This is a genomic window from Mucilaginibacter aquatilis, from assembly GCF_009755275.1.
Classification (GTDB): domain Bacteria; phylum Bacteroidota; class Bacteroidia; order Sphingobacteriales; family Sphingobacteriaceae; genus Mucilaginibacter; species Mucilaginibacter aquatilis.
The window spans coordinates 1-57,671 of the sequence record NZ_WQLA01000002.1 but is presented as its reverse complement, the minus strand read 5'-3'; the positions used below and the strand labels follow the sequence as shown (position 1 = coordinate 57,671).

Annotated in this window: 49 protein-coding genes and 1 tRNA gene (1 of these 50 running past the window's edge); 22 read left to right on the top strand and 28 right to left on the bottom strand. The window is 42.5% G+C overall.

The annotated features are described in order from the left end of the window. The 4 genes from GO816_RS04710 to GO816_RS04695 form a co-directional block, all read left to right on the top strand. A protein-coding gene (locus GO816_RS04710; protein ID WP_157540212.1) for a S41 family peptidase crosses the window boundary here: on the top strand, positions 1 to 7 show its 3' portion. 1,718 nt of this gene lie to the left of the window's left edge; the window shows 7 of its 1,725 coding nt (coding positions 1,719–1,725); its start codon lies off the left edge, out of view; the stop codon is at positions 5 to 7. Positions 8 to 164: 157 nt separating this feature from the next. After that, positions 165 to 701: a hypothetical protein gene (locus GO816_RS04705; RefSeq protein ID WP_157540211.1), complete on the top strand. Its 537-nt coding sequence runs from the start codon at positions 165 to 167 to the stop codon at positions 699 to 701. Positions 702 to 842: 141 nt separating this feature from the next. After that, complete coding sequence (locus GO816_RS04700) at positions 843 to 1,199, top strand: hypothetical protein (protein ID WP_157540210.1); 357 nt, start codon at positions 843 to 845, stop codon at positions 1,197 to 1,199. Then, entirely contained in the window at positions 1,192 to 1,890 is a 699-nt protein-coding gene (locus GO816_RS04695) for a peptidylprolyl isomerase (RefSeq protein WP_157540209.1), read from the top strand. The genes GO816_RS04700 and GO816_RS04695 overlap by 8 nt, the downstream gene beginning before the upstream one ends. 3 nt (positions 1,891 to 1,893) lie before the next feature. On the opposite strand, the gene GO816_RS04690 is transcribed toward GO816_RS04695, so the two are convergent. Next, positions 1,894 to 3,504: a S41 family peptidase gene (locus tag GO816_RS04690; protein ID WP_157540208.1), complete on the bottom strand. Its 1,611-nt coding sequence runs from the start codon at positions 3,502 to 3,504 to the stop codon at positions 1,894 to 1,896. Positions 3,505 to 3,599: 95 nt separating this feature from the next. On the opposite strand from GO816_RS04690, the gene murQ reads away from it, so the two are divergent. Together murQ and GO816_RS04680 are read left to right on the top strand one after the other, a co-directional pair. Further along, positions 3,600 to 4,418, top strand: coding sequence for an N-acetylmuramic acid 6-phosphate etherase (gene murQ, locus GO816_RS04685; protein WP_157540207.1), 819 nt, complete (start codon positions 3,600 to 3,602; stop codon positions 4,416 to 4,418). A 109-nt stretch (positions 4,419 to 4,527) separates the two neighbouring features. Continuing rightward, positions 4,528 to 5,094 (top strand): hypothetical protein, encoded by a 567-nt coding sequence (locus tag GO816_RS04680; RefSeq protein WP_157540206.1) that lies wholly within the window; start codon positions 4,528 to 4,530, stop codon positions 5,092 to 5,094. Between the two features lie 5 nt (positions 5,095 to 5,099). Here the strand turns inward: GO816_RS04680 and lnt are convergent, their stop codons facing one another. The 6 genes from lnt to GO816_RS04650 form a co-directional block, all read right to left on the bottom strand. Continuing rightward, entirely contained in the window at positions 5,100 to 6,710 is a 1,611-nt protein-coding gene (lnt, locus tag GO816_RS04675; RefSeq protein ID WP_157540205.1) for an apolipoprotein N-acyltransferase, read from the bottom strand. A 61-nt stretch (positions 6,711 to 6,771) separates the two neighbouring features. Continuing rightward, a complete protein-coding gene (locus tag GO816_RS04670; RefSeq protein WP_157540204.1) occupies positions 6,772 to 7,524 on the bottom strand; it encodes a DUF4197 domain-containing protein in 753 nt (250 codons plus the stop codon). Positions 7,525 to 7,575: 51 nt separating this feature from the next. Then, positions 7,576 to 8,583, bottom strand: a complete 1,008-nt coding sequence (locus GO816_RS04665) for an inorganic phosphate transporter (protein WP_157540203.1) — start codon at positions 8,581 to 8,583, stop codon at positions 7,576 to 7,578. Positions 8,584 to 8,604: 21 nt separating this feature from the next. Beyond that, complete coding sequence (locus GO816_RS04660; protein ID WP_157540202.1) at positions 8,605 to 9,255, bottom strand: DUF47 domain-containing protein; 651 nt, start codon at positions 9,253 to 9,255, stop codon at positions 8,605 to 8,607. A gap of 50 nt (positions 9,256 to 9,305) precedes the next feature. Continuing rightward, positions 9,306 to 10,370: a sensor histidine kinase gene (locus tag GO816_RS04655; RefSeq protein ID WP_157540201.1), complete on the bottom strand. Its 1,065-nt coding sequence runs from the start codon at positions 10,368 to 10,370 to the stop codon at positions 9,306 to 9,308. Positions 10,371 to 10,523: 153 nt separating this feature from the next. Beyond that, positions 10,524 to 11,438: a hypothetical protein gene (locus tag GO816_RS04650; protein WP_157540200.1), complete on the bottom strand. Its 915-nt coding sequence runs from the start codon at positions 11,436 to 11,438 to the stop codon at positions 10,524 to 10,526. Positions 11,439 to 11,797: 359 nt separating this feature from the next. Here GO816_RS04650 and GO816_RS04645 point away from each other — a divergent pair, with 359 nt between their 5' ends. Continuing rightward, positions 11,798 to 13,342 (top strand): glycoside hydrolase family 10 protein, encoded by a 1,545-nt coding sequence (locus GO816_RS04645; RefSeq protein ID WP_232336494.1) that lies wholly within the window; start codon positions 11,798 to 11,800, stop codon positions 13,340 to 13,342. Here GO816_RS04645 and GO816_RS04640 read toward each other — a convergent pair. Together GO816_RS04640 and gcvP are read right to left on the bottom strand one after the other, a co-directional pair. Then, complete coding sequence (locus tag GO816_RS04640; protein ID WP_157540199.1) at positions 13,339 to 14,088, bottom strand: SDR family NAD(P)-dependent oxidoreductase; 750 nt, start codon at positions 14,086 to 14,088, stop codon at positions 13,339 to 13,341. The two genes, GO816_RS04645 and GO816_RS04640, sit on opposite strands and share 4 nt — an antisense overlap. Before the next feature lie 388 nt (positions 14,089 to 14,476). Then, positions 14,477 to 17,386: an aminomethyl-transferring glycine dehydrogenase gene (gcvP, locus tag GO816_RS04635; protein WP_157540198.1), complete on the bottom strand. Its 2,910-nt coding sequence runs from the start codon at positions 17,384 to 17,386 to the stop codon at positions 14,477 to 14,479. 163 nt (positions 17,387 to 17,549) lie between these two features. On the opposite strand from gcvP, the gene GO816_RS04630 reads away from it, so the two are divergent. The 3 genes from GO816_RS04630 to GO816_RS04620 all read left to right on the top strand — a co-directional run bounded on the left by GO816_RS04630 (position 17,550) and on the right by GO816_RS04620 (position 22,059). Further along, positions 17,550 to 19,163: a DUF5672 family protein gene (locus GO816_RS04630; protein WP_157540197.1), complete on the top strand. Its 1,614-nt coding sequence runs from the start codon at positions 17,550 to 17,552 to the stop codon at positions 19,161 to 19,163. Positions 19,164 to 19,264: 101 nt separating this feature from the next. Further along, positions 19,265 to 21,109 (top strand): ABC transporter ATP-binding protein, encoded by a 1,845-nt coding sequence (locus GO816_RS04625; RefSeq protein ID WP_157540196.1) that lies wholly within the window; start codon positions 19,265 to 19,267, stop codon positions 21,107 to 21,109. Next, entirely contained in the window at positions 21,109 to 22,059 is a 951-nt protein-coding gene (locus tag GO816_RS04620) for a nucleotide-diphospho-sugar transferase (RefSeq protein WP_157540195.1), read from the top strand. Before GO816_RS04625 ends, GO816_RS04620 begins: the two co-directional genes overlap by 1 nt. 54 nt (positions 22,060 to 22,113) lie before the next feature. On the opposite strand, the gene GO816_RS04615 is transcribed toward GO816_RS04620, so the two are convergent. Continuing rightward, positions 22,114 to 22,758: a porin family protein gene (locus GO816_RS04615; protein WP_232336493.1), complete on the bottom strand. Its 645-nt coding sequence runs from the start codon at positions 22,756 to 22,758 to the stop codon at positions 22,114 to 22,116. Positions 22,759 to 22,916: 158 nt separating this feature from the next. Here GO816_RS04615 and GO816_RS04610 point away from each other — a divergent pair, with 158 nt between their 5' ends. The 4 genes from GO816_RS04610 to GO816_RS04595 all read left to right on the top strand — a co-directional run bounded on the left by GO816_RS04610 (position 22,917) and on the right by GO816_RS04595 (position 29,232). Beyond that, on the top strand, positions 22,917 to 24,650 hold the full coding sequence (locus tag GO816_RS04610) for a glycoside hydrolase family 3 protein (RefSeq protein ID WP_157540194.1): 1,734 nt from the start codon (positions 22,917 to 22,919) through the stop codon (positions 24,648 to 24,650). 308 nt (positions 24,651 to 24,958) lie between these two features. Continuing rightward, the gene (locus GO816_RS04605) at positions 24,959 to 27,454 is read left to right on the top strand and encodes a TonB-dependent receptor (protein ID WP_157540193.1); all 2,496 of its coding nucleotides are present in this window, start codon (positions 24,959 to 24,961) and stop codon (positions 27,452 to 27,454) included. Between the two features lie 48 nt (positions 27,455 to 27,502). Continuing rightward, the gene (pnuC, locus tag GO816_RS04600; protein WP_157540192.1) at positions 27,503 to 28,126 is read left to right on the top strand and encodes a nicotinamide riboside transporter PnuC; all 624 of its coding nucleotides are present in this window, start codon (positions 27,503 to 27,505) and stop codon (positions 28,124 to 28,126) included. Beyond that, a complete protein-coding gene (locus GO816_RS04595) occupies positions 28,123 to 29,232 on the top strand; it encodes an acyl-CoA dehydrogenase family protein (protein WP_157540191.1) in 1,110 nt (369 codons plus the stop codon). The genes pnuC and GO816_RS04595 overlap by 4 nt, the downstream gene beginning before the upstream one ends. 24 nt (positions 29,233 to 29,256) lie before the next feature. On the opposite strand, the gene GO816_RS04590 is transcribed toward GO816_RS04595, so the two are convergent. Beyond that, positions 29,257 to 29,709 (bottom strand): FKBP-type peptidyl-prolyl cis-trans isomerase, encoded by a 453-nt coding sequence (locus GO816_RS04590; protein WP_157540190.1) that lies wholly within the window; start codon positions 29,707 to 29,709, stop codon positions 29,257 to 29,259. Between the two features lie 198 nt (positions 29,710 to 29,907). Beyond that, positions 29,908 to 31,653 carry an aspartate--tRNA ligase gene (gene aspS / locus GO816_RS04585; protein WP_157540189.1) on the bottom strand — a complete coding sequence of 582 codons (1,746 nt, stop codon included), beginning with the start codon at positions 31,651 to 31,653 and terminating at the stop codon, positions 29,908 to 29,910. A 340-nt stretch (positions 31,654 to 31,993) separates the two neighbouring features. Between aspS and GO816_RS04580 the strand changes: the two genes are divergently transcribed. Further along, on the top strand, positions 31,994 to 32,359 hold the full coding sequence (locus GO816_RS04580; protein WP_157540188.1) for a ribosomal maturation YjgA family protein: 366 nt from the start codon (positions 31,994 to 31,996) through the stop codon (positions 32,357 to 32,359). Here the strand turns inward: GO816_RS04580 and GO816_RS04575 are convergent, their stop codons facing one another. The 7 genes from GO816_RS04575 to GO816_RS04545 form a co-directional block, all read right to left on the bottom strand. Further along, positions 32,360 to 32,749 (bottom strand): hypothetical protein, encoded by a 390-nt coding sequence (locus GO816_RS04575; RefSeq protein WP_157540187.1) that lies wholly within the window; start codon positions 32,747 to 32,749, stop codon positions 32,360 to 32,362. An 87-nt stretch (positions 32,750 to 32,836) separates the two neighbouring features. Continuing rightward, positions 32,837 to 34,318, bottom strand: a complete 1,482-nt coding sequence (gene rlmD / locus GO816_RS04570; protein WP_157540186.1) for a 23S rRNA (uracil(1939)-C(5))-methyltransferase RlmD — start codon at positions 34,316 to 34,318, stop codon at positions 32,837 to 32,839. Positions 34,319 to 34,426: 108 nt separating this feature from the next. Next, positions 34,427 to 34,729, bottom strand: coding sequence for a winged helix-turn-helix domain-containing protein (locus tag GO816_RS04565; RefSeq protein ID WP_317163588.1), 303 nt, complete (start codon positions 34,727 to 34,729; stop codon positions 34,427 to 34,429). Further along, entirely contained in the window at positions 34,726 to 35,385 is a 660-nt protein-coding gene (locus tag GO816_RS04560) for a hypothetical protein (protein WP_157540185.1), read from the bottom strand. The genes GO816_RS04565 and GO816_RS04560 overlap by 4 nt, the downstream gene beginning before the upstream one ends. 203 nt (positions 35,386 to 35,588) lie before the next feature. Then, positions 35,589 to 36,416: a helix-turn-helix domain-containing protein gene (locus GO816_RS04555; protein ID WP_157540184.1), complete on the bottom strand. Its 828-nt coding sequence runs from the start codon at positions 36,414 to 36,416 to the stop codon at positions 35,589 to 35,591. A gap of 3 nt (positions 36,417 to 36,419) precedes the next feature. Next, positions 36,420 to 37,391, bottom strand: a complete 972-nt coding sequence (locus GO816_RS04550) for an aldo/keto reductase (RefSeq protein ID WP_157540183.1) — start codon at positions 37,389 to 37,391, stop codon at positions 36,420 to 36,422. A gap of 116 nt (positions 37,392 to 37,507) precedes the next feature. Then, positions 37,508 to 39,055 (bottom strand): NAD(P)/FAD-dependent oxidoreductase, encoded by a 1,548-nt coding sequence (locus GO816_RS04545; RefSeq protein ID WP_157540784.1) that lies wholly within the window; start codon positions 39,053 to 39,055, stop codon positions 37,508 to 37,510. 200 nt (positions 39,056 to 39,255) lie between these two features. Between GO816_RS04545 and GO816_RS04540 the strand changes: the two genes are divergently transcribed. From GO816_RS04540 to GO816_RS04525, 4 genes are all read left to right on the top strand, one after another. Beyond that, a complete protein-coding gene (locus GO816_RS04540; protein ID WP_157540182.1) occupies positions 39,256 to 39,810 on the top strand; it encodes an RNA polymerase sigma factor in 555 nt (184 codons plus the stop codon). Positions 39,811 to 40,060: 250 nt separating this feature from the next. Then, positions 40,061 to 40,210, top strand: a complete 150-nt coding sequence (locus GO816_RS04535; protein ID WP_157540181.1) for a hypothetical protein — start codon at positions 40,061 to 40,063, stop codon at positions 40,208 to 40,210. A 119-nt stretch (positions 40,211 to 40,329) separates the two neighbouring features. Next, positions 40,330 to 41,127: a carboxylesterase family protein gene (locus tag GO816_RS04530; RefSeq protein WP_157540180.1), complete on the top strand. Its 798-nt coding sequence runs from the start codon at positions 40,330 to 40,332 to the stop codon at positions 41,125 to 41,127. Positions 41,128 to 41,202: 75 nt separating this feature from the next. Beyond that, a complete protein-coding gene (locus GO816_RS04525) occupies positions 41,203 to 42,057 on the top strand; it encodes a DUF4156 domain-containing protein (RefSeq protein ID WP_157540179.1) in 855 nt (284 codons plus the stop codon). Between the two features lie 101 nt (positions 42,058 to 42,158). On the opposite strand, the gene GO816_RS04520 is transcribed toward GO816_RS04525, so the two are convergent. Together GO816_RS04520 and GO816_RS04515 are read right to left on the bottom strand one after the other, a co-directional pair. Next, the gene (locus GO816_RS04520) at positions 42,159 to 43,508 is read right to left on the bottom strand and encodes an alpha/beta hydrolase family protein (RefSeq protein WP_157540178.1); all 1,350 of its coding nucleotides are present in this window, start codon (positions 43,506 to 43,508) and stop codon (positions 42,159 to 42,161) included. A gap of 170 nt (positions 43,509 to 43,678) precedes the next feature. Then, a complete protein-coding gene (locus GO816_RS04515) occupies positions 43,679 to 44,593 on the bottom strand; it encodes a DUF4886 domain-containing protein (protein WP_157540177.1) in 915 nt (304 codons plus the stop codon). A 250-nt stretch (positions 44,594 to 44,843) separates the two neighbouring features. Between GO816_RS04515 and GO816_RS04510 the strand changes: the two genes are divergently transcribed. Next, entirely contained in the window at positions 44,844 to 46,604 is a 1,761-nt protein-coding gene (locus GO816_RS04510) for an alpha-L-fucosidase (protein WP_157540176.1), read from the top strand. Between the two features lie 179 nt (positions 46,605 to 46,783). Here GO816_RS04510 and GO816_RS04505 read toward each other — a convergent pair whose 3' ends face one another. Continuing rightward, positions 46,784 to 47,440 (bottom strand): hypothetical protein, encoded by a 657-nt coding sequence (locus tag GO816_RS04505; protein ID WP_157540175.1) that lies wholly within the window; start codon positions 47,438 to 47,440, stop codon positions 46,784 to 46,786. Positions 47,441 to 47,503: 63 nt separating this feature from the next. Then, positions 47,504 to 47,580, bottom strand: a tRNA-Met gene (locus GO816_RS04500). An 80-nt stretch (positions 47,581 to 47,660) separates the two neighbouring features. Here GO816_RS04500 and era point away from each other — a divergent pair. Both era and der read left to right on the top strand, forming a co-directional pair. Next, positions 47,661 to 48,536, top strand: a complete 876-nt coding sequence (gene era / locus GO816_RS04495) for a GTPase Era (protein WP_157540174.1) — start codon at positions 47,661 to 47,663, stop codon at positions 48,534 to 48,536. Positions 48,537 to 48,641: 105 nt separating this feature from the next. Then, complete coding sequence (der, locus tag GO816_RS04490; RefSeq protein WP_157540173.1) at positions 48,642 to 49,943, top strand: ribosome biogenesis GTPase Der; 1,302 nt, start codon at positions 48,642 to 48,644, stop codon at positions 49,941 to 49,943. 429 nt (positions 49,944 to 50,372) lie between these two features. On the opposite strand, the gene thrC is transcribed toward der, so the two are convergent. The 5 genes from thrC to GO816_RS04465 all read right to left on the bottom strand — a co-directional run bounded on the left by thrC (position 50,373) and on the right by GO816_RS04465 (position 57,425). Then, positions 50,373 to 51,677, bottom strand: coding sequence for a threonine synthase (gene thrC, locus GO816_RS04485; protein WP_157540172.1), 1,305 nt, complete (start codon positions 51,675 to 51,677; stop codon positions 50,373 to 50,375). Positions 51,678 to 51,737: 60 nt separating this feature from the next. Next, positions 51,738 to 52,100 (bottom strand): DUF4180 domain-containing protein, encoded by a 363-nt coding sequence (locus tag GO816_RS04480; protein ID WP_157540171.1) that lies wholly within the window; start codon positions 52,098 to 52,100, stop codon positions 51,738 to 51,740. A gap of 116 nt (positions 52,101 to 52,216) precedes the next feature. Next, positions 52,217 to 53,149, bottom strand: a complete 933-nt coding sequence (locus tag GO816_RS04475; protein ID WP_317163603.1) for a homoserine kinase — start codon at positions 53,147 to 53,149, stop codon at positions 52,217 to 52,219. Between the two features lie 145 nt (positions 53,150 to 53,294). Continuing rightward, positions 53,295 to 55,745, bottom strand: coding sequence for a bifunctional aspartate kinase/homoserine dehydrogenase I (gene thrA, locus GO816_RS04470; protein ID WP_157540170.1), 2,451 nt, complete (start codon positions 55,743 to 55,745; stop codon positions 53,295 to 53,297). Positions 55,746 to 56,009: 264 nt separating this feature from the next. Next, entirely contained in the window at positions 56,010 to 57,425 is a 1,416-nt protein-coding gene (locus GO816_RS04465) for a methyltransferase RsmF C-terminal domain-like protein (RefSeq protein WP_157540169.1), read from the bottom strand. Positions 57,426 to 57,671: the final 246 nt, after the last annotated feature.

Genomic DNA, 57,671 nt, shown 5'->3' with positions numbered 1-57,671 from the left:
CAGGTAATCAAATAACATTTTTAAATCAATGGCCCAGGTAATTTACCCGGGCCATTGTGTTTTATAACCCTTGGTTAACTATGTATTGTAACCAAGCCGATACATAACTTTGTTTAAACTTTTAGCAGTTATCAATTGTCATAATACCAAATTTTTGAAGTACTATGAAAAAGATGATACTCGCAGTGGCCATTTTAGTAAGTGGTATTGCAATTAATAACAAAGCCGAAGCTCAGATAAGTGTTAACCTTAACATTGGCAGTCAGCCTGATTGGGGGCCGGTTGGTTATGACTATGTTGATTATTACTACATGCCCGATATAGATGCTTACTACTCGGTACCAACGCATGAATATATTTATTACTCAAATAACAGGTGGGCGCGCAGCCGTAGCCTTCCGTCAAGATTCAGCAACTTCAATCCGTACAACAGCTATAAAGTTGTAATAAATGAACCTAATCCTTGGGAGCGCGCCGGCGTTTATCGTTCGCGCTACGCAGGCTATAGGGGAAGGCACGATCAGGTAATTATCCGAAACAGCAAGGATGTAAAATATAAAAATCACTACGTTCCGGGAAGGCGTACAGTAGTTTACAAAACTAAAGGAAATGGTAAAGCAAAAGGTCATTGGAAAGGTAATGGGCCGGGGCATGGTAAAGGCCCGGGTAAGGGTCATGGTAAAGGCCATGGCAAGCATTAAGATTTAAACATTAGCGCAAAGGGCTGTTAGTTTTACTAACGGCCCTTTTTAATTTAACATGGGTAAAGTTACATGTGAGATGTTGACGCGTGTAAATTGTACTTAACGGCTTACTTTTAAATTTAAGCTATATTTACCGCTATGAAACCTGCCGAGATAAACGAAAAGTGGAAAGTGTTGCAGCAGCGAATTGCCGAAGACTTTGATACCGACCTGCCTGATATAAAAGTGATGTTGTTTTTAATTGGCGTACAGGAGCTTGGACAGGGTCCGCGTAAATTCAGCAAGCGCCAAAAAGAAGAGTTGATGCATATTGCTAATTGTAAGCTTTTTAGTCAGCTTGGATTTTATGAACTTGAAGGTGCCGATCAGGATGGCTGGCCCCACTGGAAGCTAATAAAGCCTATTCCGCCTTATACCTTGCTTGAGCAGGAAATGATGATGAAATCATTAATAGTTAACTATTTTGAAGAACTGGATACGCAAAACGATGAATAGAGTACTTGCCCTTGTTTTAATCTTACTCTCATTTACTGCCTGGAGTAAACCGCCGCGAAATCAATATGTACGTATTAAAACTGCCTATGGGCAGGTGATTATCCGTTTATATAACGAAACGCCTAAGCACCGAGATAATTTTATCAAACTCACCAAAGAAGGTTTTTATAACGGCACGCTATTTCACCGGGTAATTCAAAACTTTATGATACAAGGTGGCGACCCAGATTCAAAAAAAGCAGTTGCCGGCCAGGCGTTGGGCGATGGTGATGTTAAATATACTATACCTGCAGAGTTTAAGGACAGCCTGTTTCATAAACGGGGTGTACTTGCAGCCGCCCGCGATGATAACCCTCAAAAGGCATCAAGCGGTTGCCAGTTTTATATTGTAGAAGGTAAGCGCGTTACAAATGCACGCATTGATTCTTTGCAGCAAACCAGGTTAAAAGGCTATACCGTGCCCGAGTGGCAACGTGCCATATACCGCACCGTTGGCGGCACCCCGCAGCTTGATCATGGTTACACTGTGTATGGTGAGGTGGTAAGCGGAATTGATATGGTAGACATAATAGCCGCAGTACCCAAAGATGCTAAAGACCGCCCGCTGAAAGATGTGCCTATGACCGTTGAGCTTTTAAAAAAGAATGAATGTAAGCAACTGGATAAGCTGCTTGGGATTCTGAGCCGTTAATTACTAATTGAGCGCGGCAATAGCTTTGCTTATGCCAGCATCATTCTGGTTAAGGGTACGGTAAAACCATTCACTACCCCATTTAAAGCGGGCAGCTTGTGCTTTAAGCAAAGTTTTTATGTACGGCTTGTTAACGGTTAACTCGTGCATGTCGGCATCTTTTATTAAACCTAAAGCCGAACTGTAGTTAACAAAGCGGTTAAACTCTACATCATTTACACTAAAGAAGTTCAGGTAGTCGTCTGCCGTGCTATAGTTTTTTAAAACGTTTTGCATGCGCTCTACAACATAGCCCGAAAATGCCTGATTGCGCAGCAAGTCCAACACAAGCCGGCTGTTTTCTGCAGCTTCTTCGGGTACAAATATGTCGGGCATAATCCCACCCCCGCCATATACTTTTTTGCCGGCAGTGGTATGGTAAGTTACAGCCATATTAAAAGTGCTGTCGTCTAAATTATTTTGTGCAGTGTAAAGCTCGCCTTTTTGCAAACGCTCGGTCAAATCGTTTTTATAACTCTCTGTGCCTGCTTTGTATGATTTTTGTATGCTGCGGCCCGATGGCGTAAAATATCTGGCAACGGTTAAGTTCAAAGCTGTACCATCATCAAACCTGAATTGCTCCTGCACCAAACCCTTTCCAAAAGACCTGCGGCCTATAATAACAGCACGGTCTAAATCCTGTAAAGCACCAGCTAATATCTCACTGGCTGATGCTGAATGCTCATCAATAATAACAGCTAACTTACCTTGCTCAAACAAACCCGAATCGGTTGCAAAATAATCTGTACGTGGCTCATGCTGGCCTTGGGTGTAAACAATTAACCTGCCTTTGGGCAAAAATTCATCAGCTAAGGCAGTTGCCGTATTCAGGTAACCACCACCGTTGCCACGTAAATCAAGCACAAGTTTTTGCATGCCCTGGCCTTTCAGGCGTTTTAACGATGCTTTGAAATCCGTATCGGTAGTTGTGCCAAATTTACTTATTTTAATATAACCCACCCCGGGCGCTGTAATATAGGCCGCATCAAGGCTGCTTAGGTTTACATGCCCGCGCTTAATGCGGAATGTTTTAACATCTTTACTATCGTTAGTAAGTACACCAACATAAAGCCCGGTATCATTACCGCCCGAAAAGGCATTATTCACCCGGTCGTTAGTTAAATGCGTTCCTGAAAAAGGCTTGCCGTTAAGGGTAATTATGCGAGCACCATTAGGCAGGCCTGCTTTATAGGCCGGAGAACCTGGCAGCACCTGGGTAACAAACAACGTATCGCGCAACAATTGCGATTCGATACCAATGCCATCAAAGCCACCCTCAAGTTTTTCGCTTAATGATTGTGCCTGTTTTTTGTGCAAATAAACCGAGTGAGGATCGAGCTTTTGCAGCAGGTTGTTAATGGTAACGCCTTCAACGCTGTCAACGTCTATAGAGTCAACATACTTTTTGCGTACAATTTGCATTACCTTTTCCAGCTTGTTGCCGTTAGGGTCATAAACGGTAAGGCTGTCATCAGCAGGGGCATTTGATGAACGGCGGTTAATAAGCAGGCCAACGGCCACGCCCAGCAACACCAATATCATCGATCTGAAAATTAATCCGGCAGTTTGCTTCATCCCCTTGGTAACAAAAGTACTATTTATAAACGTTTCGGGTTTGCTATAGTTGACGGAATTTTACCGATTTTTGTTACAAATTTGTAAGAATATTTATGATAAACACCACCGAACAAGATTCGCATTACAACCACCTTGAGCAGTTGTCGGTTAGTGAAATACTTGCCGGTATAAACAACGAAGATCAGTCGGTTGCACTATCAGTGCAAAAGGCACTCCCGCAAATTGAAAAGCTTGCCGAAGCCATTACACAAAAAATGCAAAGCGGTGGCCGGTTGTTTTACATAGGCGCGGGTACAAGTGGTCGTTTAGGTGTGGTTGATGCATCTGAATGTCCACCTACTTTTGGTGTTCCGTTTGATTGGGTAGTAGGTATAATTGCGGGTGGCGATGGAGCCATACGTAAAGCCGTTGAGTTTGCCGAAGATGACGCCGAACAAGCCTGGAAAGACTTACAAGTATATAATATTAGTGAAAAAGACGTTGTAGTTGGCATAGCTGCTTCAGGGCGCACCCCTTACGTTATAGGCGGCCTTAAAACAGCTAATGAAATCGGTATAACCACCGGTTGCATAGTATGCAATGCAGGCAGCGCTGTTGCTGCTGAGGCTAAGTTTCCGGTTGAGGTGGTGACCGGCCCTGAGTTTGTAACTGGTTCAACACGTATGAAAGCCGGCACCGCACAAAAGTTGGTTTTAAACATGCTGAGCACCACCGTTATGATTCAATTAGGACGGGTGAAAGGTAATAAAATGGTTGATATGCAGTTAACCAATCATAAGCTGGTTGACCGCGGTAACCGCATGATTATGCAGGAGACAGGCGTTGACGAAACCACTGCCGCAGCCTTGCTTAACGAACATGGTAGCGTTAGAAAAGCGGTAGATGCTTACAATAGTAAAAAACAGCAGTAAAGACTTATGCTACATGCTTGAGTATGAAAAGTTGAAGAACAAGTTTATTACGTTTTACAGCACGGTACTCATGTATGCATAACTTAACAAGCTGAACACTAAAAAAGATATGCACGAAATAGAACCATATTACAGGTGGAGGGATGATTACATTGCGGCAGAGGATGAGTATTCGCCTTTTTATGCTACAGTGTATAACGAGTTTGAGTTTGATAAGCAGGTGTATAACTATTTGTTGCACCCGCAATGGGATTCGTTTGGTTCAAACACACTATACTTGAAAGTATTATACGCCGATTACGACTACGGCTATGTAATTATTGAATTTATTGGCGAGTGGAATGATGCCATAAATAACGACGTAATGATGCTTAAGCGCGAAATAATGGAGTTGATGATGGATAACGGCATCAATAAATTTATCCTGATAGGAGAGAACATTTTGAACTTTCACTCATCAGATGATTGCTATTATGAAGAGTGGTTTCAGGAAGTGGAAGACGGCTGGATAGCCGGAATAAACTTCCGTGAGCATGTGATACGCGAGTTCAAACAGAGTAACATTGACTACTTTATAAACTTTGGTGGAGAGCTGGATGATATGAGCTGGCGCGGACTAAAACCACTGCAAATGTTTAAAAAAGTAGAAGAACAATTAGTTAAAAGGCTTAATTGAGCCTTTTAACTAACCTTTCTCATTAGTCCAACTATTACCCACAAAATGCCTAGTACAGCAAGTATGCATCCGGCATAAGGTAAATAATCGCCGTGCCGGGTGTAAAAGGTCAAATCTGAATTAAGGTTAATATCCTGCTTTAAAGCGGTACGCACCCACCAGCCTGATTGCTGCACTACATCGCCACGCTGATTAATAAAGCCCGAAATTCCGGTATTGGCCGAGCGGCAAACCCAGCGACGGTTTTCAATGGCCCGCAACTTGGCATAATCCAGGTGTTGATCTTTACCCGAGGTGTTTTCCCACCAGCCGTCGTTAGTTATAATGGCAATAAACTGCGCGCCTTTACGCACCGATTGTGCAACCCAGTTACCCCAGATGGTTTCATAACAAATTACAGGTGCAGCCCCAATGCCGCTTTGCGAATAGAAAACATCGGCCTCGGCCTGGCTGCCGTAGCCACCGGTGGAGCCGCCAAGATGTTCAAATACAGGTTTCAAAAAACTCAGGGCCGAGCCAAACGGCATAAGTTCGGCGCCAGGAACTAATTTAGATTTATGGTAAAACTGCAGTTTCGAGGAGTTCTCAATGTTAACAGCGGTATTGAAGACATCATAAAATTGATTGCTCTGGCCCATAGGCTTTGCCGTAAGCGTGTGGGCATCGTTATATAGTTTATAAGTAGAAATGCCGGTTATGATATTACCGTTTTTAAACTTGCTTAAAAATTGTTTTACCTGGTTGTATTGTGGCGTTGAAAAAAAGCTGTCTTCATTTACATCTTCGGCAATGGCAGTTTCTGGCCATATAAAAAATTCCGTGTTGGGTTTGCCAAGCGAGTCAGATAAATGGGTAAGAGTGCTTACCTCTTCATAAGCCGGAACGTTAAATTTGGTATAAGGGTCAATGTTAGGCTGCACAACTACCACATTTGATGGTGCCGCTTGTTCCTGGTAAGTATAATAACGATAAAGCGAAAAACTTAGCGGTGCAAGCAGTACCAGCACAAACGAGGATACCAGCTTTAAGCGTAATGTTTTGTTTTGAGCCTCGTGCAGGCCGGCATAGATTAAGAACAGGATGATATTAACAGCCCATATCCAAATAGTGCCGCCATATACGCCGGTATACTCATACCATTGTATCCATTTGTGGCTCACGGCAAAGCCGTTACCCAACGTCATCCATGGAAAGTTTAAATCCCACGATTGGTGCAGGTACTCATAGCCTATCCAAAAGCAAACTAATGCAATAAGGGATAATCCTCTAGGTGCAACTAACCTTATGCGGTAATACAACCAACAAGCTCCGGCCATTAATAAGGGGCCTAAACTATATGGTACTAGTGTTATGGGTATGGCAACAACAGGACCTATAGTTTTAAGCGAGTTGTATACCCAATATATGCAAAGTGAGTTCCAAACAAAAAAGCCAATAAAGGTGGTTGCAAATACAAGTCTGCCTTTTTTTGCGGAGTTTGAATTAATAACATTCTCAATGGCCATCAGCATTGGAACCAAGCCTGCAAACAGCAAAAAGGTAGTATAAGGTGTGGGTGGCCAGGCAATCCACAGCAACAAGCCCGAAAATACAGCCAGTAAAATGTTTTTTCTCATGCAATACAAAGAAACGTTGATTTATTCCCTTTCCTTAATCTTCAACCAAGAATAAGGTATATCAACTTGTTTTTTTCTGAACGTAGCCAAATACCTTTTGCAGGAGAGGGGTTGATCGTGAAGAAAAATTAGTACGAATGTTCAGTTCCTCTTGTGCAATACGGTAAAACAAACCGTCTATAGCTTTTTGAGTGACATAATCATCCAGGTTTGGATTAAGCTTATTAAACACCAGCGGTATTTTATTGTACTGTGTTACCAGGGCACCATAGTATTTGGTAGCACCAACGTTTGACAAGCTCTTGTTTATAACAGGTTTAAACTGCTCGGTAAGTTGTGTTGTTGTGGTACGTTTAAAGAAGTTTGTAGCGGCATCTTTTTGGCCGCCTAAAAGTATATTGGTTACATCCTGTACGGTAAGTTGCTTTATTGCCGATACAAATATAGGAGCCGCTTTTCCGGCAGCATCTTCAGCAGCGCGGTTAAGCGAAAGTATGGCATCATCACAAAGCTTGTTAAAGCCAAGCTTACGCAATGCCGATTCAGCTTTTTGAGCTTCTGGCGGTAACAATAGTTTTATAGCGGCATTGCCAAAAAAACCGTTTGCTGAAGATAGCTGGCTTACGCTTTTGTTGGTGCCCTGCTCAAGCGCCTGCTTAAGCCCGCTTATCATTTCAAGCGTACTTGGTACACTGTTTTGGGTAGGACTGTAAATGGTACCGCCGCTATTGGCAACAGCAGTATGCAGAGTATCGCAACTGGTGGTAGTGGCAAGAGTTAAAACAAGTGCCGGCAAAAGTAAAATTGGTTTCATAAGCATTTGTGTATTGACAAAGCTACTTATAAAAGGTTTACTATGCTACTACTACAAATAATGCATTATTGCAAAAACAGCCGCAGCTACCAGAGCCGAAATTGGAATGGTAATAATCCATGCCCAAAGCAGGTTAATAGTGACGCCCCAACGCACTGCTGATACACGTTTGGTTAAGCCTACACCAATAATTGAACCTGTAATGGTATGCGTGGTTGATACAGGTATGCCCAGGCGCTCCGTCATAAACAGGGTAATAGCACCTGCAGTTTCGGCACTTACACCCTCAAGCGGAGTTACCTTGGTAATTTTACTACCCATGGTTTTTACAATTTTCCAGCCACCGCTCATGGTGCCGGCTGCAATGGCCGTGTAACATGCCAAAGGGATCCACTCGGGCATGGTTTGTCCTTGTTTAATAACGTTTTCGGCCACTAAGGCAACGTATATAATACCCATTACCTTTTGCGCATCATTACCACCGTGGGCAAAACTTAACGCAGCCGATGATATCAACTGCACACTCTTAAACCACCGTTCGGCAACTGCCGGCCTGAAGTTTTTAAATATGTGTAATATGATAATGGTAATTACATAGGCAATCAGCAAGCCGATAAACGGAGCAAGGAATATGTAAGCCGCTATGCGTAAAATGGAAGCAGTATCAACAGCCGTAAGGGGATTAATGCCCATGAAGATTGCATTGGTCATACCTGCTCCGGCAAAACCACCAATAAGGGTGTGTGATGAACTTGATGGAATACCAAACCACCAGGTAAGCAAATTCCAGGCAATGGCCGCAATAAGGCCTGCCAGTATAACGTCCATGGTTATGAAATTCTCATGTACGGTTTTGGCAACGGTGTTGGCTACCTTGTGCTCTTTAATAAGGAAGAAAGCCAAAAAGTTGAAAGCGGCAGCCCAAAGTACCGCCTGAAACGGTGTTAAAACCTTGGTTGATACAATGGTAGCAATAGAGTTGGCTGCATCATGAAATCCGTTAATAAAATCGAATATGAGGGCAAGGCAAACTACAACAACAAGCAGCGAGGTAACCATGTGTGGGTAAGTTTTGGGCTATTAAGCGTTTTTAACCAGTATTGACTCCATTACATTGGCTGCATCTTCGCACATGTCGGTTGCTGTTTCCAGCGCAGCTAAAATTTCTTTGTATTTGATAAGGCGCATAGCATCTTTCTCGTATAAAAACAAGTCGGCAACGGCACGGTCAAATACATAATCGGCTTGGTTTTCAACGCTGTTAATGCGAATGCACGAATCGGCAATATTACGTACGTTTTTAAGGTCTTTTAACTCGCGTACAGCTTTTTCAAGGTCAATGCTGCCCTGTAAAATCAATTCAGAAAGTTTGCAAATTGGTTCTGTATATTCTTCAATATTATAAAGCAACATACGGTTAGCCGAACCCTGAATGTAATCGGCCACATCATCAATAGCAGTAGCCAGGGCGTGAATATCTTCACGGTCAAACGGCGTAATAAAGTTTTTGCCTAATTCAAGGTAAATCTGGTGAGTTAAATCGTCGCCTTTATTTTCCAGCTTATCAATTTGCTTGAACGCTTCCTGGCGGTCAGCATCATTTTTTGAGTTTACAGCCTCAACCAAAACCTCGGCCATTTGCTTTACGTTGGTTGCAGCCTGCTCAAATAACGGGAAAAATACCTTTTTGTCTTTAGGTACAAAGTACTGGAATATACTGTTTAATGACATTTGCTATTCAATAGTTTACGCAAAAGTACATATACAATGTTAAGTTAATGTTAACTCTTTAACACAGGTATAACCTGCTTTAGAGCCGAAGGCATAATGCGCTGCAATGTGAAGCCAAACGTTGAACCTAAGCCTTCGGTACTGCGTACATTAATAGTTTGCTGGTGCGCTTCAATTATATGTTTTACAATAGCCAACCCCAGTCCCGAACCACCAATTTCACGAGAACGATGGCTGTCTATCCTAAAAAAGCGTTCAAAAAGGCGGGGAAGATGTTTTTCGTTAATTCCAAGACCTTCGTCGGTTATTTCTACCAAAATCTGGTCGTGTAGCTCAAAAAGGCTCACTGATGTGCTGCCTCCCGGTTTACCGTATTTAAAGGAATTATCGATGAGGTTGATGAGTACCTGGCAAATCTTGTCTCTATCGGCCGATACCACAAAAGCTTCATCGTACTTTTGCTTAAAGATGAGTTTAATGTCATGCTGCTTGGCTTTCAGTTCAAGCTGCTCAAAAACCTCTTTAATAAGATCGTTTATTTTAAATTTAGTATAGTTAATTGGTATCTCGCCCGATTCGAGCTTTGAGATTTCGTCCAGGTCTTTAATGAGGTAGCTGAGGCGGTCAACGTTTTTTTCGGCTTTCTTCAAAAACTGCATCGCCATATCGGTGTCGTAAAATTCATCCTCCATTACCGCTTCAAGGTAGCCCTGAATAGCAAACAAGGGCGTTTTAAACTCATGCGATATATTTGATAAAAATTCACGTCTGAATTTTTCCTGGCTACGCAGCTGCTCAATTTCAATTTTCTTTTCGCGCGCCCATTCTTTTACTTCCTGTTCAACATCACCAATAGGATCAGTACTGGTTGATTCGCCCAGCGCATCGCGCAGGTCGCGGCCAAGTTTAAGGTTGTGTATGAGCTTGTAAATAAGTTTTACCTTCGAGTATACGTATTTTTCAATAAGGTAATAAAATACAATGTAACTGGTAATGAAGCCGATAAGGAAGGTTACAGTAACATCATACCATTTATGCTGGAAGTAAAAGTTTACGATGGAAAGTGCAATGGCAACAGCCAGGGCATTTATTAATACCAATACGCTGAGTTTCATAGTTCAAAGTTAGGTTAAAAAAATACGTAATTGCTTAGCTTAACTATTTATTAACACGCTTTGCCGGCGTTCTCTTTTAAAGGGTGGGTTATAAAACAAAACCCCCGGTTGAGTGCCAACCGGGGGTTTTGTTTTATTATTCGTTGCTATTACTTATTTCAGTTTAAATTCTGTTTTACCCATGGTGTAACCATCAGCATATAAGTAAACGGTATAAACGCCTTTTACAAATTTGTTAGGGTTTACCCAATCAATAGTATACATGGTACCGTCGTCTTTAAAGTCAATGGCTGTTTTGTAAGTGTACTGTAGCTCCTGCTCGTCAGCAGTAAATACGCTGCTTTCACCGGTTGTCATTAGGTTACCGGCAGGATCTATAATACGCATGTAAACATCATGGAGGCCTTTTTCTGCTACAGCATTGCCAACAATGTTGAAATTAACCTTAATTTTTTTAGCCGGACCTGCACGGTTTACGTCAACCTCTTTGCCGCTGCCTTTAATTTTATAAGCGATAACTTCGGCAGCGCCCATTTTTAAGGCCGATGCAACTTTAACCTTCGAGCTTAATTCCTGGTTTTGCTGCTCAAGCGTGCTGGCTTTTTGCGATACCGATGCCACTTGGTTTTTCAGTGTATCGCGCTCTGTAGCTAATGAAGCATTTTGCTGTTTAAGTTCTTCAATATCAGCTGTGTACTTGGTTACAAAGTAACGCAGTTGTTTGATGTCTTCCTGGGCTTTTTTAAGTTCGCCTACGGTTAATTGTCCGCGTGAAAGAGCACGCTTTAAAACCTGAATTTTGTTTTGCAAAGAATCAGTACGAGCCTGCATTTCTGACGATAGCTTGGCTTTGCTGGTGTTTACCTGCTCTATTTGCGCCTCCAGGCTGTCAAGCTCGGTTTGTAAACGGTGCTTTTCATCATCAGCCTGGTATATGATTTTGGCAACATCTTTCTTTTTTTGCAGGTATAGGTACACATCAGTTCCAAGTAGTGCCACCACTACCACAATAAGGAAGTATATAACGTTTGAATTTTTCTTTGAAGTTTGTTCAGATTTGTTTTCCATTCTCAATCAATTAAGTTAAACGTAACCGGCACATAGCTATATAACGTATCTGGCTTTTAAAAATGATAAAGCAACCTAAAACATTTTTTGTTTGAAAATGAGCGGCTGTGTATATGTTTGTAAACCAAAGGTTAAACTACGTACTGTTTATTAAATCAATAAGTAAACACCGCTTTTATGATATTAATTATCATAAAACAGAAACTTATTTGTTTAAAAACAGGTTAGGCAGATGGCGCTAAAAATAGTTACTCTTGAACCAAAAAACAAAACTTGCCTGTATTTTAACGGCTATACTAAACTACCTTAAGGGGAGTTATGTATCTTTGCCCCCCGTGAAAATAAGTGATTTGCTGCCTATGATTAAAAGATTTGTGCTGGTGATGGCCGCATGGCTTTGCTGCTTGCAGGTGCAGGCTCAGATAGATACCATTAAACAACGTTACCCTACATCAAAACGCGAGTTTAGAGGAGTTTGGGTAGCTACTGTAACCAATATTGACTGGCCAAGCGCACCCCGCCTGCCTGCCGAAAGGCAAAAGGCCGAAATGCTCAACATTTTAAACTATCATGAACAGGCCGGTATAAATGCTGTAATGTTTCAGGTAAGGCCTGCTGCCGATGCTTTTTACGCCAAAGGGCGCGAGCCATGGTCAAAGTGGTTAAGCGGGCAACAGGGAGTGGCTCCATCTGAGTTTTATGATCCGCTTGAGTTTGCGGTTAATGAGGCTCACAAGCGTAATATGGAGCTGCATGCGTGGTTTAACCCTTACCGTGCAACCATGGATAATAACCCTAACAGCGTAAGCGCACAGCACGTTACCCGTATTCATCCCGATTGGTTTATTACTTACGGAGGCAAAAAACTGTTTAATCCTGGCCTGCCCGACGTACGCGAGTATATCATACAAGTTATACTGGATGTGGTGAAGAATTACGACGTTGACGGCATACACATGGACGATTATTTTTACCCATACCCTATTGCCGGGCAGCGTATTAATGACCAGGAGGCCTGGAAAAAATATGGCGAAGCAGAGTGGGAAGATATCAAAGACTGGCGCCGTAATAATGTTGACACGCTGATACAAGCACTTTCAGACAGTATACACAAATACAAGCCGCACATGAAATTCGGGATCAGCCCGTTTGGTATATGGAAAAATTCCGGACAAGATGAGGAAGGTTCTCAAACCAACGGCGGATCATCATACTACGAGCAGTTTGCCGATACCCGCAGATGGGTTGAGGAAGGCTGGGTTGATTACATAAATCCGCAAATATACTGGCACTTTGGCAACAGGGCTGCAGCTTTTGAAAAGCTAACCGACTGGTGGAGCAATAACAGTTTTAACAGGCACTTGTATGTTGGCATGGCTGCGTATAGGATAGGCGAAGTTCGAAACAGCGGATTTAAAAACCCGGCGCAGATACCTTCGCAAATACGCTACTTACGCAATAACCCCCGCGTGCAGGGAAGTGTGTATTTTAGTTCGGCCTCGCTAAGGCGAAACTACGGCGGATTAAACGATTCGCTTCGGAATAATTATTACAAAACGCCTGCACTGCCGCCGGTTATGCTTTGGCTTGATTCAATTGCGCCTAATGCGCCAAGGCTGCTATCAGTTGGGGCAACGCAAAAAGGCTTTTTGCTAAGCTGGCAAACGCCATTATTAGCCAAGGATAAGGAGCTGGTGTATGGCTATGTAGTTTACCGCTTTTACGAAGGTGAAAAACTGAACACAGCAGATCCGTCACGTATAATACATATTCAGTACGGCCCTATAAACAGTTACGAAGACACAACAGCCGAGCGCGGAAAGCGATACGTTTATATGGTTACGGCAATTGATCGTTTAAAGAACGAGAGCGACCCGGTAGGCATACCGGCTTACAGCCGTTAACTGTTCATAACAGCGCCGCAATTTATATCAAGCGTTTGGCCGGTTATGCTGTGCTGACTTAGCAGATAAGCAGCTAAACCGGCTACTTCTTCGGGTTGGCTCATGCGCTTTAATGGCACGCTTTGCATGGCAATATCATAAAACTCGTCTTTGGTAACGCCAATGTTATCAGCTATACCCTGCATGCCGGTTTGAGACATTTCCGTATCAACCCAGCCCGGACAAATGGCATTAACCAGTATTTGTTCAGGAGCATATTGAACTGCCCATGAGCGCATCAACCCAAGCAAACCAGCTTTAGAGGCGCAATAGGCCGAGTAGTTAGCCACACCCAAACGCGCCAATACCGATGAAGTAATTACAATATGTTTGGTAGTTGTAGCTTTACGTAAGTTTGGCAAAAAGGTATTTACAAAATTATAAGTGCCTGTAAGGTTAGTGGCAATAATATCACCCCAGCGGTCGGCGTCGCCCCAGTAGTTTTCACCTCCTATGCCTGCGTTGGCCAGCAGGCCGTTAATAGCGGTGTCTTTTAGTTCAATGGCCGCGGTTTTCAGGCTATCTAAATTGCGTACGTCAGCAACCACTATACGATGACCGGTGCCATTTAAACTTCCAAGCGTTTGAATTAAAGCATCAATACTGCGGCCCAATAAAATACACTGATTACCTGCATTTGCAAGGTTTTGTGCCATAGCCCGGCCAATGCCGCTGCCTGCTCCGCTAATTATATAGGTGTTTGCCATACAGCAAAAGTAAATGTTAAATTGAATTTTTAGAGTTGGTTTATGAGGGCAAAGTTTAATTCAAAATATGCCCCCATAGGTAGAATGTTACTGATTGAAAAACGTGGTGTGAAAGGGTGATATTGTTGAGTTTGACTGTGTTTAGTTTAACGTGTTGATTGTCTTAGTTATAAATTTACAGCTACTAACTTGTCATTGCCATCCGCCTAAGATGGAGGACCAATCTCACCATACAAGGTTAGAACGCGAGGAGATTGCCACGTTGCACCTGTGGGAATTTCCATCGACTCCTCGCTGACATGTTGGTAATAAACAAAAAAAGAGGCTTCCCACAGGGAGCCTCTTCAATATTCTGAAAATTCAAAAATTCAGTAAGTTTTGATCACGATCACGTACCGTACTCAGGCGTAGTTACTTCGCTTTCTTCAAACTCATACTCGGTTAACGGTGGACATGAGCAAATAAGCGTACGGTCGCCATAGGTATCGTTTACACGACCAACTGATGGCCAGAATTTGTAATCGGCTACGTAAGGCAGCGGGAATGCTGCTTTTTGGCGGCTATACGGATGGCTCCACTCGTTGCCGGTAATTACGGCTGCGGTGTGAGGCGCATTTTTAAGCGGGTTGTCGGTTTTGTCTAACGTGCCATTTTCAACTTCCTCAATTTCATTACGGATGGCAATCATGGCATCACAAAAACGGTCAAGCTCATGCTTAGGTTCCGATTCGGTAGGCTCCACCATAACCGTTCCCGCTACCGGGAACGATACAGTTGGCGCATGAAAACCGTAATCCATCAGGCGTTTGGCAATGTCGGTTACCTCAATGCCAAAGTTTTTAAATGCGCGGCAATCTAAAATCATCTCGTGTGCGCAGCGTCCCTGTGTCCCGGTGTATAATACAGGGTAGTGCTGCTCTAAACGAGTTTTAATGTAGTTAGCATTTAAAATGGCATATTTGGTAGCGTTAGTTAAGCCTTCGCCGCCCATCATAGCAATGTAGGCATGCGAAATAATCAGGATAGAAGCCGAACCCCATGGCGCTGCCGAAACAGCAGGGATTGATTTACCCTGATCAATATTAACTACCGCGTGACCGGGCAGGTAAGGCACAAGGTGCTTGGCTACACCAATTGGGCCCATACCAGGACCGCCGCCGCCGTGCGGAATACAGAATGTTTTATGTAAGTTAAGGTGGCAAACATCAGCACCAATGGTAGCCGGACTGGTTAAACCAACCTGTGCGTTCATGTTGGCGCCGTCCATATAAACCTGGCCGCCGTTAGCATGAATTATTTCGCATACCTCAATGATCGACTCTTCGAACACACCGTGGGTTGATGGATAAGTTACCATTAAACAGCTCAGCTCGTTTTTGTACTGCTCAGCTTTAGCTTTGAGGTCGGCAACGTCAATGTTACCGTTCTCATCACATTTTACTACTACAATCTTCATACCTGCCATAGCAGCCGAAGCAGGGTTGGTACCGTGTGCCGATGAAGGAATTAAGGCAATATTACGGTGATCATCACCACGATCTAAATGATAGGCACGGATAACCATCAGGCCGGCATATTCGCCTTGCGCTCCGGCATTTGGCTGTAAGCTCATTGCGGCAAAGCCGGTAATTTCGCTTAACCATTTATTCAGTTCATCAAATATTTGCATGTAGCCGCCGGTTTGGTCGGCAGGGGCAAACGGGTGCATTTTACCAAGTTCTGGCCAGGTTACCGGTATCATTTCGGTAGTGGCGTTCAGTTTCATGGTGCACGAACCCAAGGCGATCATCGAATGGCAAAGCGAAAGATCTTTAGCCTCTAATGATTTGATGTAACGCAGCATTTCATGCTCTGAATGATGCGAGTTGAATATTTTGTGGGATAAAAACTCGGACTGACGTTGTAATTCTGCCGGAATAACGGTTTCAAGGCTAGCTTTCAGCTCATCAAAATTCACATCATTCAGGGTTTTACCTTTTACTTTAGCAAAAAAGCGAATGATGGTTTTAATATCTTCAGGCGAAGTTGTTTCATCTAAAGTGATGCTTGCAGTTGAACCATTGTAATGCAGGTTCATTTCGTTGTTCAATGCTTCAGAATGTATTGGGCCAGCCAAAACGCCTAGCTCAAACTTAACCGTATCAAAGTATGATGAGTTTAATTGCTCGTAACCTAACTCGCCTAAAGCCTTAGCTAACAAAATAGCCAAGCCGTGAATGCGCTGGGCAATCAGGGTTAAACCTTGCGGGCCGTGGTACACGCCATACATCCCGGCCATAATAGCCAGCAATGCCTGAGCGGTACAAATGTTAGAGGTTGCTTTATCACGGCGGATGTGCTGCTCGCGGGTTTGCAAGGCCATACGCAGGGCGTAGTTGCCTGCGCTATCAATGGTTACACCAATAATGCGGCCCGGCATCGAGCGTTTATATTCTTCTTTAGTGGCAAAAAATGCAGCATGCGGACCACCAAAGCCCATAGGTACGCCAAAACGCTGGCTGGTACCCACCACAATATCGGCACCCCACTCGCCCGGAGGCGTTAACAGCACAAGGCTCATTAAATCGGCCACTACAGTTAACTTAATGTTTTTGGCATGTGCGGCAGCGGCAAAATCGGCGTAGTTGTAAACCTGGCCATCTTTTGCAGGGTACTGCACAATAGCGCCAAACATTTCGTCGGTTAGTTCAACCGTGCGGTGATCGCCTATTACCAGCTCAATGCCATAAGGCTGCGAGCGGGTTTTTAAAATATCAATGGTTTGCGGGAAAACTTCTTCAGATACAAAAAAGGTGTTGGCTTTAGTGTTTTTGCGTAACGAGTATTGCATAAACATAGCCTCGGCAGCTGCAGTACCTTCGTCAAGGAGCGATGCGTTGGCAATTTCCATACCGGTGAGGTCTAACACCATGGTTTGGAAGTTTAGCAATGCCTGCAAACGGCCTTGTGCAATCTCGGCCTGGTAAGGCGTGTATTGCGTGTACCATCCCGGATTTTCCAAAATATTACGCTGAATTACGCCCGGAACAATCACGTCGTAATAACCCTGACCGATGTATGATTTGAAGACCTTGTTTTTAGAAGCGGTTTGCTTCAGGGTGTTCAGGTAATCAAACTCGCTTTTGGCGGCTGGTAAATTCAGCGGGTTTTTTAAGCGGATTTTTTGTGGGACGGTTTGACCAATAAGCTCATCTAACGATGCGGCACCTACGGTTTTCAACATTTTGGCCGTATCGGTTTCATTTGGAGCAATGTGCCTGGCCTGGAATTTCTCCTGATAATCAATATTTAATTTCATGGATCGGGAAGCCCTTTTTTGTTTGCCGCAAAGGTATGCTTTTAACGCCTCATTAACAATGAGTAAACAAATAGTGACACTATTTTGGCTTTGCTTTAAAAGGCAACCCTGCAAATAATATTTTGTTTTGCTATGCACGCTTAAGCAATTACCTTTACACCATTTGAAGAAAGTAGCTGTTGTTATACCATTTTACCGCGAGCTTATTACTGAGCATGAGGCAATTGCTTTGCAGCAATGCCAAAAGCTGTTATCGGGCCATCCTATAATTGCCATTAAACCTTACTGGCTAACGCTACCCGAAACAGCAGGCATTGTGAACTTTACCGAAGTAAAAAATTTTGATGACCAATACTTCACCGGCTCGTTAGGGTATAACCGGCTCATGCTCTCCTCTGAGTTTTATGAGCAGTTTTTAAGTTATGAGTACATCTTAATTTATCAGCTGGATGCTTTTGTTTTTAGTGATCAGCTGTTACACTGGTGCAACCAGGGCTTTGATTACATTGGCTCGCCCTGGCTTCGTAGTATAGGGCATGTTGATTTTATAAAGGCAGTAAAATCGCGCTGGCAATATTATTATCATACCCGCTATGATTTGCAAAAAAATGGGGTACCCAGTGCAAAGCAATTTGAAAACAGGGTAGGGAACGGAGGTTTTTCGTTACGGCGCGTTCAAAAGTTTTTACAGGTAACCCAAACTCGCAGAGTTGATATTGATCGTTATCTGGGCCTTGTAGCCCAAAAGATATACGAATATAGTGAAGATGCTTTTTGGAGTATTGAAGTTAACCGCAAAAGCAAGCTTCTTAATATACCTGACTATAAAACGGCTGTTTCATTTGGATGGGAAACACAGCTTAAACGCGCAAGCGAATTAAACAACGGACAGCTGCCTTTTGGTTGCCATGCGTGGGACAGAAACATTGATTTTTGGGCACCGTTGTTTGATGAGTTTGGCTACGAGCTGTTGCCTAAAAAGCTTGTGAACAACTTTGCAGCTAAAACAGAATTTGATATCAAGTATTTGTACCGAATATCAGACGGAAGCAATCCTAAAAACAAACTGCAAACCGCCACCAAATTACATTGTCTTCAAAATTTCATTGAGGTTTTTAAACATAACATTTATGTTTTTGCTGATAACTGCAGCGAAGCTACCCTCGCAGCTATTCGTAATTTGGGAGTTGAGCCTGTTGAAATTGCTTTGGGCAATTCAAAATCTTGGCGTTTTGTGGTTGAAAGTGCTATCAAACATTTCGATGATGAATCGTATGTCTACCTTGTAGAAGATGATTACTTGCATTTGCCCGGTTCAGATAAGGCCTTACAGGAGGGGCTTACTATAGCTGATTACGTAACACTGTATGATCATCCTGATAAGTATGGCAACCCGGTTGCGGGTATTACCGAGTTTACGGAAGCTGAAAGCCATGTGCTTTTAACCCAATCAACGCACTGGAAAACGGTTAGCTCAACTACCATGACCTTCGCCGTCAAAGTGAAAACGCTTAAAGCGGATAAAGATATCTGGTGGTATTTTACCGAGGGTAAAATACCTAATGATCATTATGCGTTTTTAACATTGATGCATAAAAATAACGAGCCGCCCAAAAAGCTGTTCAAAGGATTAAAAGCATCCTTATTTCCTGCTAAAGCATCAAACCCTAAGCGTGTGCTCGTTAGCTCCATACCCGGTTTTTCAACTCATGCCGAAACAGAATGGCTTAGCCCGGTTACAGCATGGTACAATATTAAAGCCTGGAACGAGGTTTAAGTAAAAGATTGCTATTTGTTAAAATGTGCACCATTAGCAAAAAGGCACCTGAAACCAAGTGCCATATAATTTACCTAATTTTGCAGGCTTATATATTTTAAATGAAAACGTACTTCAGGTTACTTTCCTTTGCCAAACCCATTGAAAAGTTTGCCATACCTTATATTATCTTCACCATTTTTGCTGTGTTTTTTAACACGCTGAACTTAGCGCTTTTAGCTCCCTTGCTTCAAACACTATTTTCAGAAAAAGACAAATGCGGGCCTGCTGTAAGCCAGGCTGCCACAAACGGCGCACCTTCTATTATTGATTTAAGTGCCTACTTCAATTATTATGTTGATTTAATAGTGCACCGCTATGGTGCATGGGGAGCTTTGCAGTTTGTTTGCGGCGTTATAATAGTATCAGTTATACTTGCTAACGTATCTAAGTACCTTGCCCAGCGCACTATGGAGAATATGCGTAATCATACACTCCTTAATATCCGCCGCTCGGTTTTTAATAACGTAATGAATTTGCACTTGGGCTACTTCAATAACGAGCGCAAAGGAAATATAATGGCAAAGGTAACTTCAGATGTACAAACTGTTCAGTTTTCAGTTACAGGCACCTTGCAGGTTATTTTTAAAGAGCCGCTTCAGCTTATATTTTACTTGGTAACACTTTTTGCATGGTCATTTAAACTAACAGTTTTTTCATTGCTGGTAGTTCCAGTTGCCGGCTTTGTAATATCACGCATTGTTAAAAAGCTGAAAGCCCAGGCCGTTATGGCGCAGCAAATTTACAGCAACATGATCAGTTATCTTGATGAGGCTTTAACCGGAATTAAAATTGTTAAAGCCTTTAATGCCACTGATCATATAAAAGAAAAGTTTCATGAAGAAAACAAGCGCTACACTAATGTAGTAAAAGCCATGGCCCGCAGGCAGCAACTGGCTTCACCAGTGTCTGAGACTATGAGTATTATTATGGTATCGGGCATTGTGTTGTATGGTGGTTATTTGGTGCTTACTCACCAATCGGCGCTTTCTGCATCAGATTTCATTGCCTATATAGCTATATTTTCACAGCTCATGCGGCCCGCTAAAGCCATATCCGATTCGTTTACCACTATACACTCAGGTATTGCAGCGGGTGAACGTGTACTGGAACTTATTGACGAAAAACCTGCCATTAACGATGCGGAAAAAGCCAGCGTTATAACAGGCTTTAAAAATGCTATTGAGTTTAACAACGTTTCTTTTGCTTATGGCGATAGGGAGGTTTTACATAACATATCCTTCAAAGTTCCGGCAGGAAAAACGGTAGCATTGGTAGGGCCGTCGGGCGGGGGTAAATCAACCATTATGGATTTGATACCCAGGTTTACCGATGTTAAAAGCGGCGAGATATTGGTTGACGGGGAAAACATCAAGCAAATCACAATGGAATCGTTGCGTGGTTTATTGGGCGTAGTTAACCAGGAATCGATATTGTTTAATGATACCATATTTAACAACATTGCATTTGGCAAGCCAGGGGCATCGGCCGAGCAGGTTGAGGCTGCGGCACGCATTGCTAATGCGCACGAATTTATTATAAATACCGAAGAAGGCTATCAAACATCCATCGGCGATAGGGGAACAAAACTATCGGGCGGACAAAAACAGCGTATATGTATTGCTCGTGCCGTCTTAAGCAACCCTCCTGTAATGCTGCTTGATGAGGCAACCTCTGCACTTGATACCGAATCGGAAAAATTAGTTCAGGAAGCACTTAATAACCTGATGAAAGATCGAACCTCGGTTATTATTGCGCATAGGCTAAGCACTATACAAAATGCTGATATAATTATAGTTATCGAGAGCGGTAATGTTGCCGAGCAGGGCACCCACTATGAACTGCTTCAAAAAAACGGGTTATACAAGCGCCTTATTGATATGCAAACCTTTCAAACCGAAGGCTGATGACACACGCAGCACCTTATCAAACACAATCTGCTGTGTTGTTTATTGTATTTAACCGGCCTCACACTACAAAGCAAGTGTTCGATCAAATAAGGAATGCCAGGCCACTACGCCTGTATGTTGCTGCTGATGGCCCCAGAACTAACAAGCCTGGAGAAGACGAGCTTTGTAAGCAAGTACGCCAGATTACGGATGAAATTGACTGGCCGTGCGAAGTAAAAACACTTTACAGTGAGCGTAATTTAGGTTGCAAAGAAGCGGTATCAACAGCCATAACATGGTTTTTTGAGAACGAAACCGAAGGTGTTATTTTAGAAGACGACTGCTTGCCGGCAGAAGATTTTTTTAAGTTTTGCGATGTAATGCTCGATAAATACCGGCACGACACCCGGATAAGACATATAGGTGGCAGTAATTTACAAAAAGGCCGGGTGTGGGGTAACGGATCCTACTATTATTCTAATTTAACTCATGTGTGGGGTTGGGCTGGTTGGCGCCGGGTTTGGCAGGAGTATGATAAAAACCTGACCCGCTATGTTGATGCTTTAGTGAGACCACAACTGGCCAACATATTTGACAATCATTTAGTGCTTGATAGCTGGGAAGTTATATTCAGGGATGTAAAAGCAGGGCTTATTGATACCTGGGATTACCAGCTTACCTTTCTCAACTTTTTTAATAACGGTCTTTCGATTATCCCCAATGTAAATTTAATAAGTAACATTGGTTATGGGCAGGGAGCAACCCACACGGCCGATACTGCAAATGATTTCGCGAACATGCCTTTGCAGTCTTTACCAGCTGAAATAGTACATCCTGATTTTATGCTTCCTCAAAAACAGGCTGATTTATTTACGCTAAGCCACGAATTTGATCTTGAAGCCCGGTACCGCAAATATAACAAGCGTAGCAGGCGTTTTAAGCGGTGGTTTAAGAGTATAATGAAATAAAAAAGGCCGCCCGGAAAACCAGACGACCCAATTGATGAATTAAAACAGGAACGGCTAAAACTTAAATCCTAAACCCACTTGCCAAACCTGGTTCCTATAGTCCGGCACACCCGATGTGCCGTTGGGGTTATTCTCTTGAAAATCTATGGTGTAGCGGCCTCTCAGCTCAACATTGCGGTTTAAATCTAACGCTACGCCTACTACGCCGCCAACAAACGTTTTATCGCCATTGTAAGTGTATTTGCTTTGTTGAATTACGTCAAACCCGTCATAATAGGTGTTGCGTGTATTCATTAAAAAGGAAACCTGCGGACCAACAACTACATTAAATGACGGTGCTAATCTCAGCTTTGCTAAAATGGGAACATCAATAAAATTGGCGCGCTGGGCAAAATCTCCATATATGGTATTAGCCCTGTAGCCCTTTTGCGAGTACAAAATTTCGGGTTGAAAAGATAGCGGATAAACAATGGGTATATCAATATACAAACCAAAACTTGCGCCTAACTTGGTATCGGTACTAAAGTCAGAGTTGCGTGAACTTATAGTATTGGCTATGTTTAAGCCACCGGTAAGACCAACACGGGGTTGGTAAAAATCGTCAGACGAACGCTGCTTTCTGTATCCCCGGCGCTGGGCATCGGCCGTGCCGGCTATGAGCAGTACAAAGGCAGCGGCAAAAAATATCTTTTTCATCATTGTGTTAGTTTTTATTCATGCAATGATTTATAGATGCTTAAAACGCGGCTTGGTTTATTGCCGGTTGTGAAAATATTTTTTGAGTTAGCTAAACATTGCTGCTTTTTAGCGTTAATGATGTGCAGGTTACTTATTTTTGACCTTTACAAACAGGCACGATGATACCCAAAGTACGATTGATTTTTACAAGCCTATCCCTGTTGCTAACCGGTAATGTTATAGCACAGCAGCAACAGCCCGATTATATATCCTCATTAAATGCGTCCAACCATTGGGTTGACTCTGTTTTTAAAAAGCTCAACCGCAAGCACAAGGTATCGCAGTTGTTTTTCATACGTGCTCACACTAATAAAGGAAAAGCTTATTCTGATTCGGTTGCAAGGGTGATTAAAAAGGAGCAACCCGGCGGAATCGTATTTTTTCAGGGCGGGCCTGTAAGGCAGGCAGCGCTGACTAATGAGTATCAAAAACTATCGCCCATACCATTGCTGGTAGCTATGGACGGCGAGTGGGGTTTGGGTATGCGTTTAGACTCTACTACCTCATACCCTTACCAAATGACACTTGGTGCCATACAGGACGAAAAGCTTATTAAGCAAATGGGACGCGAAATTGCATATGATTTCAAGCGCCTGGGGTTGCATATAAATTTTGCTCCTGTTGTTGATGTTAATAACAACCCTAATAACCCGGTAATAAACTATCGCTCTTTTGGTGATGACAAGTACAAGGTATCCATGCGGTCTATTGCTTACATGCAGGGGATGCAGGAGGCTGGTTTGTTAACATCAGCCAAGCATTTTCCGGGTCATGGCGATACTGAGGTTGATTCACACTATGATTTGCCCTTGCTCAATTTTAACAAACAGCGTTTAGACAGCCTTGAAGAGTATCCTTTTAAACAGGCTATTGAAGCAGGCATAAGTGGTGTAATGGTGGCGCATATGAGCATCCCGGCTTTAGATGCTACCAAGAATCTTCCATCATCATTATCAAAACCTATTGTTACCGGCCTGTTGCGTGACAGCCTCGGCTTTAAAGGATTGATATATTCTGATGCCATGGAGATGAAAGGCGTAGTAAAATATTTTCCTGATGGTGAGGCTGATTTAAGGGCATTTATGGCTGGTAATGATGTGATTGAGTTATCACAAAACTCGTGTAGAGCTATAAGGAAAATAAAACGGGCTGTAAGGCATGGCGATATCAAAGAGGAAGAACTTGATGCCAAGGTTAAAAAAGTTTTGGCAGCTAAATACTTTGCCGGGCTGGCCACTTACAAACCTGCCGATTTAAACAATATACCACAAGACCTAAACCGCGATGAGGCTAAAAATTTGGTTCAGCAACTGAGCGATGCTTCTGTAACGTTGCTGCAGGATAATGTGTTGCAATTGTATAGCCCTTACCAGCGTACAGCCCTCATTAGCATTGGGTCTGGATCTAAAACAGTTTATCAGCAGCAGTTGGCCCAAACGTATCTTAACAACGTACAGTTTAACCTCGAAAAAAATGCATCGGCGGCACAAGTAAATAAACTTTTAAGTGATGTTAGAGGGTTTACTCAAATAATAATTGGTGTGCATGATAACCGCCTGCGGCCGCAAAGTAAACTGGATTTTGGTACTGATGTAAAAAACGGAATTGTACAATTGGCAGCTTACCCAAACTCAGTATTAAGTGTTTTTGCTAACCCATATACTTTAGGTACGTTGCCGGGTATTGAAAAAGCAGGTGCCTTATTGGCGTGCTACCAAAAGGATGATGGCATGCAGCGCGCCGCTACAAAAGTTATAACCCGGCAAATAACTGCAGCCGGTAGGTTGCCGGTAACCGTTAATACATTTTTTATAAATGGAAGCGGAATAACAAACGCCCGTCCGGCTATGTAAATTGTTAATTTGCTAAAAAGTGAACGCAAAAATTGCATTGCTGATCACAAAGACTATATTTGCCTCATAATTTCTTAAGGGGTGCCTTGCTTTGAGCAATCAAACTGAAAGACAGGCTGAGATCATACCCAAACTCTCCGGATACTTTAGGGGTAGCGCAAAAGCGTTTTCCCGGCAAATAAACCGCGAAGAGTTGCACCTGATCCGGGTAATGCCGGCGTAGGGACGAGGTAAAATGTTAAGTGTACTGCACGTAATTTACACCCTTAACGGGCAGATGGTTTAACGCGTTTTGTGTTCACAAAAATTTGAAAAATTTATTTTCGGCATTTGTTGCCCTTCTGCTGCCTGTTATTGCTGCAGCCCAGTTTTCCGTATCCGGAAAAATTACCAATGAGCTTACCGGTAAGCCTTTAGCAGGTGCCACTGTTGTTTTACAGAGCTTACAAACTAAACCAAGTGCCGTTACTGGTGCTAATGGCAACTATGAATTTAAGGAGCTAAAAGCAGGTGATTATGTGCTTAAGGTTAGCTACGTTGGTTACATGGCTATAAATAAAACTTTTAGCTTGAGCGGTGATGCTAACATCAATATAGCGCTTGCACCGGCAGATTTTATTGCCGATGAAGTAACGGTAATAGCCACCCGGGCGTCAGCCAAATCGCCAACGGCATTTACCAACTTAAAAAAGGCCGATATACAAAAAAACAACCTAGGGCAGGATTTACCTTACTTGCTTAACCAAACCCCATCTGTGGTTACTACATCAGATGCCGGTGCTGGTGTTGGGTATACCGGTTTGCGTATTCGCGGATCAGACGGTACCCGTATCAACGTAACGGTAAATGGCATTCCGCTTAATGATGCCGAGAGCCAGGGAAGTTTCTTTGTTAACCTACCCGATTTTGCCTCATCAGTAAACAATATCCAAATACAGCGTGGTGTTGGCACTTCAACTAACGGTGCAAGCGCTTTCGGAGCCAGCCTTAATATACAAACTACAACCCGCCAGGATAGTGCTTATGCCGAAATTAATACTTCGGCCGGCTCATATGGTACGGTGAAAAATACGGTAATGGCCGGAACCGGTTTATTAAACAATCATTTTAGTGTAGACGCGCGCCTGTCACGCATAGCATCTGATGGATATATTGACCGTGCGGCATCAAACCTGAAATCATATTATTTAAGCGGTGCTTACTATGGCAAATCAACCACGGTACGGGCTAATGTATTTGCCGGCCGCGAACGTACTTACCAGGCGTGGAACGGTATACCCGACTATATAATTGGCGATCCGGCTTACGCTGCTTCAATAGGGGTGAAAGACGTACGCCGTTATAACGAACTGGGACAAATTTCGGGAGATGACTACAGTAAAGCGTTGTTTTATAAAGACCAGGTAGATAATTATCAGCAAAACCATTATCAATTACTGGTTGATCAGATATTAAGTTCTAAATTGTCATTTAGCGGAGCATTGCATTATACCAAAGGCGGTGGTTATTACGAAGAATATAAAAAAGATCAGGACCTTAAGGAAGGTTATGCTATAGAGCCCGTAATTGTGAACGGCACAGCAATTACCAACACCGATTTGGCCCGCCGCTTATGGTTAGACAATGATTTTTACGGACTGACCTACTCGTTAAACTACCGCCCCGAAACAAGCACAAACTTAATTTTAGGAGGCGCTTATAACGAATACAAAGGAAATCACTTTGGTAACGTGATTTACACCGCTCAAACAGCAGGTATAACACCCAATTTTGAGTACTACCGCAACGATGCCAAGAAAACCGATTTCAACATTTTTACACGCGGAGAATGGAACGTAGGTAAGTTTTTACTGTATGCTGATATGCAGTACCGCCGCATCAATTACTCGTTTTTAGGTTTCGACAGAAACAGGGACAACGTGCAGCAAAATGCCGTAATGAATTTTTACAACCCTAAGGCAGGTGTAACCTATAATATAAGCAGCAGCAGTAACGTATATGCATCATTTTCGGTAGGTAACCACGAGCCAAACCGTAACGACTTTACCAATTCAACTCCGCAAAGCCGCCCTAAATCTGAAAACTTAAAAGATTTTGAAGCTGGTTACCGTATTGCAGGTAAAACCTTTAGCGCCGGTGTAAACGGCTTTTATATGCTGTACAAAAATCAGCTGGTACTAACTGGTGCACTTAATGATGTTGGCGCTAACATACGCACCAATGTTGATGACAGCTACCGCGCAGGTGTTGAGTTAGACGGCCGGGTTAACATAACACAACAACTATCGTGGGCGGCAAATGCTACATTAAGCACAAACAAGGTTAAAGATTATAAACAAGTGTTGGAGGCAGGTAAAGGTGTGTTTGTAGAGCAACAGTATGATAAAACCGATTTGCCGTTTTCGCCATCGTTTATTGGTGGCAGCGAAATAAGTTTCCGCCCGGTTAAAGGAGCCGAAATTGCTTTGCTGAGCAAAGTGGTAAGCCGTCAGTATTTTGATAACACATCAAACCAAAACCCGGTGGGTTACACCATTGATCCGGAGTTGGCAGGCAACCGCTTTGCTGCAAACCGTTATTTGAATGGCTATTTTGTTAATGATGTAAGGCTTAGCTACAACTTTGCTGTTAAGGGTGTGAAAAATATTGGCGTTACGCTCCTTGTAAACAACATATTTAGCACAAAATATGAATCAAACGCGGCTACCTATGCAGGGGTAAGCGGTAATTACGTTTATAATTATAATTACTTCTTCCCGCAGGCACCACGTAACTTTTTAGCATCCCTAAGCTTAAGATTTTAATTTATAATAAGATTCTCCTTTATACAGGGGGATTGAAGAATAGCGACTATGCAGCACTGGATACAACTATTTATTGAGCAAATGCGGCAAACCACATTTTGGGAGTGGCTTGCTGTGCTGCTTGGAGTAACCGAGGTGCTGCTTGCGCGAAAAAACAAGGTGTGGCTTTACCCGGCTGGTATAGGCGGTTCGGCAATTAGCATAGTTTTGTTGCTTAAGGTTGGCTTGTATGCCGAATCGGCCTTGAGTATGTACTATGTAATAATGAGTATTTACGGCTGGTATATCTGGGTACAGCGCGGTAATGGGGCGCCTATGCAAGTAGCCTGGGCCACACGTAATGAGTGGCTTGTAACCATACTTATTGCAGTAGGAGGGTGGGGCGTAATTTATCTTTTGTTACATCACTTCACTACCTCAACAGTACCTGTATGGGATGCCTTTGTATCATCAACTGCATGGGCAGGCACCTTCTTGCTGGCCCGCAGGCGTATTGAAAACTGGTTAGTGCTAAATCTGTCAAACTTGTTTGCCATACCACTTCTGTTTCATAAAAACCTTGCTTTGTTTGCTGCTTTAACCATCTTCCTGTTTATTGTGGCTATTTTTGGCTTTTTTGATTGGCAGCGCATGTACAAACAAAGGCAAATTTTAAAAGGCTCATCTTTATGAAAAATGAACAACATCCATCGGCGTTATTACAGCCCGAATGGGTAACAATAATAAGAGCTGAGGCCTTCGCTGCCGAAGATGCCGGTATGCTTCAGCCTAAGCAATTGGAGCTGATTTATGAGCAACAATGGTTAAAAATGCTGGTGCCCAAAGCATACGGCGGCCTGGAACTTGATTTGCCCGCACAAATACGCATGGAAGAGGCTTTAAGCTGGGCCGATGGAAGCTTTGGATGGGTAGTTACCTTATGTGCAGGTGCATGCTGGTTTGGTGGATTTATAGATGCCATTGCCGCCAAAGAAATTTTCACCCATGCAAAGGTTTGTTTAGCCGGCAGTGGCGCATCAACCGGTACTGCACAACGCACCAACGATGGTTACATCCTTAACGGCCATTGGAAATATGCAAGCGGCGTAAAGCATGCCACACACTTTACAGCAAACTGTATAATTCAGGAAAGCGAGAAGGACGTGCTACTTGCCGATGGCTCACCATTAGTACTGTCGTTTGTAATTGACGCCAATGCGGCTGAATTAGTACCCGCCTGGAAATATATTGGAATGATGGGTACGGGCAGCCATGCCTTTACGCTTAATAACGTTTGGGTGCCTGCTAACCGAAGTTTTGAAATTACGCCAAATACTACGGTAGTTAATACTCCCTTATACCGCTATCCGTTTTTTCAATTGGCCGAGGCTACACTTGCAGCAAATTTAGCAGGTATGGCACTGCATTTTGTTGAGTTATGTGATGTGGTATTTGCAAATAAGCTTACTGAATCAAAGCGCATGAGCGAAGGTAATAAGGTGACCTTAATGAACGACCTGCAGAAGGTTAAAGATAATTTACAAAGCCTCAGAAATGAGTTTTACGATGCGGTTGATACATCATGGTATGCAGGTTTAAGTGAGGATAAAATACCCAACGAAATATTGCAGCGCGTAAGCCGCACAAGCCGTTTGCTTGCTCATGCTGCCCGCGAAGGTGTTGATCATCTTTACCCTTATTGCGGCCTGCAGGCAGCCTCGCCTGATACGGAAATAAACCAGGTTTGGCGCGATTTACATACTGCCAGCCAGCATGCCTTACTTTCGTTTTTAGAATAGTGTTTTGTAACGCCTTGGCGCAGCTTACAAAATGTCTATAATATGAACAAGCACTTTGTTTGCTGGTATAGTGCCTTTGCCCTGCGGACCATAAGCCAAAGCCGACGGTATTAAAAGCATAATTTGTCCACCTTTATTTATTTTAGTAAGTCCAATTTGCCAGCCCTTTATTTCAGCGTTGCCAACTACTGTATTTACGCTGCCCTGGTAGTAGGTGGTGTTGTCAACAAACTTACCGGTGTAATTAAAGTTAACTGTTGAAGAAGTGTTGAAAAACGCTCCGGTCCCGGTTTTAAGTATTACATAATACAAGCCCGAAGCATCACGCCTTCCATCGAGCGCGTTTGTAGTTAAGTATGATTGTATAACCTTCTCATCAAGCTCCGCCTGCTGGGCAGCGTACTCATCACTTGAATCTTTGCCACAGGCACTCAACAGCAGCGTTATGAAGCTGCAATACAGCATCAATGTTTTCATACTCACTTGAAGTTAATTGGTTTATAATAAAATGTTGTTTAAAAATACAAATGAGTATATATCTGTCAAAATAATTCAGGACAGTACGGCTAATAAGAGCGCCACGCTGTTAATTTATCCTTGAAACGCCGTGTGTATAAATAAAAAAAGCCGTCTTTATAGCAAGACGGCTTTTGTATATCAATAAAATAAAAATTATTAAACAGTGGTTTTGATGTTTAGCTCTGCCATTTGCGCATCGGCAATCACACTTGGCGAATCAATCATAACATCGCGGCCCGAGTTGTTTTTAGGGAAGGCGATTACATCGCGGATAGAATCCAATCCCGCAAATATTGAGCACAACCTGTCGAAACCTAAGGCAATACCACCGTGCGGCGGCGCGCCAAATTCAAAGGCATCCAGCAAGAAACCGAATTGTTTTTGAGCTTCCTCAGGCGAAAAGCCCAGATGTTTGAACATCAGCGATTGTACCTCGCGGTCGTGTATACGGATAGATCCGCCGCCAACTTCAATACCGTTTATGACCATGTCATAAGCGTTAGCGCGTACAGTACCCGGCTCGGTATCCAAAAGGGCAATATCTTCGGGCTTTGGTGAGGTGAACGGGTGGTGCATTGCATGGTAACGGCCGCTTTCTTCATCAAACTCCAGCAATGGGAAATCAACTACCCATAACGGTGCAAATTTGTCTTTACTGCGCAGTCCTAAACGGGTGCCCATCTCCAAACGCAGCTCATTCATTTGCTTGCGCACCTTGTCTGTACCACCGGCCAGTATAAGTACTAAGTCGCCCGGCTGAGTTTCAAATGCCGCACTCCATTTTTGCAGCTCTTCCTCATTATAAAACTTATCAACTGATGATTTTAAAGAGCCATCATCGTTATGACGCATGTAAATTAAGCCGGTAGCGCCAATTTGCGGGCGCTTTAACCATTCGGTTAACTCGTCAATTTGCTTGCGGGTGTAACCGGCAGCACCTTTAGCGTTAATACCAACTACCAGTTCGGCATTGTCAAATACGCCAAAGTTTTTACCTTTTACTATATCATTAAGCTCAACAAATGCCATCCCAAAACGTACGTCGGGTTTGTCTGACCCATACAAACGCATGGCATCGGCATATTGCATACGAGGGAAGTCGCCCAGCTCAATACCTTTAACGGTGTTGAACAAGTGGCGGGCCATACCCTCAAATATATTCAGGATATCTTCCTGCTCAATAAAAGAAAGCTCACAGTCAATTTGTGTAAACTCTGGCTGACGGTCGGCACGTAAATCCTCATCACGGAAACACTTAACAATTTGGAAGTAACGGTCAAAGCCGCTCACCATCAGCAATTGCTTAAATGTTTGCGGCGATTGCGGCAAAGCGTAAAACTCACCTGGGTTCATGCGGCTTGGCACCACAAAGTCGCGTGCGCCTTCAGGGGTAGATTTAATTAGTACCGGAGTTTCAACCTCAATAAAGTTTTGGGCATCAAGGTAGCGGCGAATTTCCTGCGCAATTTTATGGCGCATAATAAGGTTATTACGCAGCGGGTTGCGGCGTAAATCAAGGTAGCGGTACTTGGCACGCAGCTCCTCGCCACCGTCGGTTTCGTCTTCAATTAAAAAAGGAGGAATTTTAGCCTCGTTCAACACTTCTAAAGCTTCAACAGCAATTTCAATATCACCGGTTGGAATTTTGGGGTTTTTGTTGGTGCGCTCCAATACTTTACCCGTAACCTTTATTACAAACTCGCGGCCTAAGCTCTTACCGGCTTCGCGCAGGTTGGCATCGCTATCAACATTCAATACCAATTGTGTTAAACCATAGCGGTCGCGCACGTCAATAAACGTGGTTCCGCCTAAATCGCGCGATTTTTGTACCCAACCGCAAAGTTTTACGGTTTGGCCTAAATTACTGATGTTTAATTCACCACAAGTATGTGTTCTGAGCATAATACCAAATGTTTGAAGTTCGCAAAAGTAATTTTTTGATTTTGGATTTGGTACATTTTATTGCCTTGTATAAAATTTATGAAAGAAATGGTGTAGGTGTTACCTGGCGTGTAGCGATTGATAATTAGCTGTAATAATATTTGCAATGGAGCACAGTACGTTATTTTGTGATTGGGCATTACCTTTGGCCCGGGCTATTCACTGCAAGTCCTCACTTCGCTATGCTACGTTCCGGGCTTTCCGTTGCTATCCCTAACGCAAACTGCATAAAACGACACAGTTTGATTTTTGAGGGACTTAATATTTAGTATTTTTAACACGTAACCGAACGTACTTTTAAATGCATTCAATTATCAAAACGCGCTTAAAATATGCTGCCGCCATTGTAGCAGTGATTGTTGTGGGTTTGCTATCAAGGCGTGTTGCATTTATACCGCAGTATGTGGGCGATGCGTTGTGGGCTTTAATGATTTACCTTATTGCAAGGTTCATATTTATAAAGGGGCATACAAAGCAAATAGCCATTTACAGCCTGGTATTTTGCTTTGCCATTGAGTTTAGCCAGTTATACCAGGCACCGTGGATAAGCCAAATACGCCAAACGCTGCCCGGCCGGTTAATATTAGGCCAGGGGTTTTTATGGACCGATTTGCTGGCTTATTGTGCAGGAATAAGTTTAGGATTGGTTATTGATAAAAAGAAGTAATTACTCCTTACCGTACGGAAAGAATATAAAGTTAGCACCTTCGGGTACAATGGCAAACACACACATAAACTCATGTGCGTTTTTGTAATTATCAATAAAGCGCTGTTTCAACTCCTTTTTAATAACACCTTTTTCAACAAATTCTTCAAGTGTTGAGGCGTTGATGTTCCACTCTGTGTTAAGCTCATCCTTATTCAAAATAAGTTCGCCTAATGACACTTCGTGCTGGTGGGCAATAAAGATAGGATAGGCTGAAAGCCCTTCAACCATAATTTCCACTGCTATCTCGCGTATAGATTCGCTGTATAAACGCAGGTCAGTTTCCAGGCTTTTCAGCGGACTCTCGTTTTTACGGTTATTATTTTCGTTTAAAAGTTCTTCCGGGTTCATTGATGTTGGGTTTTAACAAGTAAACAATTTTCCATTAGCTGAGCACTGCTGTTTAAAGCAATAAGCGGCCCAAATTGCAGCCTTTTGTTATTCGCTTTGCAGCTCTGCAGCTTCTATTGTTACGGCTCGTTCAGCAGCTTCAGCATTTCTTTGCTCTTCGCTTTTTAGCTCAAGCAGCACAACGTTTTCTACGTGTTGCGTATGCGGAAACATATCTACCGGCTGTATTTGTGCTATGTTGTATTTCTCTTTCAATACAATTAAATCACGCGCTTGTGTAGCTGCGTTACAACTCACATAAACTATACGCGGCGATTCAATTTCCATCAGGCGCTCCACCACATCGGCATGCATACCAGCGCGTGGTGGATCGGTGATGATAACATCGGGTTTGCCGTGCTGGGATACAAATTCGGCATTCAGCACATCTTTCATATCACCTGCATAAAATTTGGTGTTATGGATGTTATTTATTGCTGAATTAACCTTGGCATCTTCAATGGCCGATGGCACATATTCAACCCCAATAACTTCGCGTACGTGCCCTGCTACAAAGTTAGCAATAGTGCCGGCACCTGTGTATAGGTCATAAACCAGTTCGTTGCCTTTAAAACCGGCAAAATCGCGGGCTATTTCATACAAGCGCTTAGCTTGTATGGCATTGGTTTGGTAAAATGACTTAGGGCCAATACGGAACTGAATATCATCCATTTTTTCATGGATGTATTCGGGGCCTTTCCAAGCCACTACATCCTGATCAAAAATGGTGTCATTTTTCTTTTGGTTTAAGATGTACAGTAACGATGTTATTTCAGGGAACTCCTGCTCTACGTAACTCATGAGTCCGTTAACTTCATCCTGGGTAGCGTAGGCAAAAACTACTATCACCATTAACTCGCCGGTTACTGCCGTACGAATAATCAGGTTACGCAGGGCACCGGTGTGTTCGCGTACATCATAAAACGTCAAACCGTGTAGTTTGGCGTGATCACGTATTTTTAAACGTATATCGTTTGATGGATCGGCCTGAAGGTAGCAGTGGTTTATATCTAAAATTTTGTCAAAACGGCCGGGAATGTGAAAACCTAGGGCGTTCATGTCAACAGCCTCATCGGTGCGGTTTTCACCATCATTTAACCAGCGTTTATTACTAAAGGTATACTCCAGTTTGTTACGGTAGTAACGGTCGGCCGGCGAGCCTACAATATATTGAGCATGGCTTACATCAACCTTAGCCAAACGGGTAAGTGCATCAGTAACTGCTTTTTGCTTAAACTGCAGTTGGGCATCATACGTCATGTGCTGCCATTTGCAGCCACCGCAGGTGCCAAAATGCTCGCAAAAAGGCTCGGTGCGGTGCGTTGAGGCCTGTTTAAGAGCAGTAATTTTGGCTTCACCAAAATTTTTCTTTTTGCGGTAAACTTCTACGTCTACCACATCGCCCGGAACGGCCTTCTCAATAAACAATACGAAATCCTCGGTTTTACCTACACCTTTGCCCTCTTCGGCAATATCAATTACCGCAACGTTTTCGAACTTTAAGTTGGGAGCCCTGTTACCTTTTCTCATCAGGCTGCAAAGGTAGGTATAAACAGCAAAACATTAAAGCTGCACGTTATTATACAATATAGCATGCCGCTTACATGATCTGCGTAATGTGTTGAAGAAATTTTGTGTTTAGCTTTTTTGCTGCTTTATAAGTTGTTCAAGGGCATTAAGATGATCCTGAAATGCTTTCTTTCCTGTTGCTGATGCCTGGTAAGTAGTATTGGGCTTACGGCCCACAAAGCTTTTATGTATGGTAATGTATTCTTCTTTTTCGAGTGCTTTTAGGTTTGATGCCAGGTTACCGTCAGTAATCTCCAGCAAATCTTTTAGTGAGGTAAAGTCATAGCTTTCGTTTACCATGAGCACACTCATAATTTGTAACCTTACACGGTTCTCAAAAGCTTTATCTAATTTACTGAAATCTACTTTCACCTATCGTATTTAAAATGCATTACGGCGCCATAAATAATATGCAAAACACCAAATCCAAGCGCCCAAAAAAGCAAGCCGTACCCCGGCATCACAGCCGCAAATAGGGCTAAAATTATTTCAGATATGCCCAAATACTTTACATCATTAAACGTAAAAGCACTCGCACCAACCAGGGCCAAACCGTAAAAGGCCAAACATGCCGGTGAAACAATGCCGAAGTACCCTTTTAACAGCATCACAACAATGAATGCTCCGCCTGTTAATAGCGGAACCGTCATTTGAAATAACAGTGCCTTGCTTGTTTTTCCCCAAAGCTGCTGCCCTTTCTTTTTGGCGTTGCGGCGGGTAAGTGCCAGGCCTGTTGTTAGTGATGCCACTAAAACCGCCAAAGCTATAAAAATCAATTGAGTGATTATAGGTGTAAAAAGAAGATCGGGGATACTGTCCTGGTCAAAAACGCCATTGGTAAGATACTCGCGCTGACCGCCAAAGTCACCATGCGGATAAAGTATGCTGTAGGCAAGCCAGGCACCTATAAGTGCGTATACGCCGGCTAGCACACCTGATAGGCCGCTTAAGGAAATAAACTTCGACGAGCGCTCCATCATACTGCGGATGGATGCTAGGTCGTCGTGCAGTTTTTGTTCTTCTGACATTGACTAAAGTACTTTTTATTTCAAAGTAAGGTATTTGATGCTACTACTGCAAATATTTGTTCATATAAATACTAGTGCTGCTATTTGTTATAAGCCGTGGTTGTGCTTATCTACTTTTTGGTGTTCACCTCTCAGGACGCTATTAAGTGAATTGAGAATCTTCAACCAGTCAAACCAATATCTCGGAATATACTAAGTTTAATTTATTGCAATACGGAAGTATTACCGGTATAATTGGGCGAGTAGCCGAATTTCTTTTTGAATGAAAAAGAAAAATGAGACAGGCTTTTAAAGCCCAGATCAAGATAAATAGCTGTAGGTTTTTTTCGCTTGCTTTCAATAAGGTATTTCGCAGTGTCCAGCCTTTTTTCTTGTAACCAGTGGCGCGGTGGCGTGCCAAAGGTTTTTTGAAAATCGCGTTTGAAGCCGGCTAAACTACGCCCGGTAAGTTGAGCAAACCTTTCAACCGGCACGTTAAAATGAAAGTTACTGAGCATAAACTTTTCAAGATCAATTTTATGTGGTTCAGAAAAGTCGAACAAAAAGCTGCGCAGGGAGGGTAGGGCCAACAGCAATAATTTAACTACCTCCTTTACCTTTAAAATACCAAGCTCATCGGTCATTGCTGCCCCGGCGTTACGTGCATAGGGTACAATAGACTGAAAATATCCCTGCAAAAAATCATTTGAAGGAATTATAAAGTTTTGCTGACCATTATACTTGTGGCGCTCGTCAAATTTCTCCTCTAATGCAATGGTGCGCAGCAGGTTCTCTTGCAGGGAAATTACTATTGTTTCATAATGAGCGCCGGGTAAAGGCATTTTAGTAAGTGCGCCTACCTGGTTTTTGCCAATCAAAAGCATTTGACCCCCGGTAATAGACATTGTTTGCGCTGAAGTTTCAAGCGTAAATTGTCCTGATACCTGAAGTATAAGTGTATGGTGGTTCCAAAAACAAACTTTCTCTCTGCGCTCGGCAGAGAGATAAGAGTAAAATATAACGCCCGGAAGAATTTCTTGTGGACTGGTCATTTTTTAGCGTTGCAGGTAAGTGCCGCCCAATATAGCGCCTTGTGCAAAGGTATCGTTTAGCGTATTCATTTCATCGGCTGTGAAAGTAATATTCATGGCCTCCATGTTTTCGGGCAGGCGAATACGTTTGCTCATGCTAACCAACGGCATAATGTTATCACCCTGTTGGTTTACCCAGGCAATAGCAAGCTGTGTAGGGCTGCAGTTTTTAGCTTGAGCAATTTGCTTCAAAACATCAACCTTTTGTAGGTTATGCACCAGGTTATTGCCTCCAAAACGCGAGAAGTGTGCGCGGTAATCGCCATCTGGCAGTGGTGCCTGCACATCGCCGGTTAATAAACCTTCGGCCGTATTTGCAAAAGCAACCACGGCAATACCTAACTCTTTTGCCGCCGGTAACAAATCGCTTTCAATTTGCCTGTCGGCCAGTGAATAGCCAATCTCCAGAGCACTAATAGGGTGCACGCTGTGGGCTTTACGAAGTTGACCGGCCGTAATTTCTGAAACGCCTATGTGACGTACTTTGCCTTCTTTAACTAAATCGGCAACGGTTCCTATGATGTCCTCAACAGGAACACTATCGTCCATACGGCTTGGCTGGTACAAGTCAATGGTTTCAATACCTAAGCGCGTTAACGAATAGTTGATGAAGTTTTTGATAGCTATGGGGCGCAAATCAAGCCCCAGCCATTGGCCGTTATGAAATATGGCTCCAAATTTTACGCTGATGAACGCATCATCACGACGGCCTTTGATTGCTTTTCCAATCAATATTTCATTGTGGCCGGCACCATAAAAATCGCCTGTGTTTAAAAAGTTTATACCAAGGTCTAAAGCTTCATTAATGGTGGCTATGCTTTCCGCCTCGTTAGGAGTGGGGCCGCCCCATATTGATGACATGCGCATGCAGCCCAAGCCAAGTTTTGAAACCAAAGGGCCGTTGTTGCCTAGTTTAATATTTGCAATGTTTTTCATAACACAAATATCAATGCAAGCTAATTAATCAGGTTTCGTGTACGGCTCAAAAAACATGCTCGTACGGCTCACTCAATACAGTGATGATAAAAGTGTTAATACCGTTCGTTAAGTGTTTAAGCTATAAGTTTAGCTGCCTCCTGTGCGCAATTCATACCATCTATAGCTGCCGAAATAATACCGCCTGCATAGCCGGCACCTTCGCCGCAAGGGTATAAGCCTTGTACTTGCGGGTGTTGCAGCGTATCACGGTCGCGCGGTATTTTTACTGGTGATGATGTGCGCGATTCAACGCCAACAAGCAATGCATCGTTAGTGTAATAGCCTTTCATTTTTCGGCCAAAAGCAGGAAGGGCCTTTTGGAGTCGCTGGTGTATCCACGCAGGCAACACCTCTTTTAAATCGGTACTTTTAACACCCGGAAGATAAGAGTTCTTTGGTATGTCGGTAGAAACCCGCCCTTCAACAAAATCAATCATTCGCTGCCCCGGAGCAACAAGATTACCGCCGCCGGCGGTAAAAGCAACCTGCTCAATACTTTGTTGAAAGCGTAAAAGCTTAAACGGATCGTTATCATTTCCGGCAACATCTTCCAGGTTTATTTGCACCACCGTGCCCGAGTTTGCAAATGGGTTGTTACGTTTGCTTGGACTCCAGCCGTTAACCACAATTTCGTTAGGTTCGGTTGCACATGGTGCAATGATGCCGCCGGGGCACATACAAAATGAAAACACACCACGTCCATCCACCTGCTCAACCAGGCTGTAGTAGGAAGGGGGGAGATATGGCCCGCGGGTATCGCAGTGGTATTGCGCCTTATCAATAATTTCCTGCGGATGTTCAATGCGTACACCTAAAGCAAACGGTTTAGCCTCAACCAGTATATTTTGCCGGTGCAACATTTCAAACACATCACGCGCCGAATGGCCGGTTGCTAAAATCACGACATCGGCATTAAATACCTCACCTGTGGCTGTTTTAACACCTGTAATTTTTCCAAAGCCGGTTAGTATTTCAGTTACCCTGGTATCAAATATAAACTCGCCGCCTGCATTAAGTATGGTTTCGCGCATGGCAGTAATAATTTGAGGAAGTTTATTTGTGCCAATATGCGGCCGGGCATCAATCAATATATCTTGATCGGCGCCATGTTCAACAAACATCTTTAGCACCTGGTTAACGTCACCTCGCTTAGTTGAACGGGTGTATAGCTTACCATCAGAATAAGTGCCTGCTCCGCCCTCGCCAAAGCAGTAGTTAGACTCAGGGTTAACCAAGCCCTGTTTGTTAATGTTCGCTAAATCGCGGCGGCGTTGTTTTACATCTTTGCCACGCTCCAAAATAATAGGTTTGCAGCCATCTAAGATACATTGCAAGGCAGCAAAAATGCCGGCAGGTCCGGCGCCTACAATTATAACCGGCTTTTTATTGGTTACCGATGGATATTGAATGTTGAATACATCAGGGATAGCGGGTTCATTAACAAATACCTGTACATGCATACGGTAAACCACATTGCGGCCACGGGCGTCAATTGAACGTTTGCGTATTTTTAAATCGGTTATATGCTTTACCGGTACGTTAAGCTTTGTAGCTGCTAGTCGCTTTATGGCTTCGGCATCTTCATGCTCATGGGGCTTACATACAATCTCAATTTCTTTCATATTCATTAAGCCGGGTTTTTATCCCGGATGCTGCAAAGTTACATATTGTGCGTTAAGTGTTAAAGTGTTCGGCCGTATACAAAAAGCGTTCGCTAACGAACGCTTTTTGTATAGTAATAAAAAATAACTACTTGATATTCAGTTTACTATATATTTGGTGTTAAAGTTGGCATAGGTGTATCAAATAAAACGATAAAGCCATGATAACCGAGCAAAGCTTAAACCGTATATGGGAAGGATGCCTGAACAACGAGCGCAAACAGCAGGAATTGCTATACAAACTGTTAGCTCCGCGAATGCTGGCCGCCTGTATGCGTTACGCATCAGACCGTGATGAGGCACAGGATATTATGCAGGAAGGTTTTATAAAGGTTTTTAGCAGTATGGGTAAATTCAGGGGTGAAGGTAGCCTTGAAGGCTGGATACGCCGTATTATGGTGCATTGCGCTATATCACGGTACCGTAAGCAAAGGCCGGTATTATTGGCTGATGAATTACCTGAAGGGGTAACCTTAAGCTATAACGAAAGCGGGCTGGAGGCAAAGGAGCTGCTTAAAATGATAGAGCAGTTGCCCGATAATTACCGTAATGTGTTTAACCTTTATGCTATTGAAGGCTATTCGCACCAGGAGATAGGTGCCGCTTTGGGCATAAGTGAGTTACTATCACGCACAACGTTACATAGGGCACGTGGTGTTTTAAAAGACAGACTAAGCCGTCTTAACGGTAGAGAGATGCATAAACTTGCTTGTTGAAATGGTTTCGTTAATAGCAATGTTACTAATAATGAAGTTTTTTTTGTTTTAAAAATTTTCATTATTCACATATTTATAAAATATGACCTCCTCATAAGCAACCCCTTGCAATATTAACTTACTAACAATAGCCAACATTGCCACAATTGTAAAAATAACTTTAAATTAAAACTATCGTATATTTTTAGAGTATTTATTGCTTACTTTGTATAAATAAAATGGTTTGTTTACTATTTTAATAATTTAAGCCATGAAAACACTATCTACCGAATTTAACGCACCTAATTTAGAATCAAAAAGCAAGGCAGACAGCTTGTATTTACTTGCTATGATGGCAACAGTAGTGATACTTTTTGTATTTGCGTACTACGATCAAATTGCTGCTCGCTTATTAGGATAATCATCCTTAGGTTTAAAGCTATCTAACTGCCTTACTTAAGGTTAGATAGCTTATCAAAATCTCTTGTAACTATTGGTTGTTATTGATAAACTTTTGCAGATTTGCATAGTTATCATTCTATGGCCAAAAAGTATTTTACACTTTTATTAATGGTTTGTACGTGCTGCTTCAGCCAGCTAAACGCACAATCATTTGCTAATTTCAAAAAAGAAGTATACCAAACTTCAAAAGATACGTTAGCTTACCGTATTCTCTACCCTGAAAACTTCAATCCTCAAAAAAAATACCCTGTATTGTTTTTCTTGCATGGCTCGGGCGAGAGGGGCAATGACAATGAAGCGCAGCTACGTAACGGCGGGCATGTTTTTCTGGAAGAAAAGTTTCGCAAGCAGCATCAGGCAGTTATAATTTTTCCTCAATGCGCTAAAGAAAGTTTTTGGGCTAATGCAATAATTACGCGTAATGCCAAAAATAATGCACCTACCTCTATAGTATTTACAACCAACAAGCAAGCTACCTCTGCCATGCATGCGCTTGAAAGTTTTGTGAAGCACATGCTTAAGGAGGACTACGTAAATACGAAACAGGTGTATATAGGCGGCCTTTCAATGGGTGGCATGGGAACCTTTGAGCTTTTATGGAGAAAGCCGAAAGTATTTGCTGCTGCATTTGCCATTTGTGGCGGGGCTCATCCTGAAACAGCTAAAAAGTACGCTCGCAAAGTGCCGGTGTGGATTTTTCATGGGGCAAAGGATGATATTGTGCCCCCAATATTTTCGCAGCAAATGTATGATGCTATAAAAGCCAATGGTGGCGATGCTAAACTTACCATTTACCCAAACGACAATCATAACAGTTGGGATAGTGCACTTGCTGAACCTGGTTTATTTAATTGGTTATTTAGTCATCAGAAGTAAAATATTTATTAAATATTGTGGCAATGATTTTTAATTAAAGCTTTATAAATATATTTAGGCCATTAATAACTTATTATGGCACCAAAAACCAAATTTTACATCACAATTGCGCTATCAGTATTTGGCTTTATATTGCAGCAGCAGGTTAAAGCTCAGGCGCTAGATACTATTTATTTAAACAATCAAAAACTAGCCTGCAACGTTAAAGAAGTTTTACCCGATGCGGTAAGATATGCTTTTCCTGGAGAAGACGTTGTTAACTCAGCTTACAAAAACAGCGTACAAAAAATTGTTTTCAAAAGCGGCAGGGTACAAACGTTCTCGGAGTCAACATCTTTTAAGCCTGTAGCTAAGGTGAGCGATTTTGAAAATGTAACTATCAGTAACCTTGAAAGCGAAATTCAGGGTTTATATAAACTTGGAGAAGTTACTTCAAAAGCTAAAGGAACTACAGTATACTCAAACCAGGAACGTGTTAAGCAGCGTGCATATCGTAAGCTTAAAATACAAGCTGCTATGTTAGGTGCTAATATAATTTATCTTACAAACCAGCGTACAGAAGGAAATAAGTATGGTGGTTATTTTCAAAGCGGATCATCAGCCGAAACTAATTTGACCGGCATTGCATACTCAAACTCACTGCCAGATCTGGAAGCCTTCAAAAAGCTTATCGGTTCAAAAACCGATTTTAACACATCATGGCGCAGTAAGCTTTGGGCAAGTGATAGTGATGTATCTACAGATGTATACATGACACCATTTTCTATCAAAGAAATTATTAACGAAAATGGAATAATAATGATTGAAGGAAAATTGGGAGACGGAACAAAAAACACCCGCTTCCAATTAGCAAACTTTACCAACGATACTTTTAGCATAGCGTATAAAGATAAAAGCTCGGCCTACAACATCGTAGTTTCGCTCAAATAACGTTCTCTTTATATATGTTCTAACAAAAGGCCTTTTCAAAACTATTTGGAAAGGCCTTCTATTTATAATCTTAGTTATGCCAAGAGTGCAATTTTCATACATCAATGAGATATATTAAGATGCTTCTTAAAAAAAGAATATAGTTGATTTAATGATTCAGCAGTATGCGGAACTGAATGCCCTTTACCATAGTTTACAAGTAAAGAGGTAGACGTTTGCAATGCATCCAGCTTGTTTTTAAAACTCATTATCTGGTCATGGTAGTACTTATCATCATCGGTATTGTAAAAAAACAATACCGGTGGGGCAGTTGATTGTACGAGGTAGGCGGAACCCATTGACTGCCATAGCGGGTAATTTGTACTTAGCTCTCCCCAGGCCCAAATGCAGCGGGTTTCTAAATTACCATCGCCATCGTTTAATGAGTTATAAATTTGAGTATAATCAAATACACCCGGGCCAAGTGCGGCGGCCTGTATTTGCGCAGATGTACCAAGGTTAAACCCTGCTGTATCAATATTTGCTGCTTTTTTATCACCAACCGCCATTGACCCTGCTGTTGAACCGCGTGAGAAGCCGTACATGCCAATGTTGCCGGATAAACCTAATTTGCTGCCAATTTCACGCAGTGTGCGTACTGCCGATCTTACTTTGCGTGCAGCATCGGGGTTAGTTTCGTAAGATTTATACGTGTCTTCGCGCCCGTTAGCAGGTTTGCCTTTTCCCCAAGGGCAGTATTTGGGATGATCGGCAATTGCCCATGCCATACCAATTGCCGGCAATCCTTCTAAAAACGAATCGCTGAAAGCCGCCAGGGTATATTCTAGTTTAAGTCTTTGATTTTTGAACTGGTCGGTTAAAGTCTTTTTACCGGCATCAAAATGTGCATAACTGTTACTGTATGAAAATGACAATACCACAGGTACGGCTTTAACCGGTTTAGCCGGATAAATTATATCCATACACAGGTAGTCGCCGTCTTTATATTCTGCAGGAGTATTGTAAACTGTTGGATCATCTTTGAAATAAGGAACATTACGCATAAGGCGATAGCCCTCAAATAACACGTAGCTTTGTTCGTGTGAACAATCGGTAAATCCACAAAAGCTTCCTTTGGCAATAGCCTTGTTAATGGCAACAATGTCGTTGTTAATGTAAGGAGATACAGCAAGTTTGTTGCCGGTGTAGTTAAGCTCAATTACCCTGTATCCTTGAGTCAATAGCCATGCAACATTTTTTTTGTTGCTGTAGCGGCTAATTTTGGTTGTGTTAAGGTTTTCGAGGTAGACCACCGTTGTTACGTTACCGCTATAATCTTTCAAAGGTAACTTTGCCTCGGTGGCAATATAGCTGATAGTGCCACCCGTTACCTCACTTTTCCAAATACCGGTAGCCGCTGTTGAACAAACAGACGCTAAAGTAAACAACAACAAAAAAATGTACCTGGCCATATGTTTAAAACAGCTTAAATCGGGAATTAAGTATAAGCCGTAAAAACATTGGCCTTTATACTAATAGTTGGATAATGGTTAATTTGAAGCTTTAAAGTTTCAAATAACAGAAAGTTACAAAGCTATTTAGCTCAATGTTGAGTCAATAAAATTAGCTTTGAAGCTATTTTCTATTTTAAAGTGGCATCAATCCTTGCTGCTGTTTGTCTTAAAAATTCAGCAAAGTTATCTGTTACCGATTGTGGTTTAAACTTAACCCTGGTTGGCTTTTGCCCTAAAACAAATCTATACCAAACTAAACCTGCCAGGTAGCAGCCCGCTTCATTGGCATGGTTAGGGTCGAAATTTAATTTTTGATCTTTTGACCAGCTGTAACCTACATTGAGCGAGTTTAAATCATTTGGTAGTTGCGGGTATATCGCCTTATTGGGTATAAAGCTCGAATCTTTTACAAAGGCCCAAGTTTTATGCGTTGATACTTTGTAAAAAGCATCTCCAGATGGAATAATGGATAGCCCGCCTAACTCGTTAGCCAACTTATGGTATGAGGCGCGCGATTTACGCCACATTTCTTCCATATTTTTAGCTTTCCTTCCTGCGCCTGTTTGCCCCCAGTTGATGGCATCGGCCCGGTAAGCCCAGGTTTGGTGAATCATAATTTTTGCATCAGGCTGATATTGTTTAATAAGCTGTAATAGGTTTTGTGCATAGGGCTGGTAAGTAGACCAGTCGCCAGATAGCAAAGAGTACTGCTGAAGCGTTACTACATCCCACTTTTGAGAGCGTAACAATTGCCTTAATGACTTACCACTATATGCAAGTCCGCGGGTTGAATCAGCGTTGTTAACTAATACAGAATCCCAATGGCGTTTTAAGGAACACCCACCCATCTCTGCATGGCCAAGTATTAAGTTGATTTGAGCCTCATTGGCCATTTGTGGCAAATATCTCGATGCATTTTGTGAAAAACTGTTGCCTATAAGCAGTACTTTGAAACTGCGTGCTGACTTACTTTGCGCAGTAACATGCAAGCAGTTAAATACAATGATAAGCACAGCAATTTTTATTCGGATAAGTTTATTCATAGCGCAATAATACATTGCAGCTTTTAATCTTTCATCAATAAAAAATACTATTAATGATGTTTGATGGAGATGTAGTATTCCTCACAAACATTAATTGCAATGATAAGTGTAAAGACGGTCATTATGGATACGTAGATTTTAACATTTTTACTCTGATTAATTTAAATATAAATCTGTTTTGAACAACTAATTGACCTGATTATTTACTTTTTTTATCACGAGAAAATTTCAAACACCAATTACTTAATAAATGAGAAGTACCATAATAATGCTTATGCTATGCCTTGCCGCAAGCGGTAGTTATGCACAGCAATCCGGCAATAAGAAATACAGGTCCAAACATCAGCCTATTCCCGCAATACCTAGTGCGCTCGCTTTAGATAGCATCACTATGGGTGATAATAAAGCTTTTCCTGAACAACAATTAAATATTCCTATTGCAAAAGGCCCCTTTGAGCCAAACTGGGCATCTATTGAAAAGAATTACCCCGGTGAACCCGAGTGGTTGAGGGATGCCAAATTTGGTATTTGGGTGCATTTTGGACCGCAGGCTTCGGGCGAAAGCGGCGATTGGTATGCGCGTAGAATGTATATTCCTGGAAGTACTGCCTATAAAAATCATTTAAAAAAATACGGTCATCCCTCCGAAGCTGGTTACAAGGACATATTGAAGGATTGGAACCCCGAAAAATTGGATCCTGCTAAACTAGCGAGGATATATAAAGACGCGGGTGCACGTTTTCTTATGATTCAGGGCGTTCATCATGATAATTACGATCTATGGAACTCTCGATATCAACCCTGGAACTCTGTTAACGTAGGGCCTAAACGTGATATTATAGGAGAATGGTTAAAAGCAGCAAGGGCTTCAGGAATACGTTTTGGTGTTACCTTTCATCATGAGTATACCTGGTGGTGGTGGCAAGCTGCCTTTAGCAGCGACACGCAAGGTCCTAAAAAAGGTGTGCCTTATGATGGAAATCTTACCCTTGCTGATGGTAAGGGTAAATGGTGGGACGGACTTGATCCCCGGCTTTTGTACGGTATTGACCTCCGCCAGTATAAAGGGGTTGCTGCCGCTGCCAAATCGGCTTGGGCTCCGCCCGCAGCCGGTATATTTTCCAGGCACCTTACTTACGATAAATGGTACGCAACAAACTGGGCGTTACGCATGATGGATGTTGTACAACATTATGATCCTGATTTTATTTATACCGACGGAACTGTGCAAGGTCCGTTTATAGGGGATGGTACCGGCACAGGTTATAAGGCTAACGCCATGCAAATAGTAATTGCCGATTTTTATAACCGCACGCTTGCCAAACGTGGCAAAGTGAATACTTTCAGTGTGGTTAAATTCAGAAACAACACCAATGGTACAGTAACTACCGAAGAGTTTGGCATACCAGCTAATATCAAAACCGACCAGCCATGGATTGCCGAAGTACCTGTTGGCGACTGGTTTTATGCACCAGGCTTTACTTATGATTCGGGTATGATGATTAAGTATATTACCGAGGCGATTGCCCGGGATGGTAATGCTGCTATCTGCGTTTCTCTTTTACCCAACGGAGCTTTAGACGAAGGTAGTCAGAAGATGTTAAGTGAAGTTGGTGTTTGGATGCGACGAAATGGCGAAGCTGTATATGGCAGCCGTGCCTGGGTTATACCCGGAGAAGGCAAGGAGACGAACGGAAAAATTAAGATGTTACCGGGTGGAAAACTGGAACGTAAACAAGCTGAATTTAAATTTGATGAGCAGGACTTTCGATTCACAGTTGGTAAAAATAATGCGCTTTATGTATTTAGTATGATGATTCCGGAAGCTGGGTCGGTTTTAAACATCAAGTCTTTAGCTACTGATGTCAAACACCTGGGGCACCCAATAAAGAAGGTAAGTATGTTAGGTTATGACGGCAACTTAAAGTGGGAGCAAACTAGCAGTGGGTTAAAGATTACTTGTCCGGATATGACAAGTTTTTCTACATCAGTCGTTTTTAAAGTTGATTAAAGTGATTTAGCTTTAATTGAAAGTTATTCTATCATGTATACTCAAATTTAAGTGTTTGCATTTTGAAATAATTACTGAATCCTAAACTCAAATGACAATACTTCTAAACAAAAAAGCCTCTTAAAGAAATCTAAGAGGCCTTTTTGTTACATAGTAACGTAAACTATAAAATAATTCAGTTATTGCATATGCATGGTGTTAATAAAATCGCTGTAAGAAACTTCATAATAGTCATTTTTCAAAAGCCCGCTAGTATAAGTACCATCTACCGGTCGTAAAAACCGAACAATATCTTTTCCGTCGATAACCTGAGAATTAATAGCAAATACTTTGTTTGTTTTAGACATACGAGATTGTTTTAGAACCTCTGAAATGCTTTGATACAATTCATCTGTGATCATTTCATTTGCTTTCATTCCCAGATGCCCTGCAACTGAGCCGTTGTTAGCCGTTCTAACAAGTATGTTTTTACCAGACTTTTTAGATAATTTTTCCAGTAAGTTTTGATACTCAGATGCTGTAAACACAGCGTAATCAACCGAACTTACAGTTATCCAATCTCTTTGGATAGTAGGATATTTGTAGTACCCACTTATCTCTTCATAGATTAAAGCATAATATTTTTGATTGTTAAATTGAAAGGTTGCCCATCTGATGAAAGCCGGAACTTTACCGTCATCACTCCATTTACCTGTACTTGGCAACTGTATCCACCTTTTAACACCAGGTAGATTAGTGGATAAACTGTCAAACTTGATGGTGGTTACATCTTCTCTCTTTTGCGCCTTCAAGTCAAAGGTTAAAACAGAAAGCAGGATAATTGTGATAAACTTCATAAAAAGGTGGTTGGTATTTAAAAAAAAGCCCCAAATCTTATCAATTTGAGGCTTTTCCTTTCTTGGGTAGCGGGAGCAGGACTCGAACCTACGACCTTCGGGTTATGAGCCCGACGAGCTACCAACTGCTCCATCCCGCACTATGTTTGTTTTTTTATTGGTCTGCAAAGATATAATTCGTTTCTTTGTACTCCAAATTTATTTTAAATATTTTTTCAATATGAGTCATCGGGCAGGTTTTGTGAGTATTATTGGTAAACCCAATGCAGGTAAGTCAACCCTGATGAATGCGTTGGTGGGTGAGAAGATGTCCATCATTACTCCTAAGGCTCAAACTACAAGGCACCGTATTTTAGGCATTGTAAATACGGATGATTATCAAATCGTTTTTTCTGACACTCCGGGCGTAATAAAGCCGCATTATGCTTTGCAAGAAAGTATGATGCACCAGGTGTCGGGTTCTATTGTTGATGCCGACCTTATTTTGCTGGTAACAGATATTAATGAAACGCACGACGAAAACGAAGTGCTTGAAAAGCTGGAAGGCTCATTGGCTCCATTAGCAGTATTAATTAATAAAATTGATAAAAGCGATGAGGAGACAGTTAAAGCAAAAGTAGAGTATTGGCAAAAGAAATTAAATCCGAAGGTTATCTTTGCAATATCGGCATTGCATGAGCACAACATTAAAGCCATTATGGATTTTGTGATTGAAAGCCTGCCCGAGCACGCGGCTTATTACGAAAAGGATTTTTTAACCGACCGTAACGACCGTTTCTTTGCATCGGAGATGATACGCGAACAGGTATTTAAGCAATACAAAAAAGAAATTCCTTATAGTACTGAGGTTATTATAACCGAGTTTTTAGAAGAGGAAATTTATCGTATCAGCGCCGAAATTATTGTGGAACGCGATTCGCAGAAAAACATAATCATCGGCAAAAACGGTGAGATGTTAAAAATTGTAGGCACTTACGCCCGGCGCAGTATGGAGGAGTTCTTTCAGCGCAAAGTATACCTGCAAATGTTTGTAAAAGTAATAGGCGACTGGCGCAGCAAGAAAAACTACCTTAAGAAATTCGGGTACGAAGATTAAGGAATAGAGTAAAGAATATAGAATCAAGAATACAGACATAAGGCTATTAAGAGGATAAACAGAAAATCTGTATTCTGTACTCTTGATTCCTGAATCTAATACAATATGAGTAATATAGTAGCTATTGTGGGCCGTCCAAACGTAGGTAAGTCCACTTTATATAACAGGTTAACTGAAAGCCGCAAAGCCATAGTTGACGATTTTAGCGGTGTAACGCGCGATCGCCATTACGGTATTGCCGAATGGGTTGGCCGCAGCTTCAACGTAATTGACACCGGCGGTTATGTTGCCAATTCAGATGATGTTTTTGAAGTGGCCATACGCGAACAAGTAGTTATTGCCATTGAAGAAGCAACCTGCATTCTTTTTGTGGTGGACGTAACCACAGGTATCACCGATTTGGATGATGAAATTGCTGGTATACTACGCAAGGGCAAAAAGCCCGTATTTGTGGTAGTGAACAAGGTTGATAATAACGCCCAGCAATCAGATGCTACTGAGTTTTATGCATTGGGTTTGGGTGATATTTACAACATCTCATCAATGACAGGGTCCGGAACAGGTGAGTTGCTTGATGAGGTTATCAAAACCTTTGATGATGAACCTGCTGAGGAAAATACGCTGCCTAAGTATGCCATTGTTGGCCGTCCTAACGTAGGTAAATCTTCTATCATCAACGCTTTAATTGGTCAGGAGCGTAATATTGTTACCCCAATAGCAGGTACCACGCGCGATTCAATTCACATACACTACAACCGTTACGGCCACGAGTTTATGCTGATTGATACCGCCGGTTTGCGTAAGAAAACCAAGGTGAAAGAAAATATCGAGTTTTACTCGGTAATGCGTACCATTAAGGCGCTGGAGGAAGCAGACGTAATCATTTTGATGATTGATGCACAGGAGGGCCTTGAATCGCAGGATATTAACATTTTTCACTTGGCCGAAAAAAACAAAAAAGGCATCATTTTGGTGGTAAATAAGTGGGACTTGATTGAAAAGAACAACAAAACCATTAAAGTTTTTGAAGAGCAGATACAAGAAAAGATTGCACCGTTTACTGATGTGCCAATTGTATTTACATCAGTTGTAGAAAAACAGCGTTTGTTAAAGGTTATTGAAACCGCATCTGACGTGTACAAAAACCGCAGCAAAAAAATACCTACATCAAAACTAAACGATGTAATGCTGCCTATAATTGAGCATTACCCGCCGCCGGCCATTAAGGGTAAGCACGTAAAAATTAAATACGTTACACAAATTAACGGAAGCTCGCCAATGTTTGCGTTCTTCTGTAACCTGCCGCAGTACATTAAGGAGCCTTATAAGCGCTACATTGAAAATAAGCTTCGCGAAAACTTCGATTTTTCAGGCGTTCCGGTACAAATATTTTTCAGGCAGAAATAAACTGAATTGATGATCAACATAAATGCTGCAACGGAAATAACTTATTTTTCCTTGCAGCATTTTTATTTGGTAGGGGTTTGGCAAATAATTGTGGGCGTTACCTCCGGCCCGGGCTATCCGTTCCAAGTCCTCACTCCGCTATGCTGCGTTGCGGGCTTTTCACTGCTATCCCTAACGCAAACTGCATTTGTCTGAATCAGAATTAACTGAATTGAAGAATTAGCAGAATATGGATTTAATCAACAACTTGATTTTATGGCGCAAGTATGTAGCGGAGGAAAGCGCGAAGGCTACTTGTTCATGTTCTAAAAACAAAAAATGTCATCTCGAACGATAGTGAGAGATCTTGTTTAAACTGCAATGTTGGTACGCTTTAACAAGATTTCTCCTTCGTCGAAATGACATTATATAAATTAGAGGATATAAGTACTATTTATTGCCCAGCAAAAAAGCCTTAAAGCCATCAAAATCCTTATCCAAACTCACCGCTTGTTTTTCGCGCCGTTCCAGTTCTTCAACCTGTGAAGGAACCTCAATTGCTGCTGCGATATCGGCCGGGAAAACGTTAGGGAATTTACACGGATGAGCTGTTGATAAAAACACGCCCGAAACACCTGCATGCTGTGCTTGCCATTCGGTCAAGGCTTTCCAGGCAATAGCCGTATGCGGACAAACCACATATTTGTATTTGTCAAACACCTGCTGTATAGCTTCGGTGGTTTGTGCGTCAGTATAGCTGTAGCTTACCATAAGGCTTTTTAGTGCTTCTGCATCATCTTTAAACAAATCAGCAATGCGTGCCCAGTTACTTGGGTTGCCTACGTCCATAGCGTTTGATAGGGTTTGCACCGATGGCTTAGGCTCGTATATACCGGTTTTAAAGAAAGCCGGTACAGTATCATTGGCATTAGTAGCAGCAATAAACTGTTTTACCGGTAAACCCATTTTCCAGGCCAGTAAGCCGGCACCAATATTGCCAAAGTTGCCGCTTGGCACGCAAAATGCCACGTTGGTTTTACCCTCGCGCAGCAGTTGCGCATATGCATTAAAATAATAGAATGTTTGCGGAATTAACCGCGCAATATTAATTGAGTTAGCCGAAGTCAGGCGTAACGCTGCGTTTAGCTCATCATCAACAAAAGCTTGTTTAACCAGTGCCTGGCAATCGTCAAACGTGCCGTCAATAGTGAGGGCGCGGATGTTCTGGCCGTTGGTAGTTAGCTGTAGTTCCTGAATATCGCTTACTTTACCTTTAGGGTAAAGTATGGTTACACGAGTGTTGGGTACACCCAAAAAGCCTAAGGCTACGGCGCCGCCGGTATCGCCCGATGTAGCAACCAGTACGTCTAACTGTTTTTCGCCTTCGCGCAAAAAGTAGCTCATTACGCGGCTCATAAAACGTGCACCAAAATCTTTAAAAGCCAATGATGGTCCATGGAAAAGCTCCAGTACATAAACATCTTCTTCCAGCTCTACGGCGGGGGCCTCAAAATTTACGGCATCTTCAATCAGGGCTTTTAAGTCATTTTGCGGAATGGTATCGCCCAGCAGATGTTTGGCAACTTCAAAAGCCAGTTGTGGCAGTGTATAATTGGGTAACTGCTCAAAAAAGCTGTCAGGCAGGCGCGGAATGCTTACCGGCATGTACAAGCCTTTATCTTGCGGCATGCTGTTAAACACTGCTTCCTGAAATGATACACTTGACGAAGGGTTATTAGTGCTGTAAAGTTTCATTATATTTTGCTTCTTTGATGTATGTAATGACACAGACATCGGCTTAATAATCTTAAGAGTTTATGAGTTGGTTAGTGCCGCTTTGGCCTCATCTATAGAGCTTACAAAGTTTATGCGTTTACCTTTGTTGCTTTCGTAAATAAAATCGCGAAGGCTTTTGCTGTCATACTTATCAAAGCTGCCCACAATAGCCAGTTGCATGCGATAGTTAGAAAACTTTTGCAGCACGTTACCTGCCAGCTTGGTGCTCAGTTCAAAAAAATCGGAGCTTACGTTTTCCTCATTTATAATTATGGCATCAGCCCCCTGGTAACCGCAATTGGCGAGTAGGTCAAGGGCATTTTGTTCATTGCTAATAATAATGTGTTGGGAACTTACCAACGCAATAGGTACGCCTTTATGTTCAATTATTTCGATGTTCATTTTTTTGTTAGGTAAGCCTGTCGTATAGCATATCGCTTTAAAAAGATTTCTCCTTCGTCGAAATGACAGTTTGAGGTCTTGTATCTTGGTTCTTGGCTCTTGTCTCTATGTTACTACTACAAAACCCTCGGCCCAGCGTCATTAATGGTTGATACATAAGCATTGGATGCAATTTTAATGTCGGCTAAATGGCTCTGCAGCATCTGTGTGATGTTGCGGGCGGTTTCTTCATCACGGGTAAAGGCAAATACTGATGGCCCCGAGCCTGATATACCGAAGCTTACCGCTCCGGCTTTCATAGCCAGCTCACGCATTACATAAAAATCGGGAATGAGCATAGAGCGCACCGGCTCAACCAGTACATCCTTCATGCTGCGGCCAATCAGGTCAATATCCTGGGTATATAATCCGCTTACCAGGCCGGCAATATTGCCCCACTGGGTAACGGCATCCTTCATGTATATTTTATCACGAATGATTTGACGTGCCTCGCGGGTAGGTACATCAACATCGGGGAATACAATGGCACAATACAAGTCTTTAGGGTGCGGCAAACGTATCACATCCAACGGCTCGTAGCTACGGATGAGCACAAAGCCGCCCAGTAAGGCCGGGGCTACGTTATCAGCATGACCATGACCACAGGCCATTTCCTCGCCCTTCATGGCAAAAGGTAGTAGCTTGGCTACATCAGTATCATCACCCAAAAGAGATTTGATAGCAAACAAGCCAGCAACGGTACTGGCACTGCTGCTGCCTAAACCGCTGCCTATAGGCATTTTTTTATGCAGTTCAATGTCTAAACCTATATCGGTACGGCCAATGCTTTCTAAATAGTGTTGTACGCTTACGCTCACCGTGTTTTTTTCGGCGGCCAAAGGTAGCCGGCCGTTATCGCCTGTTATTTTGCTGATGGTGATGCCCGCTTTATCGGTAACCCGCATAATCACTTCATCGCCCGGCTCATTAACCGCAAAACCCAATACATCAAAACCACAAACCACATTGGCTACCGTTGCAGGTGCAAAGACTTTGATTTCGGTACCCACGGCAGGAGCGCCCCCCAACCCCCTTAAGGGGGAGTTGTTAAAATCATTTTCCGGGTTGGCTGTGGTCATTTCCTTTTGTAATTCTTGTTCCATTTATATCGCGCTTTGAAAAGCGTCTTTATTCCTGATTCTGTATTCTTGAGTCTTAATTTGCGCCTACATTTATCAAATCGGCAAACACACCGGCGGCGGTTACTTCGGCACCTGCACCCGGGCCTTTTACTACCATTGGGCGTTCTTTGTAACGGTCGGTAGTAAAGGCAATAATATTATCACTGCCCGACATGCTGTAGAACGGGTGGCTTTCATCAACCATTTGCAGAGTGATGGATGCCTTGCCATCTTCCAGTTTCCCAATGTAACGCAGTACTTTGCCACTGTCTTCGGCATCCTTTTTTAGTTTATTAAAGTAAGCTGCATTTGCTTTTAGTGCAGCGTAAAACTCGGTTACGGTGCGGGCATCCAAACAAGCTTGGGGTAGCATGTTCTCTATGTCTACATCTTCAGCTTCCATTTTATGGCCGGCATCGCGCGCCAGTATCAATATTTTACGCATAAAGTCCTTACCACTCAAATCATCACGCGGGTCGGGTTCGGTAAAGCCTTTCTCCTGCGCGGTTTTAACAACATCATGGAAATTGGCATTGCCTTTAAAATTATTAAAGATGTAAGAGATAGTGCCCGAAAGTATAGCTTCAATTTTTTGCACACGGTCGCCGCTTACCATTAAATCTTTCAGCGTACGGATGATAGGCAAACCTGCACCCACGTTGGTTTCATAAAAGAAATCGACCCCATGTTTGCGCGCGGTATCTCTGAAAGTTTCATACTGGCTATATGAACCTGAGTTGCCTATTTTATTACAAGTTACAATAGAAATGGTAGATTTAAATATGCCTTCGTAAAACGCTATTGGTTGCGGACTGGCAGTATTATCAATAAATACGCAGTTTGGCAAGTTCATTTCTTTCATTCGGGCCACAAACTCCGTAAGGTCGGCCGGTTCGCCGTAAGCATCAAGGTCCGCTTGCCAGTCGGTTAAATCCAGCCCATCAACGCTAAAGCGCATCTTGCGTGTATTGCTTATACCGGCAATTTTAACCTGTATACTGTTATGATCCTGCAAAAACTCGCGGTGTTTTTGCAATTGTTCAAACAAGGTTTTGCCAATGTTGCCCGTACCTAAACAAAACACGTTAAGCGTTTTATTGAACTGAACAAAAAATGCATCGTGTACGGCATTCACGGCTTTGGCCAAATCCGTTGCCGATATAATTACCGAGATGTTATACTCTGACGAACCCTGCGCAATTGCCCTTACGTTTACACCATTACGGCCTAACGCATGGAACAAACGGCCTGATATGCCCGGTGTTTTGCGCATGTTTTCGCCCACTATAGCCAGTACAGCCAGGTCGGCCTCAATAACCGGGACTTCTAATTTTTTAGCGCCCAGTTCCAGCTCAAACTCCTGTTCCATCAGGCGGCAGGCTTTCTCGGCATCTTTAGGTTGAACGGCAAAAGTAATGCTATGCTCAGATGATGACTGGGTAATAAGCATTACGTTGATTTGCTCACGGGCCAGCAGCGAGAATAAACGACCGCTAAAGCCCGCCTTACCCACCATACCGCTACCCTCGAGGTTAATGATGCTGATATGATCGATTGACGAGATGCCTTTAATTGGCAGGTTTGAATCCTGACAGTTGTGTTTTATTACAGTTCCTTCAAAGCTGGTATCAAAAGTATTTTTAATTACAATAGGAATTTGTTTCAGGAACGCCGGGGTCATGGTTGGTGGATATATTACCTTGGCGCCAAAGTATGAAAGCTCCATGGCCTCGGTATAGGTAAGCTCAGGTAGTGAGAAAGCCTTTTTAACCATGCGCGGATCGGCGGTCATCATACCGTTTACGTCAGTCCATATCTGAATTTCGCTGGCGTTAAGCGCCGATGCGAAAATAGCTGCGGTATAATCACTTCCGCCACGGCCCAGGGTGGTTACCTGGCCAGCCTCGTTACTAGCAATAAAGCCGGTTACAAATAAAACCTTGCCTGTGTTTTCGGCAGCAAGGCCACGGATAAGCAGATCAGTCAATTCGGTGTTCACACGTGCCTGGCCAAAAGCATTGTCGGTTTTTACCACTTCACTGGCATCAACATAAACTGCATCGGCAAAATGCTGTAAAGCCATACGGCTTATAAGTAGGGTTGAACAACGCTCACCATAGCTGAGGATAAGGTCGCGGGTTTTGGGGGTGAGCTCTTTAAGCACCATTACGCCCTGCAACAAGTCTTCCAACTGGTTAAAGTAAATTTTAAGGCGGGTGTAAACCGGGTTTTGCTGCGGAATATCCAACAGTTGCTTTACCACCTCAAAATGGCGAATCTCTAAAGCAGCCAGGTGTTTAGAAAAATCGTTACCGGTGGCGGCGCGCTCGGCCATATCAACCAGCAGGTTGGTTACCCCGCTCATGGCCGATAAAACCACCACCAAGCCTTCACCGTTTTGATGCTCCTGTTTAACAATGTCCATTACAGCGCCAATAATTTGTGCCGTACCTACCGATGTTCCTCCGAATTTTAAAACTTTCATATTGCGTGATAAACAAAAACGCCTTCCCCGTTTGGAGGAAGGCGTTTTGTTGGTTTTCTTTATTTTGGTTACACCATACAATTACCTTCCTCCGTTATCCGCCGGTGGTAATAATTGTAGTAATAATGGTGTTGTTAAAAATCATTGTTGTTTTGTAGGCCTTTGCTTACGGTTGTAAATTAAAGGGTTAAATATGGCATTTGCAAGAAATATTTTATTTATCTACAAAAAAGGTAGATATTGTTATTGCCACGGATATTTTTATTATACCAAGCTAGCCTCTGCTTCATCAGTTGCCTGACGGCCCGGTGCCTGGCTCATAATCCTTATTTCTTTAGGGTAATAATTGTTCATGCGGTTAGGTAGCAGTTTGGCCCATCCTAAAGTATGTTCTTCAAAGTTCATCAAACTCCATCCTTTTGCATTAGCGTTTAATTCGAAATTATCCTTTCGTAAATACGCTATGGCTTGCTCGTAACTAAGTTCGGTTTGCAAAAAAGCGTTTTTATTAAGTAAAAGGCTTTGCGCTAATTCATGATCAGGGATGAGTTCTTTACCTGCCAGCTTGCCCAGCCTAACGCCTGATTTTTTTAAATATAAATACTGCTGTAAGGTTTCTAAACTTTCGCGGTGTTGTTTGCCAATAGCCAGCCAATCATCATTCAATTTAAAAAAGTATAAGCTTTCGGCGTTGTTTACATATGGCTTTAACTGATCAATCTCCTTATAATTGGGCTTGGGCTGATCCTTGTTTTTACGAACGTGTACGTTGCCGGTGCTTTCGCGCTTGCGCAGACAGGCTGCAAACAAACCTTCTCCGTTTACTTTATCGGGGTAAAAGCGATAGCCCCATGCCTTATGCTGCGCCGATTGCGTTTCAACTATTCCCCAGCGTGCATCAATAGGTATTTGTACACTTTCTACATCAAACTCATTGCAAAGCCAGTCAAGCACAGCCTCATTTTCTTCATAAGAGTAGGAGCAGGTGCTATATATAATATAACCGTCTTCGGCAACAGCCGGGTAAATGTCTGCCAGTATACGTTCCTGCCGCTGCTGACAAAGCTGTACGTTAGCTTCCGACCATTCCTCCATTGCCTGCGGATCTTTCCTGAACATTCCCGAACCTGAGCAAGGCGCATCAACAACAGCTATATCAAAAAAGCCCTTTAGTTTGCCAAAGGCTTTAGGGTCGTTATTAGTAACAATAACATTGCTGCGGCCCCAGCGGTTTAAGTTGTCTGTTAAAATAGGGACACGTGTTTTAATAATCTCATTGGCAACAAGCAGGTCATCATCACTTAGGGCCGAGCTAAGCAGTGTGCTTTTGCCACCTGGCGCGGCGCAAAGGTCAAGCACGCGGTAAGGGCCGTTGTCACTATTATATATATGTTGTATAATTTGATCAATAAACATGGAAGATGCTTCCTGCACGTAATAGCATCCGGCATGAAAGCGCGGATCGAAAGTAAAAGACGGGCGGCTTTCCAAATAAAAAGCATTGCGGCACCAGGGCACAGGTTGCATGTTTGGAAAGCTAACTGCTTTTAATTGATTAATACGTACTGATGTTGGTGCGGTATCTTGCGCATGTGTTTCGATAAAAGCAGGGGCGTTAAAGCCTGGAGCTTGCTGTAGCGATTCAATGAAATTATATGGAAATTGGATGTTCTTGGTCATGCTTGCGCAAAGGTAAGCAATAATAAACGTTGTTTGGATTCAGAGTACTTCCGCAAAACAGATTGATATACAACGGATAACACATCAAATTTGAAAATTGAAAATTTTATTTGGGAGTTGGCTAAAATTGTATCTATCTTTGATGCCCCGCAAACGAGTGGGGATTGTACTTTGAAGCAAAAGATAGAACAAGTGTTGTGTTAAGATTGTTTTAAATTATTTTAAAATAATTCTTGACAATCAAAT

Excerpts from the sequence above, each read along its gene's own strand:
- GO816_RS04705 (WP_157540211.1), top strand. The coding sequence starts at position 165 with ATGAAAAAGATGATACTCGCAGTGGCCATTTTAGTAAGTGGTATTGCA.
- GO816_RS04700 (WP_157540210.1), top strand. The coding sequence starts at position 843 with ATGAAACCTGCCGAGATAAACGAAAAGTGGAAAGTGTTGCAGCAGCGA.
- GO816_RS04695 (WP_157540209.1), top strand. The coding sequence starts at position 1,192 with ATGAATAGAGTACTTGCCCTTGTTTTAATCTTACTCTCATTTACTGCC.
- GO816_RS04690 (WP_157540208.1), bottom strand. The coding sequence starts at position 3,504 with ATGAAGCAAACTGCCGGATTAATTTTCAGATCGATGATATTGGTGTTG.
- murQ (WP_157540207.1), top strand. The coding sequence starts at position 3,600 with ATGATAAACACCACCGAACAAGATTCGCATTACAACCACCTTGAGCAG.
- GO816_RS04680 (WP_157540206.1), top strand. The coding sequence starts at position 4,528 with ATGCACGAAATAGAACCATATTACAGGTGGAGGGATGATTACATTGCG.
- lnt (WP_157540205.1), bottom strand. The coding sequence starts at position 6,710 with ATGAGAAAAAACATTTTACTGGCTGTATTTTCGGGCTTGTTGCTGTGG.
- GO816_RS04670 (WP_157540204.1), bottom strand. The coding sequence starts at position 7,524 with ATGAAACCAATTTTACTTTTGCCGGCACTTGTTTTAACTCTTGCCACT.
- GO816_RS04665 (WP_157540203.1), bottom strand. The coding sequence starts at position 8,583 with ATGGTTACCTCGCTGCTTGTTGTTGTAGTTTGCCTTGCCCTCATATTC.
- GO816_RS04660 (WP_157540202.1), bottom strand. The coding sequence starts at position 9,255 with ATGTCATTAAACAGTATATTCCAGTACTTTGTACCTAAAGACAAAAAG.
- GO816_RS04655 (WP_157540201.1), bottom strand. The coding sequence starts at position 10,370 with ATGAAACTCAGCGTATTGGTATTAATAAATGCCCTGGCTGTTGCCATT.
- GO816_RS04650 (WP_157540200.1), bottom strand. The coding sequence starts at position 11,438 with ATGGAAAACAAATCTGAACAAACTTCAAAGAAAAATTCAAACGTTATA.
- GO816_RS04645 (WP_232336494.1), top strand. The coding sequence starts at position 11,798 with ATGATTAAAAGATTTGTGCTGGTGATGGCCGCATGGCTTTGCTGCTTG.
- GO816_RS04640 (WP_157540199.1), bottom strand. The coding sequence starts at position 14,088 with ATGGCAAACACCTATATAATTAGCGGAGCAGGCAGCGGCATTGGCCGG.
- gcvP (WP_157540198.1), bottom strand. The coding sequence starts at position 17,386 with ATGAAATTAAATATTGATTATCAGGAGAAATTCCAGGCCAGGCACATT.
- GO816_RS04625 (WP_157540196.1), top strand. The coding sequence starts at position 19,265 with ATGAAAACGTACTTCAGGTTACTTTCCTTTGCCAAACCCATTGAAAAG.
- GO816_RS04620 (WP_157540195.1), top strand. The coding sequence starts at position 21,109 with ATGACACACGCAGCACCTTATCAAACACAATCTGCTGTGTTGTTTATT.
- GO816_RS04615 (WP_232336493.1), bottom strand. The coding sequence starts at position 22,758 with ATGATGAAAAAGATATTTTTTGCCGCTGCCTTTGTACTGCTCATAGCC.
- GO816_RS04610 (WP_157540194.1), top strand. The coding sequence starts at position 22,917 with ATGATACCCAAAGTACGATTGATTTTTACAAGCCTATCCCTGTTGCTA.
- pnuC (WP_157540192.1), top strand. The coding sequence starts at position 27,503 with ATGCAGCACTGGATACAACTATTTATTGAGCAAATGCGGCAAACCACA.
- GO816_RS04595 (WP_157540191.1), top strand. The coding sequence starts at position 28,123 with ATGAAAAATGAACAACATCCATCGGCGTTATTACAGCCCGAATGGGTA.
- GO816_RS04590 (WP_157540190.1), bottom strand. The coding sequence starts at position 29,709 with ATGAAAACATTGATGCTGTATTGCAGCTTCATAACGCTGCTGTTGAGT.
- aspS (WP_157540189.1), bottom strand. The coding sequence starts at position 31,653 with ATGCTCAGAACACATACTTGTGGTGAATTAAACATCAGTAATTTAGGC.
- GO816_RS04580 (WP_157540188.1), top strand. The coding sequence starts at position 31,994 with ATGCATTCAATTATCAAAACGCGCTTAAAATATGCTGCCGCCATTGTA.
- GO816_RS04575 (WP_157540187.1), bottom strand. The coding sequence starts at position 32,749 with ATGAACCCGGAAGAACTTTTAAACGAAAATAATAACCGTAAAAACGAG.
- rlmD (WP_157540186.1), bottom strand. The coding sequence starts at position 34,318 with ATGAGAAAAGGTAACAGGGCTCCCAACTTAAAGTTCGAAAACGTTGCG.
- GO816_RS04560 (WP_157540185.1), bottom strand. The coding sequence starts at position 35,385 with ATGTCAGAAGAACAAAAACTGCACGACGACCTAGCATCCATCCGCAGT.
- GO816_RS04555 (WP_157540184.1), bottom strand. The coding sequence starts at position 36,416 with ATGACCAGTCCACAAGAAATTCTTCCGGGCGTTATATTTTACTCTTAT.
- GO816_RS04550 (WP_157540183.1), bottom strand. The coding sequence starts at position 37,391 with ATGAAAAACATTGCAAATATTAAACTAGGCAACAACGGCCCTTTGGTT.
- GO816_RS04545 (WP_157540784.1), bottom strand. The coding sequence starts at position 39,055 with ATGAAAGAAATTGAGATTGTATGTAAGCCCCATGAGCATGAAGATGCC.
- GO816_RS04540 (WP_157540182.1), top strand. The coding sequence starts at position 39,256 with ATGATAACCGAGCAAAGCTTAAACCGTATATGGGAAGGATGCCTGAAC.
- GO816_RS04535 (WP_157540181.1), top strand. The coding sequence starts at position 40,061 with ATGAAAACACTATCTACCGAATTTAACGCACCTAATTTAGAATCAAAA.
- GO816_RS04530 (WP_157540180.1), top strand. The coding sequence starts at position 40,330 with ATGGCCAAAAAGTATTTTACACTTTTATTAATGGTTTGTACGTGCTGC.
- GO816_RS04525 (WP_157540179.1), top strand. The coding sequence starts at position 41,203 with ATGGCACCAAAAACCAAATTTTACATCACAATTGCGCTATCAGTATTT.
- GO816_RS04520 (WP_157540178.1), bottom strand. The coding sequence starts at position 43,508 with ATGGCCAGGTACATTTTTTTGTTGTTGTTTACTTTAGCGTCTGTTTGT.
- GO816_RS04515 (WP_157540177.1), bottom strand. The coding sequence starts at position 44,593 with ATGAATAAACTTATCCGAATAAAAATTGCTGTGCTTATCATTGTATTT.
- GO816_RS04510 (WP_157540176.1), top strand. The coding sequence starts at position 44,844 with ATGAGAAGTACCATAATAATGCTTATGCTATGCCTTGCCGCAAGCGGT.
- GO816_RS04505 (WP_157540175.1), bottom strand. The coding sequence starts at position 47,440 with ATGAAGTTTATCACAATTATCCTGCTTTCTGTTTTAACCTTTGACTTG.
- era (WP_157540174.1), top strand. The coding sequence starts at position 47,661 with ATGAGTCATCGGGCAGGTTTTGTGAGTATTATTGGTAAACCCAATGCA.
- der (WP_157540173.1), top strand. The coding sequence starts at position 48,642 with ATGAGTAATATAGTAGCTATTGTGGGCCGTCCAAACGTAGGTAAGTCC.
- thrC (WP_157540172.1), bottom strand. The coding sequence starts at position 51,677 with ATGAAACTTTACAGCACTAATAACCCTTCGTCAAGTGTATCATTTCAG.
- GO816_RS04480 (WP_157540171.1), bottom strand. The coding sequence starts at position 52,100 with ATGAACATCGAAATAATTGAACATAAAGGCGTACCTATTGCGTTGGTA.
- thrA (WP_157540170.1), bottom strand. The coding sequence starts at position 55,745 with ATGAAAGTTTTAAAATTCGGAGGAACATCGGTAGGTACGGCACAAATT.
- GO816_RS04465 (WP_157540169.1), bottom strand. The coding sequence starts at position 57,425 with ATGACCAAGAACATCCAATTTCCATATAATTTCATTGAATCGCTACAG.